The sequence below is a fragment of the Paenibacillus tuaregi genome, assembly GCF_900086655.1.
Classification (GTDB): Bacteria; Bacillota; Bacilli; order Paenibacillales; family Paenibacillaceae; genus Fontibacillus; species Fontibacillus tuaregi.
The window spans coordinates 4,239,928-4,289,804 of sequence record NZ_LT575476.1 but is presented as its reverse complement, the minus strand read 5'-3'; the positions used below and the strand labels follow the sequence as shown (position 1 = coordinate 4,289,804).

At 49.2% G+C, this 49,877-nt stretch carries 43 protein-coding genes, 18 tRNA genes and 1 rRNA gene; 46 read left to right on the top strand and 16 right to left on the bottom strand.

What is annotated here, in order from left to right; translation table 11 throughout:
• Positions 1-176: 176 nt before the first annotated feature.
• The 20 genes from rrf (at position 177) to BN6628_RS19120 (ending at position 6,021) form a co-directional block, all read left to right on the top strand.
• Positions 177-293, top strand: a 5S ribosomal RNA gene (gene rrf / locus BN6628_RS19215).
• A 51-nt stretch (positions 294-344) separates the two neighbouring features.
• Positions 345-421: transfer RNA gene (locus tag BN6628_RS19210), tRNA-Ile, on the top strand.
• A gap of 78 nt (positions 422-499) precedes the next feature.
• Positions 500-575 (top strand) — tRNA-Ala (locus tag BN6628_RS19205).
• Positions 576-578: 3 nt separating this feature from the next.
• A tRNA-Asn gene (locus BN6628_RS19200) sits at positions 579-651 on the top strand.
• A 48-nt stretch (positions 652-699) separates the two neighbouring features.
• Positions 700-791: transfer RNA gene (locus tag BN6628_RS19195), tRNA-Ser, on the top strand.
• A gap of 23 nt (positions 792-814) precedes the next feature.
• Positions 815-889, top strand: a tRNA-Glu gene (locus BN6628_RS19190).
• Between the two features lie 135 nt (positions 890-1,024).
• Positions 1,025-1,100 (top strand) — tRNA-Val (locus BN6628_RS19185).
• Positions 1,101-1,116: 16 nt separating this feature from the next.
• A tRNA-Met gene (locus tag BN6628_RS19180) sits at positions 1,117-1,190 on the top strand.
• A gap of 41 nt (positions 1,191-1,231) precedes the next feature.
• A tRNA-Asp gene (locus BN6628_RS19175) sits at positions 1,232-1,308 on the top strand.
• Between the two features lie 49 nt (positions 1,309-1,357).
• Positions 1,358-1,433, top strand: a tRNA-Thr gene (locus tag BN6628_RS19170).
• A gap of 6 nt (positions 1,434-1,439) precedes the next feature.
• Positions 1,440-1,524, top strand: a tRNA-Tyr gene (locus BN6628_RS19165).
• Positions 1,525-1,555: 31 nt separating this feature from the next.
• Positions 1,556-1,628: transfer RNA gene (locus BN6628_RS19160), tRNA-His, on the top strand.
• Positions 1,629-1,635: 7 nt separating this feature from the next.
• Positions 1,636-1,710, top strand: a tRNA-Gln gene (locus tag BN6628_RS19155).
• Between the two features lie 70 nt (positions 1,711-1,780).
• Positions 1,781-1,856 (top strand) — tRNA-Lys (locus BN6628_RS19150).
• Positions 1,857-1,893: 37 nt separating this feature from the next.
• Positions 1,894-1,977 (top strand) — tRNA-Leu (locus BN6628_RS19145).
• A gap of 5 nt (positions 1,978-1,982) precedes the next feature.
• Positions 1,983-2,057, top strand: a tRNA-Gly gene (locus BN6628_RS19140).
• A 6-nt stretch (positions 2,058-2,063) separates the two neighbouring features.
• Positions 2,064-2,137 (top strand) — tRNA-Pro (locus BN6628_RS19135).
• 32 nt (positions 2,138-2,169) lie between these two features.
• Positions 2,170-2,246 (top strand) — tRNA-Pro (locus tag BN6628_RS19130).
• A gap of 8 nt (positions 2,247-2,254) precedes the next feature.
• Positions 2,255-2,325: transfer RNA gene (locus BN6628_RS19125), tRNA-Gly, on the top strand.
• Between the two features lie 180 nt (positions 2,326-2,505).
• Positions 2,506-6,021 (top strand): PAS domain S-box protein, encoded by a 3,516-nt coding sequence (locus BN6628_RS19120; RefSeq protein WP_068619957.1) that lies wholly within the window; start codon positions 2,506-2,508, stop codon positions 6,019-6,021.
• Between the two features lie 79 nt (positions 6,022-6,100).
• On the opposite strand, the gene BN6628_RS19115 is transcribed toward BN6628_RS19120, so the two are convergent.
• Both BN6628_RS19115 and BN6628_RS19110 read right to left on the bottom strand, forming a co-directional pair.
• Entirely contained in the window at positions 6,101-6,949 is an 849-nt protein-coding gene (locus tag BN6628_RS19115) for a DegV family protein (RefSeq protein WP_068619956.1), read from the bottom strand.
• A 50-nt stretch (positions 6,950-6,999) separates the two neighbouring features.
• The gene (locus BN6628_RS19110) at positions 7,000-7,380 is read right to left on the bottom strand and encodes a hypothetical protein (protein WP_068619955.1); all 381 of its coding nucleotides are present in this window, start codon (positions 7,378-7,380) and stop codon (positions 7,000-7,002) included.
• Positions 7,381-7,578: 198 nt separating this feature from the next.
• Here BN6628_RS19110 and BN6628_RS19105 point away from each other — a divergent pair, with 198 nt between their 5' ends.
• Positions 7,579-7,947, top strand: a complete 369-nt coding sequence (locus BN6628_RS19105; protein ID WP_068619954.1) for a DUF423 domain-containing protein — start codon at positions 7,579-7,581, stop codon at positions 7,945-7,947.
• A gap of 59 nt (positions 7,948-8,006) precedes the next feature.
• Here BN6628_RS19105 and BN6628_RS19100 read toward each other — a convergent pair whose 3' ends face one another.
• From BN6628_RS19100 to mtnK, 3 genes are all read right to left on the bottom strand, one after another.
• Positions 8,007-8,549: a hypothetical protein gene (locus BN6628_RS19100; protein WP_068619953.1), complete on the bottom strand. Its 543-nt coding sequence runs from the start codon at positions 8,547-8,549 to the stop codon at positions 8,007-8,009.
• A 104-nt stretch (positions 8,550-8,653) separates the two neighbouring features.
• Positions 8,654-9,742: an S-methyl-5-thioribose-1-phosphate isomerase gene (mtnA, locus tag BN6628_RS19095; RefSeq protein ID WP_068619952.1), complete on the bottom strand. Its 1,089-nt coding sequence runs from the start codon at positions 9,740-9,742 to the stop codon at positions 8,654-8,656.
• Positions 9,739-10,962 (bottom strand): S-methyl-5-thioribose kinase, encoded by a 1,224-nt coding sequence (mtnK, locus tag BN6628_RS19090; RefSeq protein WP_068619951.1) that lies wholly within the window; start codon positions 10,960-10,962, stop codon positions 9,739-9,741. Before mtnK ends, mtnA begins: the two co-directional genes overlap by 4 nt.
• A gap of 251 nt (positions 10,963-11,213) precedes the next feature.
• Between mtnK and BN6628_RS19085 the strand changes: the two genes are divergently transcribed.
• From BN6628_RS19085 to BN6628_RS19030, 12 genes are all read left to right on the top strand, one after another.
• On the top strand, positions 11,214-11,687 hold the full coding sequence (locus BN6628_RS19085; protein ID WP_068619950.1) for a Dps family protein: 474 nt from the start codon (positions 11,214-11,216) through the stop codon (positions 11,685-11,687).
• 2 nt (positions 11,688-11,689) lie between these two features.
• The gene (locus BN6628_RS19080; protein ID WP_068619949.1) at positions 11,690-12,262 is read left to right on the top strand and encodes a DUF1802 family protein; all 573 of its coding nucleotides are present in this window, start codon (positions 11,690-11,692) and stop codon (positions 12,260-12,262) included.
• Positions 12,263-12,556: 294 nt separating this feature from the next.
• Positions 12,557-13,339 (top strand): Fe-S cluster assembly ATPase SufC, encoded by a 783-nt coding sequence (sufC, locus tag BN6628_RS19075; RefSeq protein ID WP_068619948.1) that lies wholly within the window; start codon positions 12,557-12,559, stop codon positions 13,337-13,339.
• 18 nt (positions 13,340-13,357) lie between these two features.
• The gene (gene sufD, locus BN6628_RS19070; protein ID WP_068619947.1) at positions 13,358-14,656 is read left to right on the top strand and encodes a Fe-S cluster assembly protein SufD; all 1,299 of its coding nucleotides are present in this window, start codon (positions 13,358-13,360) and stop codon (positions 14,654-14,656) included.
• Positions 14,653-15,867 carry a cysteine desulfurase gene (locus tag BN6628_RS19065; protein ID WP_068619946.1) on the top strand — a complete coding sequence of 405 codons (1,215 nt, stop codon included), beginning with the start codon at positions 14,653-14,655 and terminating at the stop codon, positions 15,865-15,867. The genes sufD and BN6628_RS19065 overlap by 4 nt, the downstream gene beginning before the upstream one ends.
• A complete protein-coding gene (gene sufU, locus BN6628_RS19060; RefSeq protein ID WP_068619945.1) occupies positions 15,864-16,289 on the top strand; it encodes a Fe-S cluster assembly sulfur transfer protein SufU in 426 nt (141 codons plus the stop codon). The genes BN6628_RS19065 and sufU overlap by 4 nt, the downstream gene beginning before the upstream one ends.
• A 66-nt stretch (positions 16,290-16,355) precedes the next feature.
• The gene (gene sufB / locus BN6628_RS19055) at positions 16,356-17,753 is read left to right on the top strand and encodes a Fe-S cluster assembly protein SufB (protein WP_068619944.1); all 1,398 of its coding nucleotides are present in this window, start codon (positions 16,356-16,358) and stop codon (positions 17,751-17,753) included.
• Between the two features lie 384 nt (positions 17,754-18,137).
• Positions 18,138-19,970 carry a cache domain-containing sensor histidine kinase gene (locus BN6628_RS19050; RefSeq protein WP_068619943.1) on the top strand — a complete coding sequence of 611 codons (1,833 nt, stop codon included), beginning with the start codon at positions 18,138-18,140 and terminating at the stop codon, positions 19,968-19,970.
• A gap of 163 nt (positions 19,971-20,133) precedes the next feature.
• A complete protein-coding gene (locus BN6628_RS19045) occupies positions 20,134-21,447 on the top strand; it encodes an ABC transporter substrate-binding protein (RefSeq protein ID WP_068619942.1) in 1,314 nt (437 codons plus the stop codon).
• 127 nt (positions 21,448-21,574) lie between these two features.
• Positions 21,575-22,501, top strand: coding sequence for a carbohydrate ABC transporter permease (locus BN6628_RS19040; RefSeq protein ID WP_082926980.1), 927 nt, complete (start codon positions 21,575-21,577; stop codon positions 22,499-22,501).
• Between the two features lie 21 nt (positions 22,502-22,522).
• Positions 22,523-23,353 (top strand): carbohydrate ABC transporter permease, encoded by an 831-nt coding sequence (locus tag BN6628_RS19035; protein ID WP_068619941.1) that lies wholly within the window; start codon positions 22,523-22,525, stop codon positions 23,351-23,353.
• A gap of 137 nt (positions 23,354-23,490) precedes the next feature.
• Positions 23,491-25,095 (top strand): response regulator, encoded by a 1,605-nt coding sequence (locus BN6628_RS19030; protein WP_235847741.1) that lies wholly within the window; start codon positions 23,491-23,493, stop codon positions 25,093-25,095.
• A 120-nt stretch (positions 25,096-25,215) separates the two neighbouring features.
• On the opposite strand, the gene BN6628_RS19025 is transcribed toward BN6628_RS19030, so the two are convergent.
• Both BN6628_RS19025 and moaD read right to left on the bottom strand, forming a co-directional pair.
• Positions 25,216-26,250, bottom strand: a complete 1,035-nt coding sequence (locus BN6628_RS19025; protein WP_068619939.1) for an HD-GYP domain-containing protein — start codon at positions 26,248-26,250, stop codon at positions 25,216-25,218.
• A gap of 99 nt (positions 26,251-26,349) precedes the next feature.
• Entirely contained in the window at positions 26,350-27,081 is a 732-nt protein-coding gene (gene moaD / locus BN6628_RS19020; RefSeq protein WP_068619938.1) for a molybdopterin converting factor subunit 1, read from the bottom strand.
• 102 nt (positions 27,082-27,183) lie between these two features.
• On the opposite strand from moaD, the gene BN6628_RS19015 reads away from it, so the two are divergent.
• From BN6628_RS19015 to BN6628_RS18975, 9 genes are all read left to right on the top strand, one after another.
• A complete protein-coding gene (locus tag BN6628_RS19015) occupies positions 27,184-28,617 on the top strand; it encodes a bifunctional metallophosphatase/5'-nucleotidase (RefSeq protein ID WP_068619937.1) in 1,434 nt (477 codons plus the stop codon).
• 53 nt (positions 28,618-28,670) lie between these two features.
• Positions 28,671-29,498: an undecaprenyl-diphosphate phosphatase gene (locus BN6628_RS19010; protein WP_068619936.1), complete on the top strand. Its 828-nt coding sequence runs from the start codon at positions 28,671-28,673 to the stop codon at positions 29,496-29,498.
• A 98-nt stretch (positions 29,499-29,596) separates the two neighbouring features.
• Positions 29,597-30,700 carry an HD-GYP domain-containing protein gene (locus BN6628_RS19005; protein ID WP_068619935.1) on the top strand — a complete coding sequence of 368 codons (1,104 nt, stop codon included), beginning with the start codon at positions 29,597-29,599 and terminating at the stop codon, positions 30,698-30,700.
• 142 nt (positions 30,701-30,842) lie between these two features.
• Positions 30,843-31,979, top strand: a complete 1,137-nt coding sequence (gene yfkAB, locus BN6628_RS19000) for a radical SAM/CxCxxxxC motif protein YfkAB (protein WP_089153566.1) — start codon at positions 30,843-30,845, stop codon at positions 31,977-31,979.
• Between the two features lie 16 nt (positions 31,980-31,995).
• On the top strand, positions 31,996-33,348 hold the full coding sequence (locus BN6628_RS18995) for a hemolysin family protein (RefSeq protein WP_068619934.1): 1,353 nt from the start codon (positions 31,996-31,998) through the stop codon (positions 33,346-33,348).
• Between the two features lie 311 nt (positions 33,349-33,659).
• Entirely contained in the window at positions 33,660-33,878 is a 219-nt protein-coding gene (locus BN6628_RS18990; protein ID WP_068619933.1) for a spore coat associated protein CotJA, read from the top strand.
• A gap of 4 nt (positions 33,879-33,882) precedes the next feature.
• Positions 33,883-34,158, top strand: coding sequence for a spore coat protein CotJB (locus tag BN6628_RS18985; protein WP_068619932.1), 276 nt, complete (start codon positions 33,883-33,885; stop codon positions 34,156-34,158).
• 108 nt (positions 34,159-34,266) lie between these two features.
• On the top strand, positions 34,267-34,836 hold the full coding sequence (locus tag BN6628_RS18980; protein WP_068619931.1) for a manganese catalase family protein: 570 nt from the start codon (positions 34,267-34,269) through the stop codon (positions 34,834-34,836).
• 561 nt (positions 34,837-35,397) lie between these two features.
• On the top strand, positions 35,398-36,084 hold the full coding sequence (locus BN6628_RS18975) for an HAD family hydrolase (protein WP_068619930.1): 687 nt from the start codon (positions 35,398-35,400) through the stop codon (positions 36,082-36,084).
• An 82-nt stretch (positions 36,085-36,166) separates the two neighbouring features.
• On the opposite strand, the gene BN6628_RS18970 is transcribed toward BN6628_RS18975, so the two are convergent.
• The 6 genes from BN6628_RS18970 to BN6628_RS18945 are packed head-to-tail and all read right to left on the bottom strand — an operon-like array spanning position 36,167 to position 42,812.
• Positions 36,167-37,282: a YheC/YheD family endospore coat-associated protein gene (locus BN6628_RS18970; protein WP_068619929.1), complete on the bottom strand. Its 1,116-nt coding sequence runs from the start codon at positions 37,280-37,282 to the stop codon at positions 36,167-36,169.
• A gap of 15 nt (positions 37,283-37,297) precedes the next feature.
• Complete coding sequence (locus BN6628_RS18965) at positions 37,298-37,795, bottom strand: GNAT family N-acetyltransferase (protein WP_068619928.1); 498 nt, start codon at positions 37,793-37,795, stop codon at positions 37,298-37,300.
• Positions 37,796-37,808: 13 nt separating this feature from the next.
• Positions 37,809-38,927: a YheC/YheD family endospore coat-associated protein gene (locus BN6628_RS18960; RefSeq protein ID WP_068619927.1), complete on the bottom strand. Its 1,119-nt coding sequence runs from the start codon at positions 38,925-38,927 to the stop codon at positions 37,809-37,811.
• A complete protein-coding gene (locus tag BN6628_RS18955) occupies positions 38,924-40,300 on the bottom strand; it encodes a YheC/YheD family endospore coat-associated protein (protein WP_068619926.1) in 1,377 nt (458 codons plus the stop codon). Before BN6628_RS18955 ends, BN6628_RS18960 begins: the two co-directional genes overlap by 4 nt.
• The gene (locus BN6628_RS18950) at positions 40,297-41,430 is read right to left on the bottom strand and encodes a YheC/YheD family endospore coat-associated protein (RefSeq protein WP_068619925.1); all 1,134 of its coding nucleotides are present in this window, start codon (positions 41,428-41,430) and stop codon (positions 40,297-40,299) included. The genes BN6628_RS18955 and BN6628_RS18950 overlap by 4 nt, the downstream gene beginning before the upstream one ends.
• Positions 41,431-41,444: 14 nt before the next feature.
• Positions 41,445-42,812, bottom strand: coding sequence for a YheC/YheD family endospore coat-associated protein (locus BN6628_RS18945; RefSeq protein ID WP_068619924.1), 1,368 nt, complete (start codon positions 42,810-42,812; stop codon positions 41,445-41,447).
• Between the two features lie 250 nt (positions 42,813-43,062).
• On the opposite strand from BN6628_RS18945, the gene BN6628_RS18940 reads away from it, so the two are divergent.
• From BN6628_RS18940 to BN6628_RS18930, 3 genes are all read left to right on the top strand, one after another.
• On the top strand, positions 43,063-43,407 hold the full coding sequence (locus BN6628_RS18940; RefSeq protein WP_068619923.1) for a YlbF/YmcA family competence regulator: 345 nt from the start codon (positions 43,063-43,065) through the stop codon (positions 43,405-43,407).
• Between the two features lie 108 nt (positions 43,408-43,515).
• A complete protein-coding gene (locus tag BN6628_RS18935; RefSeq protein WP_068619922.1) occupies positions 43,516-43,803 on the top strand; it encodes a hypothetical protein in 288 nt (95 codons plus the stop codon).
• Between the two features lie 153 nt (positions 43,804-43,956).
• Positions 43,957-45,294, top strand: coding sequence for a DRTGG domain-containing protein (locus BN6628_RS18930; protein ID WP_068619921.1), 1,338 nt, complete (start codon positions 43,957-43,959; stop codon positions 45,292-45,294).
• A gap of 5 nt (positions 45,295-45,299) precedes the next feature.
• Here the strand turns inward: BN6628_RS18930 and BN6628_RS18925 are convergent, their stop codons facing one another.
• The 3 genes from BN6628_RS18925 to BN6628_RS18915 are packed head-to-tail and all read right to left on the bottom strand — an operon-like array spanning position 45,300 to position 46,474.
• Positions 45,300-45,596, bottom strand: coding sequence for a YtpI family protein (locus BN6628_RS18925; protein WP_068619920.1), 297 nt, complete (start codon positions 45,594-45,596; stop codon positions 45,300-45,302).
• A 56-nt stretch (positions 45,597-45,652) separates the two neighbouring features.
• A complete protein-coding gene (locus BN6628_RS18920; protein ID WP_068619919.1) occupies positions 45,653-46,144 on the bottom strand; it encodes a sporulation membrane protein YtrI in 492 nt (163 codons plus the stop codon).
• Positions 46,145-46,474, bottom strand: a complete 330-nt coding sequence (locus tag BN6628_RS18915; protein ID WP_068619918.1) for a YtrH family sporulation protein — start codon at positions 46,472-46,474, stop codon at positions 46,145-46,147. It lies immediately after the preceding gene.
• 183 nt (positions 46,475-46,657) lie between these two features.
• Here BN6628_RS18915 and BN6628_RS18910 point away from each other — a divergent pair.
• Positions 46,658-49,877 (top strand): DNA polymerase III subunit alpha (locus tag BN6628_RS18910; RefSeq protein WP_068619917.1); only part of this gene is annotated, 3,220 nt, incomplete at its 3' end.

Below are 49,877 nucleotides of genomic sequence, written 5' to 3'. Positions count from 1 at the left end.
GCAAGTTCGTTTCGTATCTAGTTTTCAGGGAGCAAACCTCATTTCTATTCCGAAGCAAGCCTTCGGTTAGAAGGAACTAGCTTTCAGCATTTGGCGATGCTGAAACCTGAATTAGTTTTTCTGAAGTCAGAGATTCACCTGAGATAACTCAGAGAGCAATGACTCGGAAAATCCCGTTTGGTGGCGATGGCGGAGGGGTTCCACGCGTACCCATCCCGAACACGACCGTTAAGCCCTCCAGCGCCGATGGTACTTGGACCGCAGGGTCCTGGGAGAGTAGGACGCCGCCAAGCAAAATTCCTTTTGCAGGAAAAAGTAGCCTTAAAAAATGGCTTACATAATGAGGGCCTTTAGCTCAGCTGGTTAGAGCGCACCCCTGATAAGGGTGAGGTCGGTGGTTCGAGTCCACTAAGGCCCACCATAATTTGTGTACTTCTGGGATTCCTGAAAGTAACTGGGATAGACTTTGAAGCCACACATTACTTTTTGACGTGAATAAGGGGCCATAGCTCAGCTGGGAGAGCGCCTGCCTTGCAAGCAGGAGGTCAGCGGTTCGATCCCGCTTGGCTCCACCATATTCCCTGATAGCTCAGTTGGTAGAGCACTCGACTGTTAATCGAGTTGTCACAGGTTCGAGTCCTGTTCGGGGAGTACCGTTCCGGGAAATATAATGTTTCCCGGAACAACAACCTCTATCATGGAGAAGTGTCCGAGCTGGCCGAAGGAGCACGATTGGAAATCGTGTAGGCGTCACAAGCGTCTCGAGGGTTCGAATCCCTCTTTCTCCGCCATGTGTTTTCAATTATTTTAATATGGCCCGTTGGTCAAGGGGTTAAGACACCTCCCTTTCACGGAGGTAACAGGGGTTCGAATCCCCTACGGGTCACCACTTTCTTTAAATAGCTTCAAGTGGGGATGAGAACCCATTAGGGTTCGTCGGTGCATCTGCTTCGATAGAAGTACATCGCAGTCTCGTTTGAAAAACGAGTATCTCCTACGGGTCACCACTTTCATTGATATTTATGGAGGCTTAGCTCAGCTGGGAGAGCATCTGCCTTACAAGCAGAGGGTCGGGGGTTCGATCCCCTCAGCCTCCACCATAATATATTTTACTGACGCGGGGTGGAGCAGCCCGGTAGCTCGTCGGGCTCATAACCCGAAGGCCGCAGGTTCAAATCCTGCCCCCGCAATTTAATCCTGCTCTTAAGGATACGGGATTACTGAAAAGTGTGGAGCCGTGGTGTAGAGGCCTAACATGCCTGCCTGTCACGCAGGAGACCGCGGGTTCGAATCCCGTCGGCTCCGCCATTTAACATCCTTCTGTATCGGGATGAATTGAATAAAATTTCAGCACCGTGCCGGTGTAGCTCAACTGGTAGAGCAACTGACTTGTAATCAGTAGGTTGGGGGTTCAAGTCCTCTCGCCGGCACCATTTCATGGAGGCTTAGTGAAGTGGCTAAACACGGCAGACTGTAAATCTGCTCTCTACGAGTTCGGTGGTTCGAATCCATCAGCCTCCACCAGTTTTTTTAATTTTATAGTTTGTGATTTATGGCGGTCGTGGCGAAGGGGTTAACGCACCGGATTGTGGCTCCGGCACTCGTGGGTTCAAGTCCCATCGATCGCCCTTTTATTGGGGATTAGCCAAGCGGTAAGGCAACGGACTTTGACTCCGTCACGCATAGGTTCGAATCCTATATCCCCAGCCATTATCACCCCAAAAGTGAAGCAAATGCTTTGATGCAAATTCTGAATACTTTTCGGGGGCCGGTAACATTTGAGCCATTAGCTCAGTTGGTAGAGCACCTGACTTTTAATCAGGGTGTCGAAGGTTCGAGTCCTTCATGGCTCACCATTTACCCTGTATTAAAGGGTAGGTATGCAAGACATGTGCGCGTGTGGCGGAATTGGCAGACGCACTAGACTTAGGATCTAGCGTCTTTGACGTGGGGGTTCAAGTCCCTCCACGCGCACCAGATATGCGGACGTGGCTCAGCGGTAGAGCATCGCCTTGCCAAGGCGAGGGTCGCGGGTTCGATTCCCGTCGTCCGCTCCATTATATCGGGACGTAGCTCAGCTTGGTAGAGCACCTGGTTTGGGACCAGGGGGTCGCATGTTCAAATCGTGTCGTCCCGATTGTGATTTTGCAAGTGTAGTCATTCAAGTAACGGGACGTAGCTCAGCTTGGTAGAGCACCTGGTTTGGGACCAGGGGGTCGCATGTTCAAATCGTGTCGTCCCGACCACTAATTTTGCGGGTGTAGTTCAATGGTAGAACTTTAGCCTTCCAAGCTAATAGCGTGGGTTCGATTCCCATCACCCGCTTTTAATGTTCAGGAAAGAACGTTATGATGATTTATATCGTAACGTTCTTTTTTGCATATTCTATACATTTCCTTGAAATCTCATAACTGGCAACCTGGTTGATTGTTGAGACAAACGGTTAGAATTATTATAATCTGTACTAAAGCTCTCTTTTATAATGTATAGAAAGGAAAATCGGCCTTGACGAATTCGAAGAGCGAGCTGTTACATCGGCTGATTTCAGAAGGGGGCGCTTATAGATCCCTTTATGAGAACCATCCTGATGCCATCTCTGTAATGGATACCACCGGTAAGTACATTCATGCAAATTCGGCAGCTGAGAGAGTTACCGGCTATGAGCTGGAGCAGTTTGTCCGTATCCCGTCAGACCATTTATTCACGGCGGAAGGTGAGCGGCTTAGACAGTATTATTTTAAGCGGGCATTATCAGGTGAATCTTACGGTTTCGAAATCAAGTTTAAATGTGGTGATGGCAGGCTGCTTGACCTGTATGTAACCTATGTTCCGATCCAATTAAGTCATGAAATTATTGGCGTTTATTCGGTATTTAAAGATATTACAGCTACAAAGGAAATAGAGCAGCGCTTACTGGAATCTGAGAAGTTATATCAAGTTATTACGAATGACGCAAAGGATGTTATCGCCTTCACCTCTGAGGAAGGTATCTGTATATCCATCTCTCCTGCAATTCAAGAGCTGGTGGGTTATACCCCTGAGCAATTGGTAGGCACCTCCCTTAAGGAGCTGTTTGCAGACCAGAATTCACGTTATAAATATGAGCTGAATAAAACGAGCGGAATTGTTACCGGAAGGCTGAAACATGCACAAGGTCATGAGATATGGGTGGAGGCTAGTATCCAGAAGGTCCGGAATACAGGGGACAGCACAGATAAGCTGCTTATCATTGCCCGTGACATTACAGCCAGAATGATAGCGGAAGAGCAACTGCGTATCAGCGAACAGAGTCTCGCCCGGGCTCAGAGAATAGCCCATATCGGTTCCTGGCAGTGGGAAGCCGCGCAGGATGAACTGATCTGCTCTCAAGAATTCGTAAGCATATACGGAGTGGACTTTAGTAATGCCGAAAACCCGATGGAAGAGTGGCTTAAGGCAGTTCATCCGGAAGACAGCATGAGGATAAGGAATTTTATCCAAAGTGCAAATTTATTAGGCAGAAGATCTTTTGAATTGGAATTTAGAATTACAGGCGCTGATAATAAGGAGAAAGTTCTGTTCAGTCAAACCGATATTGAGGTGGATGCGTCCGGAGAAGTCAGCCGCTTGTTCGGTATTGTGCAGGATATCACGGAGCGGTACCAGATGGAGCGGAGGCTCCGCGACAGTGAGAAGCAGTACCGGTTAATCTCTGAGAATTCCCTTGATTTCATTTCAAGACATAAATCGGATGAAGGAAATACGTATTCTTACGCATCTCCAGCTTGTATGACTCTGCTCGGCTATACTCCTGAAGAGCTGGTAGGTACCAGTGCGTTTGATTATTTCCATCCAAATGATTATGAACTGGTCAAAGAATACTTATCTGAACAGCTTTCAGCCCGTGATAAGTATACGGTGACCTATCGCATCCGCCGGAAAGATGGGGTATACATCTGGTTTGAGAGTACTGGCAAGTATACCTACGATGAGCAGACTGGGGAACGTCTTGACGTCATAGCTGTGTCCCGCGATGTGACAGAGCGCAAGAATAGTGAGCGCAGGCTGCAGGAGAGCCAACAGCGCTATAAATCGTTGTTTGAGCATAGCCCGTCGGCGGTGTATTCTTTTGATCTGGCCGGGAGATACAAGACCGTTAACGCTAATCTTGAGGCGTTGTCCGGCTACAGCAAGGATGAGCTTGTGGGAAAGAGCTTCAAAAAACTGATTCATGGGCCAGAATTAAACAAAACCTTGTACCATTTTGGCTTGTCTATGAAAGGGCAGCCTCAGACCTACGAGACCACTCTTATTCACAAGAATGGAACACCAGTGGAACTCAGTGTTACCAATGTGCCGATCATCGTAGATGATCAGGTGGTTGGAGTATATGGAATTGCTAGCGATATCACCGAACGCAAACGGTACATTGAGCAAATTGAACAGTTGAGTTATCAGCACGCTTTAATTCTTAATTCTGTATCTGAAGGGATCTATGGCCTGGATGAGGAGGGAAGGACTATCTTTATGAATCCGGCTGCCTCCAAAATGCTGGGATACACGGTAAAAGAGGTCATTGGCACGATCAACCATGAACTTATCCATCATACCCGAAGTGATGGAATCTCCTATCCAATTGAAGAATGCCCTATCCATCAGACGCTTAGGGATGGTACGCCCCGGTATGTGAACGAAGAGGTGTTCTGGAGAAAAGACGGCTCAAGCTTCCTGGTGACTTACCGGGTAACCCCCTTGTATGACCGTGAGCAAATTGTGGGTACGGTTGTTGTGTTTAATGACATTACTAACGAGCGCGAAATTATTAAGGCCAAGGAATCGGCGGAGCGTGCGACCAAGGCTAAATCAGAGTTTCTGGCGATGATGAGTCATGAGATCCGTACCCCGTTGAACGGCATTATCGGGATGAGCGATCTTCTGTTGGAAACGGAGCTCGAAGAGGAACAGAAGGAATATGCCCACATTATCTCGGATAGCGGACGGGCGCTGCTCCGGATTCTTAATGACGTGCTTGATTTCAGCAAAGTTGAGGCAGGGAAAATGGCCTTGGAATACGACTCGTTCAATTTGAGGGCTTCCGTGGCAAGTGTGGTGGATCTCTTTGCTCCTGGCGCTGCGGAGAAGGGACTGGCTATCACCTACAGCATCGACCCATCCATTCCTGAAATGATCATCAGTGATCCTTCCCGGGTAAGGCAGGTCTTAATTAATCTGGTTGGCAACGCCCTTAAATTTACGGAATCGGGGAAAATTACGATCCATGTGTCCCGCATCCCTGCTTCCGAATTTACAGGCTTGCTGCTGGAATTCAGCATTTCAGATACAGGGATAGGTATACCTAGGGATAAGCTTAATCGGCTGTTTCAGTCTTTCTCCCAGCTGCATCCAGGTATTAATCGCAAGTATGGAGGAACTGGGCTGGGACTAGCCATCTGCAAAAAAATCGTTGAGCTCATGGGCGGCTCCATTTCTGTGGAGAGCACGGAAGGAAATGGGTCGACCTTTCGTTTTACGGTGATCAGCTATGATGCGAATCTGATTCAAGAAGATTCAGACTTCTCTGGTACCCTTATTCGCGAGGATCAGGGGGAAGAGGGAAGTGAGTCCTTAAGTATTCAGCCTTTACAGACTGAGCGCCATCTTAAGGTGCTGATTGCGGAAGATCACCCGGTGAACCGTCAGGTGTTTGTTCAGATGCTCGGTAAGCTTGGAATTGCCCCTGATATTGCCCGCAATGGAGTGGAAGCTGTGGAGGCGGTCTCAAGGCAGCGCTATGACCTTATTTTTATGGACATCAACATGTCTGTGATGGATGGGATTAAAGCCGCAAGGATTATTAGACAGCTGGTACCTGAAGGAGAGAAGCCGGTAATTATAGCCGTCAGCGCTTATGATTACAATGAGGACAGGAAGCTTTGTCTGGAAAGCGGGATGGAGGATTTCATGAAGAAGCCCTTAACTCCCGAGAAGATCCAGCGCAAATTGCAGGAATGGAAAAGTGTTCTGGATCTAAGGTACCCATAACTATGCCTTAACCATAACTCTAAAACCAAGAGGAAGCCCTCGCCGGATTAAGCCGGGAGGGCTTCTTCTTGGTCTTAGACTATTCAGCCAGATAGATAATTCCAATTGTCTTCGGCCCGCAGTGGCTGCAGATGACACAGCCGGCATCGCTTAAGAGAACCTCACGTGCACCGGTCTTCTCACGTATAAGCTCGGCCATGTCGATGGCGTCCTGTTCAGCCATAGTATGAACCACAAAGATAGTTTCTTTATCCATCTGCCCAGCTCTGGAAAGTGCGTTGCTGACCATCTGGTCTAAAGCTTTCTCACGGCTGCCGCGCACCTTGTAAGCAGGTGTCATCTTCCCTTGCTGAACTTTAATGACCGGTCGGATCTTCAGCAGGCTGCCCACAAGGTTCTGCATGCCGGAGCATCTTCCCCCTTTGTATAAGTAGTCCAAAGAATCAATAACGAATTCGGTATCAACTTTCGGGCGGATACGCTCCAGGAGGGCCACGATTTCGCTTACGGTATGACCGGCTTGCGCGGCCTTAGCTGCCCGAAGCACCTGAATTCCAATGCCGGTGGACAAGTTTAAAGAATCCACCACGGTAACCTGCCCGTCCGGAAATTCGCTAGAAGCTATAACCGCGTTCTGGTATGTAGAAGAGAGCTCAGAAGACAGACTGATGTATATAATTTGGTCCCCGGCTTCTATCGATGGGGTAAAGGCCGAAATAAAGTCAGCTGGAGAGGGGGCAGCAGTCTTCGGGAGCTTCCCTGTCTCACTGACCTTCTCGTATAACTGTGGAGGAGTCAGATCAACGCCATCCCGAAACGTTTGGTCATTAAAAACGACATACAGGGGTATGATGCCTATGTTATATTCGCTAATTAGATTTGGAGGAAGATCTGAAGTACTGTCCGCAAAAATTTTTATATTTCCCATTGCGATTCACCTTTCCGCGTTTGATGCAATCTTTTGAATCGTATTAAAGTTTAGCTGGTACGAATGAGGAAGAGTACCAGCATAAGAGCCGGAGGCAATGCGCCAATACAGACGCCCAGAATGGCAAACAGTCTCTTCCGGTTGGCTAAGGTCAGGCCGATAATACCGAGTATAACAGATACCAGGGTGAGGGCCATAGCTGCCAATATAGTCACACCAGCCTGTACAACACCGGGATGATTTACGATAGTTTCTGTCGGAACGGATTTTGCAGCGTTAAGCAAATCATGAGCCGTTACAACTATAATAAAGATTGCGGCGACGTAAGCAAACAGGGCAACGATACTTACAATGAAAGAGGCAATCCCAGGTCCCGAGTGCTTCAGCTTCCCTTCAGGCAGGCCTGGTCCTGAGATGTTGTGATTATCCATTTAATGATCTCCTTTACAATTCTCACACTTCTTAACCTCGTTTTAATTTTTCATAAATTCCAAAAAAAATCAAGGAATCTTTGTAATTATATGCTTATTAATACTTTTATACAAAAGGGTTGTGTGGCAGAGAAGGCTGGTAATACGATAAGATAGCAGGTAAGACAGGAATATGGGATAGAGGAGATGAAAATTAGCATGAACCGGAAGTATGTTGGCATAGGAGCGCTCCTGCTCCTGCTGAGTGTGGCGATCGGGGCATTTGGCGCCCATGCCCTAGAGAAAATTCTAGGGGATTATAAAGCTACCTATGAAACGGGTGTTCATTACCATATGATTCATGCTGTTGGTATTATATTGATTGCCCTCGCTGCTGGACAGTGGGGAGAATCACGCAAGCTGCTCTGGGCGGCCAGGCTGATGGTTGCCGGTATTATTCTGTTCTCAGGCAGCCTATATGTGCTGAGCATTACTGGTATCAAAGTACTCGGGGCGATTACTCCGCTTGGTGGAGTGGCCTTTATTATAGGCTGGCTGCTGTTTGCAATGGCGGCATTTAAAAAGTAAAAGGGAAAGGGCGTTCTTCGGATTCAACTGAAGAACGCCCTTTGTTATTGATTTTGCACTTATGCATCCACAAAATCAATAATTTCACTGAGCCTAAAGGTATAAACCTGCTTCTCATCAACATGGTACACATTTATCGTCCGGGTATCCGGTGCATAGTTCAAAATACGGCAGGGCAGCGTAACTCTCTCCCGGTTGCGTTCAATGGACAAGCGCACCAGCTTATTATTGGCTACATAGTTCTGGATCCAAGACTGGATGGCGGCCTCGTTCATGTTGACCATAGAACTGAGCTTGTCAGCCACTTCCAAAGATGGTTTCGGTGCCGGTTTCTTAACCTCTTCCTTTACTGGTTCTTTGGATGCGAGATCTTCGCCTGGATTCGTAGATGCTTTGGATATCATGGCTTGTCTCTTTGCCGATAATGTAGCTTCAATAATTTCGCCAAGCTCCACACCGGACTTGATCCGGTAGTCTACCAGTTTCCCTTGATTAAGCAGCTCAATCAGAGATTGGAGGGCGAGAGCATTGGATTTACTTTTAATTAAAATATCGACATTAAACAAGTAGGCAAGTTCATCGTTATTATTCTTGTTAGTCATAGGCCCCTTCATATCCTGGTTTTTCTATAAATCATACCATTATTTTATGGAGGAGCAAAGCCTTAGAAAATCCTGTTTAGTGCCAATTTCATACATCTGAATTCTTATGAAAAAAGCGCTGCCAAGTTCTTATGATAAGGTGGTCTCACAATCCCCTTCTCGGTGATGATGGCGGTTACATACTCATTCGGTGTCACATCAAAAGCGGGATTGAATACTTTTACGCCTGCCGGGGCTGTACGTTTACCAAAGCCTTCGGTCACTTCGCTCTCCGGGCGTTCTTCAATCGGAATATCCTGGCCGGTAGGTGTATTCAGATCAATGGTGGAGAGGGGCGATGCTACGTAAAAAGGGATTCCATGAGATTTTGCCAGGACGGCAACCCCATAGGTACCGATCTTGTTGGCGACATCGCCATTGGCCGCGACCCGGTCGGTTCCGACGATTACGGCTTGAACCCAGCCTTTGGCCATAACCACAGCAGCCATGTTGTCCGTCAGAAGGGTGACGTCAATTCCGGCCTGCTGGAGTTCAAAAGCAGTCAACCTCGCTCCTTGCAGGACAGGGCGGGTCTCGTCCGCGAACACCTTAAGCGGGATTCCGCGCTCCTTCGCAAGGTAGAATGGGGCCAGAGCGGTGCCGTATTTGGCTGTTGCAAGTCCTCCTGCATTGCAGTGGGTCAGCACGCCCATGCCGCTCTCGAACAGAGGCAGGGCGTTCTCCCCGATCAAGCGGCACACTTCTTCATCTTCCTGGTGAATCAAAATCGCTTCCGCCAGCAGCCCCAGATAACGGTTCTCAAGTTCAGGCTGCTCTTCTGCAAGAAGGGCTGCCCGGTTCTTCATCCGGTCGAGCGCCCAGAACAGATTAACTGCGGTTGGACGTGAAGTGGCCAAATAATCAGCCGCTTTCGTAATATGCTCAAGCCAGCCGGATGCGTCACCCTTGTAACTTTGAGCAGCCAGCGCTACGCCGTAAGCGGCGGAGATTCCGATGGCTGGAGCACCCCTAACTTTCATGGAAGCAATGGCTTCCCACACTTCCTCAGGTGAAGTCAGTTCATGAAACACAATCTGTTCTGGGAGCAGGCGCTGATCCAGAAGAAACAGCCGGTTGTCCTCCCAGCGAAGACTTAATAGGGGACCTTGGCCTTCTGGATTCGGCGATTGGTTTAAATCTGGATGTAAGCTCATAGGGTCACTTGTTCCTCCTTTGCTGCCTGTTTGGCAATTGCGGCGATCTCTTCAATAGAGCTTGCAAAGCGTCCCCGCCGCACAAGTGCTGTGCCAATCTGAAGAGCAGCCTGCTTAGCCTGCCGCTGCAGTGCGGCATCCTCGATCGTATCGATGTCCGCCACATGGGATAAACCAACAATACGCCGGATCATTTTGGCGCCAGCAAAGCCGATGGTATCGCGAAGAATCTTCTGTACGTACATATCCTGGTATCCGGCGGTCCGGGCGGTGACATCAACCACGTCACGGTTCCACAGCTCCCGGAAGTTTGATTCAAAATGGCGCCATACGCTCTCCACCATCTGAAGCAGCCGCCCACGGCGGGCCTGCAGTTCCTCCAAGGAAAGACTCCAGCCTGGCTGTGCCGCATAGTTAAGCAGGAGGTTGGCAATTACCGCTCCAATATCAAAGCCCATCGGGCCATAGTAGGCAAATTCCGGATCAATCACCTTGGTGGAGTCGGGAGTTGCGAAAATGCTTCCTGTGTGGAGATCCCCGTGAAGCAGGGCCTCGGCATGAGTCAGGAACTTCTCGCGCAGAAGGGCGATTTCAAGACGGAGTTCATCATCATGCCACAGAGCTTCGGCATCCTGCCGGATGTCTTCGCTGAAATTGTTGTTAGGTGAATCCCGGTAAGGATCTTCGAAGATCAGATCCTCCGTGATTTTGCACAGATCCGGATTAATAAACTGGGCAACCCGCAGCTTCTTCTCCTGCTGATTCATCCCAAGATCCGATGTATAGAAGAGGGTGGAGGCCATAAATCTTCCGATATGCTTGGCGAACAGAGGATATTCCTGTCCCTCGATCAAGCCTTTGCGCATAATCGTATGGTCGCTGAGATCCTCCATCACCGTGATGGCCAGTTCATCATCGTAGGAGTAAACGGCCGGCACCAAGTCGGGGGCGTAAGCATGCTGAATTTGAAGCGCCTCCCGTTCAATCCTTGCACGGTCCAGGCTAAGCGGCCAGGACTCTCCGACAACCTTGGCATAAGGCAGCGCCTGCTTAATAATGAGCCCTTTACCGTCTGCTTCATCCGTAACATGAAACACGAGATTTAAATTGCCGTCTCCTATCTCCCGGACCGACAATTCCGCATCCTCACGGAAATGGCCAGGGATCGATTGTGCTAAAGCAACTGCCTCATCTAAAGACAGAGGATGATATTGGGACATACAGAACACCTCCGGGGACACTTATAGGTCTTAATATTTTATGGGTAAAAATAACTTGAAGTTAGTATATCGGAAAAGTAACCCTTTTTGTATCTTTTTTTAATGGAATAGAGATTGTTTCGTCCAGAACTGGGCAGGGTAAAAGTAGTCATGGGACGATACTGTTCCAGACAACATGACCTATCATTCACGGGGTAACCCGGTGGAATGATCATAAATCCAATTTCCAATGAAAAGTGAGGGAATTTAACATGGCTAAAACAGATTCAAAATCAAACAGCAAAACAAACACATCTGGATTGGAACAGGTGCTTAACCAACAGATCGCTAATCTTAATGTATTGTATGTAAAGATCCATAATTACCATTGGTATGTTAAAGGAAACAACTTCTTTACGCTGCATGTGAAATTTGAGGAGCTATATAACGAAGTGGCTTTGAAAATGGATGAGATTGCCGAACGTCTTCTCGCTATCAAGGGAAGCCCGGCTGCAACGCTTAAGGAATATCTTGACCTCGCAACGATTCAGGAAGCAACAGGTAAGGAAGATCCTAACACCATGGTGCAGAACCTGATCGAGGATTTCGCCACCCTGTCCGAGTCCTTCTCTGAAGGGATTGAGCTGGCGGACAAGGCTGAAGATGAAGCAACGAGCGACCTGCTGACTGGATTCAAGGGAGAGCTTGAAAAACATATGTGGATGCTGCGCTCTTATTTGGGATAACCATGAATCATAAGGTTCTGGCATTGAAGGAATGGGCTTCGGCCCTCTCCGTATTGGAGAGCGGTCAGCAGATCCTTCTGATGCGCAAGGGCGGAATCAAGGAGGAGACCAGACACTTTGAGGTGAAAAGTCCCTCCTTTTATTTATATCCGTCCTATGAGCATCAGCGCCGCGAGCTTGTCAAACCGGAGTTTAGAAAGTTGGTTGATGAGTCTATTGCGGACGGGAACCAGGAAGATCGGATGGTCACAATCAAGCTCTTCGCAGAAGTTGCCGAGGATATCGAACTAAGCAGCGAAGAGAAGATCAGGCGGCTGCAGGATTTTCACATGTGGATGCCCACCTTCGCCGAGGAGCGTTTGAGATGGAAGTCCCGTGATCCTCTCCATGTGCTGCTTCTGAGAATATATGTATTGGATAAGCCCGTTACGCTTCCTGTTCTCCCGGCTTATATTGGATGCAAATCTTGGATTGAGCTGCCAGCTGAGTTTGAAGTCGGGCCCATGACTCCTGTGCTGGGAACCAAGGAGTTCGGGGATAAGGCAGCGGCTATCAAGCGGATACTGCAGGTCTAAATAAGCTCTCAGGCTTGGCTGAATTTTAGCCAGGCCTGATCTATTTTGCAAAAGCTGCCGAAAGACAGGATATTTAAGGAGAAATAAGCTGAATAGACGAGGTCCAAGGCGTATGGGACAGATTGATAAACGCTAGGAAGTAGGGTAGAATGAAATGAGAATCATTGAGAATCACTTAGAATAATTCTAATTTGATACTCATTATGGTACAATTGCAGGCAGTATGGGAGACGTCCCGTTTCAAATATACGTGGAATCTAATGACACTTACATTGACGGAGGGAGCAGTAAATCATGGCTACACATTTTACGATTGAAGGTTTGAAAGCTACGATTGAAGGCAAGGAAATCTTGAAGGGAATCAACCTGGAGATCAAGGGCGGCGAAATCCACGCTATTATGGGACCGAACGGAACAGGTAAGAGTACTCTGGCTTCGGCTTTAATGGGGCATCCTAAATATGAAGTAACGGATGGTAAAGTCACTTTGGACGGAGAAGATGTGCTCGAGATGGAAGTTGACGAGCGCGCCCGTGCCGGCTTGTTTCTGGCAATGCAGTACCCTAGTGAAATCGCAGGGGTGACGAATTCCGACTTTCTTCGCAGTGCTATCAACGCACGCCGCGGGGAAGGTAACGAAGTATCCCTGATCAAGTTCATCCGCCAAATGGAAGGCAAGATGAAAGAGCTTGAAATGAACCCTGAATTTGCACACCGTTATTTGAATGAAGGCTTCTCCGGCGGTGAGAAGAAGCGGAATGAAATTCTTCAAATGATGCTGCTTGATCCGAAAATTGTTGTGCTTGATGAAATTGACTCCGGTCTTGATATCGACGCACTCCGCATTGTGGCTAACGGGGTTAACACCATGCGTAGTGAAGAGCGTGGTTTCTTGATTATTACCCACTATCAACGCCTGCTTAACTACATTACGCCTGACTTTGTACACGTGATGATGCAGGGCCGTATCGTTAAGTCCGGTGGACCTGAGCTGGCTGAGCGTCTGGAGAAGGACGGATATGACTGGGTTAAAGAAGAGCTTGGAATTGTAGACGAGACTGTAGGTCAAGAGGCGTAAGCGGAAGGAGGAGAATACATGACTACACAAACCATTCTTCCGGTTGACCGCGAAGCCCTGGAGGCATTCTCCAAGTCAAACGGCGAGCCATCTTGGGTAACCGAGAGCCGCGCCAAAGCACTCGAGCTTGCAGCCGGACTTGAACTGCCAAAACTGGAAAAGACAAGACTGGACCGCTGGACGCTGTCCAATTACGGAAAGCTTCGTCAAGGCGCGCAAGCTTCACAGGAACTTCCTGAAAGCTTGTCCAGCCTGGTGGAAATTAATGAGCACAGCAATCTGATTGTTCAACGCAATTCAGGAGTGGTATTCACTCAATTGTCGCAGGAATTGGCTGCACAAGGTGTGATTTTTACCGACCTGGAAACTGCTGTGCGCGAGCATGCTGATCTGGTACAGAAGCATTTGTTCACTGCGGTGCCTGCGGAAGAGAACCAGCTGACAGCTCTTCATGCGGCAATGTGGAACGGCGGCGTGTTCCTGTATGTGCCGAAAAATGTGGAAGTTGAAATTCCGCTTCAGGCTGTATTTTTGATCGATGACGCGGCTGAAGGCTTTACTCCACACGTGCTGATTGTTGCGGACAGCAACAGCCGGGTGACTTACGTGGATAACTACATTTCCGGTGACCTAAGCGGCGAGCTCGTTCATAACGGTGCTGCTGAGGTATTTGTTAAGGCTGGCGCTAAAGTGCAGTTTGCTTCGGTCCATCACCTTGCCGGACAAATTACAGATTTAACTTACCGCCGTGCGGTTGTTGAGAATGATGGCAGCATTGAGTGGATCATCGGTGAAATGAACAGTGGAGATGCCATGAGTGAAACCCTCAGCATCCTTAAAGGAAATGGCTCCACTTCTGATGCGAAGGTTATTGCGGTTGGATCAGGTGACCAGAAGCTGAACTATACCACTAAAGCGGTTCACTTCGGGAAGAGCTCGGATAGCCAAATGATCACCCGTGCCGTGATGCGTGAGCAAGCAACCGCTATTATCAACGGGATTACCAAGATCGAGAAAGGTGCGACCAAAGCTAACGGTGAGCAGACGGAGAAAGTGCTTATGCTTAGCCCGAAAGCCCGTGGGGACGCCAATCCAATCCTGCTGATTGATGAGGACGATGTTACAGCCGGCCATGCTGCCTCTGTCGGCCAAGTCAATCAGGAGCAGATTTATTATCTTATGTCTCGTGGAATTTCCCGGGAGCAGGCGGAGCGTCTGATTATTTATGGCTTCCTTGCACCTGTTGTATCCGAGATTCCACTTGAACAGCTTCAGACTCAGCTTCAAAGCCTGGTCGAAAGGAAGCTGGGACAATGAACAGCCAGTGGATCAAGGAACAGTTCCCCATACTGAACCAAGAGGTCAATGGCCATCCACTTGTATATTTGGACAGTGCGGCGTCTTCCCAGAAGCCGCGTGCTGTTATTGAAGCAATCAAGCATTATTATGAATGGGATAATGCAAATGTTCACCGCGGCGTGCATACCTTGGGAAGCCGGGCGACCGACGCCTATGAGGGCGCCCGGGAGAAGGTTGCCAAGTTCATTGGGGCGAAGCGGTCCGAAGAGATCGTTTTTACCCGGGGAACGACAACCGCGCTTAATTTGGTAGCTTCATCTTATGGACCTACTGTTATAAACGAAGGGGACGAAATTGTGATCACCCAAATGGAGCATCACAGCAACTTTATCCCTTGGCAGCAGCTTGCCTTGAGAACAGGCGCTACGCTGAAGTTTATTCCACTCGAACAGGACGGTACAGTAACCATTGAAGCTGCTGAGAAGACGATTACTCCTAAGACCAAGATCGTAGCGATGGCTTATGTGTCGAATGTTATGGGGGTTATCAACCCGGTTAAGCAAATTGCTGAAGTGGCTCACCGTAACGGTGCGGTTATGGTTGTAGACGGGGCACAGAGCACGCCACATTTAAAAGTGAATGTACAGGATCTGGATTGCGACTTCTACACCATTTCAGGCCATAAAATGTGCGGTCCAACGGGCATTGGGGTATTATATGGTAAGAAGGCTCTTCTCAATGCGATGCCGCCGATTGAGTTCGGCGGTGAGATGATTGATGATGTCGGGCTTTACGAGTCGACCTGGAAAGACGCACCGATGAGATTTGAGGGCGGCACTCCGATCATTGCCGGCGCTGTTGGCCTTGGGGCAGCGATTGATTTCCTTACCGAGGTCGGTATGGAAGAAATTGAACGCCATGAGAAAAAGCTTGCCGGATATGCCATGGACCGCTTGTCCCAGATTGACGGGGTGAGCATCTATGGCCCAGCCAAACGGCAGGTTGGCCTGGTTACCTTCAACCTCGGTGGTGTGCATCCTCATGATGTGGCAACTGTGCTTGATTCTTACGGTGTGGCTATCCGTGCAGGACACCACTGCTGCCAGCCGCTTATGCGTTGGCTTCAGGTGAGCTCTACCGCTAGAGCCAGCTTGTACTTGTACAATACCGAACAGGATATTGACCGCTTGGCCGATGCTTTAGTTCAAGCAAAGGAGTACTTCGCATGACACAACTGGACGATCTTTACCGGCGTGTAATTATGGATCACTATAAAAACCCGCGCAACCGCGGCAAGTTCGAAGAAGATACGGTAGTGGTGGATTTGAACAATCCGACCTGTGGTGACCGGATCTCGCTTCAGCTCAAGCTGGAAGATGGAGTTGTCAAGGATGCCCGGTTTACTGGAGAAGGCTGCTCCATCAGCATGTCCTCCGCATCTATGATGACGGAAGCCGTAAAGGGCAGAAAGCTTGAAGAAGCCTTGGATTTTGCCGACCGTTTCTCTTCCCTCATGAAGGGGGAAGACGTGACTTTTGACGACTATGAGGATTTGGAAGCTTTGTCCGGCGTGAGCAAATTCCCTGCCCGCATCAAGTGTGCAACGTTGGCATGGAATGCGCTGCGCAAGGGCATTGACCATGATGACTGATTACGACATATAGATAGGTACAACGGCTTCACCCAGCATTACTAGAGAACTTAGGAGGTATTAACCATGGCTAAAAAAGCGCCAGATTTGGAAGAGTATAAATATGGCTTCCGTGATGAGCACAAAGCGGTTTTCCAGTCTGGTAAAGGACTGACCCGTGAGATCGTCACTGAAATTTCCCGCATTAAGAATGAGCCGGAGTGGATGCTTGATTTCCGTCTGAAATCACTTGCCCAATTTGAGAAAATGCCTTTGCCGCGTTGGGGCGGGGAATTGGACGATCTGGATTTCAACGATATCCAGTACTATGTTCGTCCTTCGGAGAAGCAGGGGAAGACTTGGGAAGAGGTTCCTTCCGAAATTAAAGAGACTTTCGACAAGCTCGGAATTCCGGAAGCGGAGCAAAAGTTCCTTGCCGGGGTATCTGCCCAGTACGAGTCTGAGGTTGTTTATCACAGCATGCAGAAGAACCTTGAGGATCAAGGGGTTATTTTCACAGATACTGATACAGCTCTGCGTGAGCATCCGGAAATTTTTCGTGAGTACTTCGGTACTGTGATTCCTCCTGCGGACAACAAATTTGCGGCACTGAACAGTGCGGTATGGTCCGGGGGAAGCTTCATCTATGTTCCTAAAGGTGTGAAATGTGAAGTGCCTCTGCAGGCTTACTTCCGTATCAACTCGGAGAACATGGGTCAGTTCGAGCGTACGCTGATCATTGCGGATGAAGACAGCTTCGTCCACTATGTTGAAGGCTGTACAGCTCCAATTTACAGCACAAACTCGCTGCATAGTGCTGTAGTTGAGATCATCTGTAAGAAGAACGCCCGCGTTCGTTACACTACAATCCAGAACTGGGCACCGAACATCTACAACCTGGTAACCAAACGTGCCGTTGCTGAAGAGAATGCAACGATGGAATGGGTGGATGGTAACATCGGTTCCAAGCTGACTATGAAATACCCTGCGGTGGTGTTGAAGGGCCGTGGAGCTAAAGGCAGCGTGCTCTCTATCGCGGTTGCAGGTAAAGGCCAGCATCAGGATGCCGGAGCGAAAATGATTCACCTGGCACCAGATACGACTTCAACGATCGTATCCAAGTCGATCAGTAAGCACGGCGGTAAAGTAACTTACCGTGGCCTTGCATCCTTCGGACGTCAAGCTGAAGGTGCCAAAGCGAACGTGAAATGTGATACGCTGATTCTGGATAACGAATCCACTTCAGATACTATTCCATACAACGAGATTATGAACGACAACATTGTGCTTGAGCATGAGGCGACCGTCTCCAAGGTCTCTGAAGAGCAGCTGTTCTATCTGATGAGCCGCGGATTAAGCGAAGCGGAAGCTACACAGATGATTGTTATGGGCTTCATCGAGCCGTTTACGAAGGAGCTTCCGATGGAGTATGCGGTAGAGATGAACCGTCTTATCAAGTTTGAGATGGAAGGCAGTATTGGTTAAGGCTTATATTACAGGGATTGAGGGTGCGGATTTAGCGGTTTGACTTATTATACGAACTGTTCATAATAATGAAGCCGTATTATCCTAACATTCGTTAGTAACAACATGTAGATACGTGTCCGTTGTGACTTCACGCTTGCGTGCCTAAGTCGCTCGGACACGTATTTTTTTTATAGCCACTGGACCGTATCTGAATCGGAGAGGATGAGAAGAGGCCAGATGTTGAAGAAATTATACATGGAGAGAAACCTGTGTACGGAATTACCATGCTTGAGGAAATGAACGCTGGAAGTCCATAACAAATGGCAAGATTCTATTGCGTGATACAATTTTTTTGACTATAGTCCAAGATAAGAAGATGGAGCGAGACAGGGAGTGCGGGAATTGAAATCAGCTAGAGTTCTGTATGCGAATCTAAGTTTGAGAGTACGACTAACGGCATCATACATTGCACTTATTGTCGTCTCCATCACTGTAATGGGCGTTGGTTATTATGTGAAGAGTTCGGAAGTTGTATTGAAGAATGCAAGCGGAACGTATTTAGGGTTAGTGAGAAGCAGCAATCAGTCTCTGGATGCGAAGTTTGCAGGAGTAGAGCAGAGCGCAATTAATATGCATTTGGATGAAGATTTATACGAATTTTTTAATACAACCAATTTGCAAAAGAAATATTTCAATTACGATAATGACAGAAGAATAACTCGTGTTCTACAGAAGTATTTTCCTACCTCCGAGGACGTATACTCGGTCAATTTGGCAACGAAGGACTACACCTTTGGAGGAAACCCAAATTTCTGGATCCCGAAAAAAGATTTCTCTGCATCCGATGTCTACCAGATTGGTATGAATGCAAGAGATCGCACATTGTGGATCCCTACCTATAATTTACTAGAGAAATTTTATGCCACTTCTGAGGTGTCTAGCACTAAAGACAAGTACGTATTTACGGCTACCAGACTGGTTAACTTATCGCTTGTCTCGAATAATTTGCTCAGACCCATGAATAAAGATGCTGAAAGGCCGATTCTGCTCGTTAACTTCCAAGAATCTATGATAAGCCGGGCTTTTAAAATGAGCCTTGTTGTTAAGGATGCTTATTATTATGTTTTGACAAAAGACAACGAGGTTGTATCAACTTCAAATCACTTAGGTTCCAAGCCCGTAAGCCGTGAGTGGATCAACAGTGCTATCTCGAAGAAAAGCGGTACTGAGGTTATAGAGGTTGACGGGAAGAAGATGGTCGTCTGCTTTGATGTGATCCCTACGACGGGCTGGTTGTCCACGATGTTCATCCCCTACAACAATCTATTGAAGACGATGCCCAATATGATCAGCTTTACTCTCTATTCCACTGTATTGGTCCTTGTTTTATCTGTTTTTGTTGCCTCTATTATTTCAAGCAAAATTACATTGCCTCTTAAGAAGTTGATGTGGGGAATTAAGCAGATTGGGGTAGGGAATTTTAATACGAGGATAGAAACTTACGGCACTAGCGAAGTCAATCTAATCATCCATAAATTCAATCAGATGAATGATAAGATCCAAATATTGATCGAGGAAAATTATGAGACTCACTTAAAGGAGATGGAGGCAGAACTAAAGGCGCTTAATTTTCAATTCAATCCGCATTTTCTTTATAATACACTCAATATTATCAATTATTTGGCTATCGAGAATAAGCAGATGGTAATCAGCAACATGCTCGTAGAGCTATCAGAAATGCTGGAATATACAGCTAAAAAATCAGGCGAAGTGTCTTTTGGAGAAGATGTGAAATATTTACAAAATTACGTTTATATTATGCGGCAGCGGTTTGAAGATAAATTTAATGTCGAATATCATATTGATCCCGAGTTATACCGTTATTCTGTGCCCAAATTTTTCTTGCAGCCATTCATGGAGAATGCGCTGATTCATGCGTTTGAAGATAGGGAGACGGACTGCTGGATCAGGGTAAGCGGGCGGATCGAAGATCACACGAGGGTATTTACCATTGAAGATAACGGAATAGGCATGGACCCGGACATGCTCAGACGCGTGCTAGCGACAATAGACGACCCGGTCAGTATGAGTAAATCCATTGGTATTGCCAATGTGAACAAGCGGGTAAAGCTCATCTATGGTTCCCAGTACGGTGTTGAAATTGAATCCCAAAGACATAAAGGCACAATGATAACAATTACGTTACCGCTGCCATCTACCCGGGTGTTAGGGTAAAGTGGACATGCCACCGTTATGACGGTGGTTTTTTTGATGAAAATCAAAATGTATGGATTTTCAGTATTAGAGTCCACCTTCTTACGTTTTTTAGAGTAGGATCAGCAAGAGTATCACGCTATGATGAAAGCGCAAACAATATATGTTCAATGGAGGGTATACAATGAAAAAAAGAAAAAGAGGGCTACTAGCTGTTACTGGTGTACTCACTTTATCCCTACTTGCCGGATGTTCCTCTGGTGGACAAGCAAATGATGGATCTGCGGGAGACAAGGGCCAGGCTGTCCAAAAGGAAGTGGAGATTTCCTACTGGAGACCGCAAGCAAGCGGACCAGAAGATGACTTCTACGTGAGAAGAGTTGATGAGTTCAATAAGGCCTACCAAGGGAAAATTAAGTTGAAGATGGAGCCGATTACACGAGGAAACTCATTTGCATATGAAGACAAAATAAATGCTGCTGTAGCCTCTCATACGCTACCCGACGTGGTATCCATGGACGGTCCGAATGTTGCGAATTATGCAGCATCCAATATTATCATCCCGCTCGATGAATATTACACCAAGGATGATCTGAATGACTTCGTTCCTTCTATCATTCAGCAAGGGACCTATAAAGGCAAATTTTATGCGGCCGGTCTGGCCGAGTCTTCTGTTGTCTTATTCTATAACAAGAAGATTATGAAGCAGTACGGCATTGAACCTCCAACGAATATTAAGGATGCCTGGACTTGGGATCAATGGTATGACGTGATGAAGAAGACGGCACATAACGATGTGTTCGGTACAAACATGATCAATGATAAAGGTGAGTGGATGACATACGCCTTCGAGCAGATGTGGATTTCAGCGGGAACGGACATCGTAAATAAAGAAGGCACAAAGGCTCAGGGATGGGTTAACAGTGACAAGGGACTTGAAGCTGCGAGCTTCCTGCAGAAGCTGGCAAAAGAAAAATTGTTTAATATTGATCCGAAACCGACCGAGTTCGAAGAAGGTAAAGCTGCGACAAAGCTGGGCGGCCCTTGGAACATTCCAGGCTTCAAGAATTATCCGGACCTAGAATGGGGCATAACTTACTTTCCTAGGAAAGCTGACGGTATCGTAACCTCTCCATCGGGCAGTTGGGCTATTGGAGTATCAACGGACAGCAAGCATCCGAAGGAAGCAGCGGAAGTGGTGAAGTGGATGACGAACAAGGACAGTTCCGCTCAGTTAGCCAAAGCGATCAGCATGCCTGCAAGCAGAAAGTCGGCCTATGACAGCCTGCCGGAGTATAACGAGCTTCCTTTGCGTGTGATTAAAGAACAAGTGACGACAGTGTCCCATGCAAGACCTGTAACTCCAGCCTACCCAGTGCTGACGCAAAAGTTCGCCGAAGCATTGACGGATATCATGATGGGGGCTGATGTGAAGGAATCCTTGGATAATGTAGCTTCAGCTTACGATGATGAATATCAACGGAATTTTAGCAACTAAAGCTATTCAAATGAAAATGGGAAGCGACATCAGAACATAACTGATATGAGCACCTGATGTCGCTCCCACGATCATTTAGAAGATGGACTTTCGATTAGGATTCTTATATAGGGGGGATTATTGATCCATGCCTAATGTTAGTACACAAGTCCACACAGGCACAAAGTCAAATGTGACATCAATCGGGCTTCAGAAGCGAAGAGAGTCTATTACGGGATATTCATTCATTCTTCCAGCCGTGCTCCTGCTGATGTTGTTCTTGCTGCTGCCATTTTTGTTGGCGGTGGTGTTCGGATTCACCAAATTTAATTTGCTGCGGCCTGATCAGATTAAATTTACTGGCCTGGACAATTATGTGCTCCTGTTTAAGGATAAGCTCTTTTATAAATCTTTGTATAACACGCTGTATTTCACAGTCGTTGTTGTTCCTGTCCAATCGGCGGTGGCACTAATGTTGGCACTCCTAGTCAATAATCAGCTTAAGCTGAGAAATGTATTTAGGATTGCTTACTTTAGCCCTGTCATTACATCTATGACTGTCATCGCTATTTTGTGGATTTCTCTGTACAACCCTAATGAAGGACTAATCAATTCAGCTTTAAATATGCTTGGCATACCGAAGCAGCCCTTTTTGCGTAGCGCGGATCAAGCGATGAACTCCATCATCTTCATGTCCGTATGGCAAGCCGCAGGCTATCAAATGATGATTTTTCTAGCAGGTCTTCAGAGTATACCGAAAGATTTATATGAAGCCTCAGCCATGGACGGTGCAAATAAGTTCCAACAGCTCAAATTTATTACGATTCCAAGTTTGTACAATGTTATCGTATTCGTACTGACAATTACCACGATTCAAGCGGTGAAGCTGTTCACACAACCTTATGTGATGACAAATGGCGGGCCGGAGAATTCTACAAGAACACTGGCCCTGCTTATATACCAGCAAGGGTTCCAATTCAGGAACGCAGGTTATGCATCCGCCGTATCTGTTATTTTCTTTATGATTGTAGTTTTAATTTCCTTTTTCATGAAGAGGTTTTTTAGAGATAGATAATATTTGGAAGGGGTTAAGCTTATGGCTGATCGCAGGATTAAAATTTTCATCTATGGGTCCAATATTATCATGTCGGTGCTCTTTATTATCCCACTGCTATGGATGGTCGTATCCTCACTTAAACCCGAATCTCAAATTTTCGCGGATCTAGGCTCCATTAAGTCTTTACTCCCTACGAATATAACATTTGATAACTATATTAAGGCTTTTGACCGGATCCCCATGTTGAAATATTTATTTAACAGCTTGTTCTACGTTGCGGTTATCGGCATAAGCGGCTTAGGGGTTAACTCTATCTGTGGATATGCGCTGGCCAAGCTCAATTTTAAAGGAAAAGGTGTAGTTCTTACGGCTATTATTGCACTGATGATTGTGCCATTTGAGAGTATCGTGATGCCGCTCTATCTGGTTGTTAATAGCTTGAGCTGGGTGAACACTTGGCTGGCACTCATTGTTCCATTTATTGCGAACTGCTTCAGCATATTCATGTTCCGTCAGTTTTTTATGGATATTCCGAACGAGCTTCTGGAATCGGCTGCGATTGACGGTTCATCTCCCATGAAGACGTTTCTCAAAATAGTCGTTCCCCTCTCGGGACCGGTGTTTACGACTGTATTCATTCTGGACTTTATCTCCCATTGGGGGGATTTCATGTGGCCTATACTGGTAACTACAGGAGAATCCTTGAGAAATGTTCAGCTCGGCATCCAAACGTTCTTTACACTCCCACCTATATTCTATGGGCAAATTATGGCGACCCTTACTTTTACCACCTTGCCGATCGTTGTGATTTTTCTGCTGTTGCAAAAGTACTATGTGCAGGGCATCACCAGCACCGGGATCAAAGGGTAATCTTACACGGTTATTGTTCCGGGCATTCATATAGGCGAATCTGTGGTAGGCTTATAGTTAACCAGATCTCGCTTATCATACTCTGCTGAAACATTTGGACACAATGTAAGGGGGCTTGCATGCAAAACATATTGGTAGTGGATGATGAGGCTATACAGCGAAGAGTACTCGCGAAAATAATCAGGGAAGCTAGGCCAAACTGTAAGGTGCTGGAAGTCAAAAATGGTCAAGAAGCATTAGGGGTCATCCAAAGTGATGACATCGATATTGTGTTCACTGATATTAAGATGCCTACACTAAGCGGCCTAGAAATGATAGAAAAGATGAATGCGTCTTCTCATGACATCAAAGTGATTATACTTAGTGGCTACCGTTATTTTGAATATGCCCAAAAGGCGCTCCGATTAGGCGTATTTGATTATCTGCTAAAGCCTGTGAAAGAGGAAAGTATATTTCAAATCCTAGATAAGGTGGAAACTAATTTTCGAAAAGAAAAGATGACTTTGCTTGAAAATGAACAAATTAAGCAGCAGTTAAACCGGACACTTTCCGTCTATTATGAACGTCTTCTCTCCGACTGGATGTCGGGAGAAATAGCCGAGTTTAAATACGCAGAAATTCGTCAGCAATTCGCTCTAGAGAGCAGGGGGCTCGTGATCGCAGCCAAGCTGCGAGACGATACTCCTCTGATGGAATCTCTGAACAATGTGGATCGAATGAAGGGCGTTATGCTAAGTGATATGCAGGAACTGAGCAATTCTATCGGCCCCTCTGTCTCCTTCTTCTCAGGTGAGGATAAGAGTCTGTTGATCACGGTACTGACCATGGTTCGGCCTTATATCGAGGAAAGCGAGAAGCTGGCGAGACTTCTTAGAAAGTTCTCAGAACAGATATTTGAGAAATTTGCAGTTTCTTTAACGATCGGAATTGGAGAGGAACGATGCAACCTGGTTCATGAAGCGAGGTATTCTTGTAAAGAAGCGCTGACAGCGGCTTCTTTTCGCTATTTTTTGCATACCCAGGATGTGATCAACTATTCAGACATAAGTGCCCTTATTCGTACCCTTCATTATGATTATTTGAAAGAAGAAGAGCTGTTTAAGGAATCCATCCGTACAATAAAGAGTGAGCAGATTGTTAAACTTACCGATGAGTGGTTTGCACGTATAGTAGAAAACGGATTGCCTTATCCCGATCAATGGAAGAAAGCTGTAACACGAATGATATCTGGCGTAGCTGGTGTTATCAAAGACTTTGTGTCTGATCAGAACTATAAAGATATCCTGCATGAGGCCGAGATGTGGCTGTCTGCCAGCAGTGATTATGCGGAATGTAAAAGCCGCTTTCTGGAGATGCTGCTCAAGTTTATGGATATTATCCACAAGAGCCGTTCCAGAAAGCACGAATCTGTTATTGAAACGTGTGTCCATTATCTGCAGATGCATTATATGGAGGATTTATCACTTGAGCGGGTAGCGAATCATTTGTTTTTTAGCCCCAATTATTTGAGTCTGTTATTTAAAAATCACTTGGGGATGACATTCAGTAAATATTTGACTGACTTGCGGATAAAGAAAGGGATCGAACTGTTGCAGAACAGCAGTATGAAGGTCTATGAAGTTGCTACTAAAATCGGCTTTAAGGATGACAAGTATTTCTATAGAGTGTTCAAGAGTCGGTTTGGTGTGACGCCGGACGAATACCGAAGGAATAATCACATGCACAAAAAAAAATGGAGTTGAGATGCAAGTGTAGAAAGGCCTTTAACCAACAACCCCAGTGCCGGTTCGGTGCTGGGGTTGTTGGTTAAAGGCAAAAGGAAGAATGAGCAGTTTCATTTTGAAGTTGTTAGTATAAATTCCCTACTCCACAAACACTTCCTGGATGTCGATGTTCGGTTCCCGGGACAGGTCAGCGAAGCGGGTATCCGTTTTCACAAGTGGACGGAAGAAATCGGATGGATTGGTCATAACGATAGAGCCCAGCTCCCCGGACGTCAGACGTACGCGCTTGCCGATAAAGTTCGGCAGCATGTGGCGGATGAAGGCTTGAGTAGGTTCGGGGCTGAACTTGCCGAAGCTGAGTCTATACAGTTCGTGGAGAACGGTTATAAGCTCCTGCTTGTTCTGATAGACCCGGTTAGAGGTCATGGCGCTGTATACATCAGCAATGGCGGTAATCTTGGCAAACGGATGAATCTCTGAGCTGGTTAGGCCCTGCGGATAACCGCTTCCATCTTCGCGTTCATGATGCTGGAGGGCAACCAGAGCGGAGATCTCATCCGTTGTGGAATTACGAATAATTTCATAACCGTAAGTGGTATGGCGCTTGATTTCCTCGAACTCTTCTTCCGTCAGCTTGCCTGGTTTGTTAAGAATTTCGGGAGGAACCATGCTTTTGCCGATGTCATGCAGAAAGCCTGCTTTGCCGGCTTTGTAAGCCTCATCATGAGGATATCCCATCCACAGGGCGATATAATATGACAGCATGCCTACCTGCATGGAGTGGTTGTAAGTATAGTTATCCTTGTTGTCCAGCAGAAGGAGAAGGGATATAACATCCTTTTGTGATGTGAGCTGCTCCATCAGAGGCATAAGTAAGTCGTCGACGTCATTCTGGTCGAATTTCCCGGTAGCCAGAGATTCAAGAAAGATGCTTTCGAAAGCATCGATGGCATCATTGAATTGAAGCTCCATCTTTTGAATCGAGGTTACAGGGGAAGCTTCTGTTTCGGAGCTCAAATCGACATCTACGTAATCGATACTATGCTGAACAAGTTTCACGATGGATTCATTGTTGAGCACAGTCCCTTTCTTTAGAACAAAAACCCCATTATTATTAAAGATATCATTTTCTAACCGATCACCTGGAGCCAGCTCCATCACGTGTCGTCTCATAAATTTCCCCCTCATTCGACCCTGTTTGCTATTAATATATCAGGAAATATTTGGGCTGACAATGATTTTGATAGGCTGAAAGACACGCCGTTTCAGGGTCTACAGAGGGGCTCTGGGATTCCATGGTCCTTGTTGATGACCTTTCCATTCAGACCCATCTTCCCATATTTCCTTCTTCCAAATCGGGACGATCTGCTTCAGCCTTTCGATCGCGTATCGGCTGGCTTCGTAACAGGCATCCCGGTGTGGAGAGGAGACGGCAATAATAACACTGGTCTCGGCTATGTCCACCCGTCCGATCCGATGGCTGATGGCGGTAAGGGTGCCAGGCCATTTGAACTGAATTTCCCGGCCTATATTCTGAAGCCCGGATAAGGCCATGGGCACGTAGGCTTCATATTCAAGGTGAACAGTACGCTGTTCCCCAGTCATTTCCCGTGTGGTTCCCACAAAAGACAGCGTAGCCCCGTGATTGGCATGAATGACCTTGGCGGTTACCTCTTCCACGGAGAGGGGAAGTGAACTTATAACATACAGACCGTCCTCAGATTGGCGGACCTCATGATCCGGACCCGTAACGGATTCACCGCCGGAGACGGGAGGTATCAAGGCGACTTCATCCGATGCTGTAATGGAATGGTCTAAGCCTGCATATTCTTGATTTACCGCTACAAAAGATACAGCAATCAAGGAATCGGCTGCGGGATAAGCTTCAGACAGCTGCTGCTTCAGCTCCCCCGCGGTCACGGAGTCACCGGGAAGCTCAACCTGAATTATGGATGAGCCCATACGGTCGGCAAGCCCCGCGAATAATTTTATTGTTAACTGCATAATTTCTCACCTCAGTATGCTTTCTGGACTCTTTTAATATATCATAGGTAGGGAGCACTAAGGTATCTGGGGAAATATCCAAACGACTAAGGAGGAGTGTTCATGCCGCCGGAATTGGATCAGAACAGGCTTACTATACTTCATACGAACGATTTGCACAGCCATTTTGGCGTTATGGCCCGGATTTCCTCCATGATAGAAGAGGAGCGCACACGGGAAGGCGAGTTTCTGTTGTTTGATATCGGGGATCATATGGACCGGATGGCTGTGGAAACGGAAGGGTCCATGGGACAAGCTAATGTGGATGTGCTTAATTTGACGGGCTATGATGCCGTAACCATTGGGAACAATGAAGGCCTTACTTTTACCCCTGATTTGCTTGAAGAAGCCTATTCTGGGCTGCTATGCCCGGTTGTTTGCTGCAATGTGCGCGAACGGAGCTCCGGGGAAGCACCAGTATGGATGAAGAAGCATCTAATCCTACATAAAGGGAACTTCCGGATCGGTGTGATTGGAGCCACTGCCCCTTACACCGAATTTTATGGACTGCTGGGCTGGGATGTCCTGGATGCGGCCCCGGAAATAGCCGACCAGGTTAATCTGTTAAAGGACAAGACAGATTTTATTGTGCTGTTATCACATTTAGGGATTCATACCGATAAAGAAATAGCCCAGACCACGGAAGGAATCGGCCTCATCCTTGGAGGTCATACCCATCATTTATTAGAAGAACCGCTGCGGATTGGCGATGCTTACCTGTCGGCCGCAGAGAAATTCGGCCATTATCTGGGGCTTGTCCAGCTCGTCAGGGATCCGGTGAGCGGCAGGGTGTCTGTGGAGAGCGGGCGGTGTCTCCCGGTTGAGAACGGCCCGGAGAATGCTGAGGTGGGAGAGGCTATAACCATCCACCGCAGGCATGCTCAGGATCGTCTAAAACAGACTGTGGCTATTACGGCAAGTGAATTAAAGGTGGATTATAATCATGAATCCCCTTTTGGCAATCTGCTTGCCCAAGCGGTAAGACGTTTTACGGGTGCCGAGTTGTCGATTGTCAACTCCGGCCAGCTCCTGGATGGGCTGCCTGAGGGCGAGATCAGCGCCGGCATGCTCCATGCCCGCTGCCCCTCACCGATTAACCCCTGCCGGATCCGCCTGAGAGGGGAACATATTCTGTACAGCCTGGAGCAGTCTCTTCTGCCGGAAATGACGGAGAAAGTTATTTATGGTTACGGTTTCAGAGGGAAAGTTCTTGGAAATCTGTGTGTAGACGGGCTCGAGGTGTTGTATAATCCGCTAGCTAAGCCTTATCATAGAATCGTCCAGGCTAATCTCGCAGGCGTTCCGCTTGAGCCCGACCAGATATACTCGGTAGGCACACTTGATATGTTCACGTTTGGCATCGGATATCAGCGGCTGATGCAGGGGACGGACAAGGTGTACATGCTGCCCGAGTTTATCCGTGATCTGCTGCGGATGGAGCTACAGGAGCCGGGGGCCGTAGAGAGCAGCTTTTTGACAAGATGGTTAACAATCTAGGGTGGAAAGTAAAAAAATACCTCACATCACCCGATATAATCTAGGAGGAATGTATGAGTTTAATCGTGGCAATTATTTTGGGTATTGTTGAGGGGCTTACCGAATTCATTCCGGTCTCCTCAACAGGCCATATGATCCTTACGTCCAAGCTGATGGGCTACAACGATCAGTCTCCGGAAATGAAGACATTCGAAATTATTATCCAGCTCGGCGCAATTCTCGCCATTGCGATTGTATATCGTGAGCGTATCTTAAGGCTGTTCGGGTTGAAGAAGGAAAAGCTGATATTCAGCTCGCAAATTCCGGCCCGGAGACTGAACCTGGTTCATGTGATTCTCGGCTGTCTGCCAGGTCTTGCGGTAGGATTCTTATTCCGTCATCAAATTAAGGATTTGTTCAGTACCAGCACAGTGCTGTGGGCGTTGGTAGTTGGTGGTATCTTTATGATCTTTGCGGAATGGTTCGGGAACAACAAGGCCCGTGTCTCAGCCAAAGAATTGGATGATCTTTCTTACGGGCAGGCGCTTCTGATTGGAGTCTATCAGTGCATCTCGATTTTGTGGCCTGGATTCTCACGCTCCGGTTCGACGATTGCCGGGGGGATGCTGAGTGGAGCCAGCTACAGAGCTGCTGCAGATTTCTCATTCCTTATCGCAATTCCAATGATGTGTGCGGCTTCCGGTTATGAACTGCTGGATTCCTACAAATATATTACGGGAAGCACTCTTGGGTATTTCGTTCTTGGATTCATCGTATCTTTCGTTGTGGCCTATGTCGTCGTAGTGGCTTTCCTTAAGCTGCTTCAAAAAATCAAACTTAGACATTTTGCATACTACCGTTTTGTGCTTGCAGCTGTGTTCTGGATCTTTATTATGCGCTAAGTACTGCGAATGTAGAGGCTATTCTCTTCTAATCCGGGGAGTCAGCACGCATATACCGGCAGTTCGTGAAATTGTTTTAGGATACGGAGTGAACCCACTTGCGGCTAATATCTATTAACTCGCTCCAGCCGGGAATGAAGCTGGCCAAAAAAATATATAATGATGAAGGCCTTATTCTGCTCTCGGAAAATGCCGAACTGACTAAAGGGTTGATTCGCAGACTGAAGGAACTTGGTCTTAACCAGGTCTATATTGCTGATCGTCTCACAGATGACATTGTAATCCCGGAAATGATATCCGAAGAAACACGCCGAAGAGCCATGCAGGAGATCCGGACAAACTTTCGTAAAGTTACCGAGCCGGCTCTGAGAGGAAGAGTATATCCCTACCTTGGTAAGACTTTTCTTAAGGTGGTGGAATCCATTCTATCGGACCTCAGCTCCCGGGAAGATGTCATGATTATGATGATGAATATTAACAGTACGGACCATTATTTATACCGTCACTCTCTGAATGTGTGTGTCTATACGCTGCTGCTCGGTAAGGTTCATGGCTATAGTAACGATGCCCTTTCCGTGCTTGGACTCGGGGCACTTCTGCATGATATCGGGAAGACCAAAATCCCGCCATCGGTGCTGCTTAAGCCTGATAGGCTTACGGATCATGAATTTGACTTGATTAAGCAGCATACGGAAATCGGCTTCCAAATGCTCAAGGACGAGCCAGGTGTCCCGCTGGTTGCAGCGCACTGTGCCCTTCAGCATCATGAAAGGCTCAATGGCAGTGGATATCCACGGGGCATTCAAGGAAGCGAAATCCATGAATATGCACGGTGGCTTGCCATTGCCGATTCTTATGACGCCATGACCACACACCGGATATACCGGTCAGCTCTGCTGCCTCATCAGGCGACAGAAATTCTGTATGCTGGCTGTGACACTTTGTATGAGAAGTCGAAGCTCGAGATCTTCAGGGACTCTGTGGCGATCTATCCAATTGGAATAACCGTAGGGCTAAGTACAGGAGAACGCGGAGTTGTAGTCCGAATCAATCCTGACATCCCTCAGCGTCCTGTTATCCGGGTGTTTATGGGACCAGAGGGAGAGGAGCTTAAAGCCCCGTATGAAGTGAACTTGGCGGTTAAACTGTCCGTGGTCATTACATATGTTGAAGGCACCGAGCCTGAAATAGCTCATGTATAGCCGTATACTAGACCTGTTCCGCCCGTCCCTTAGTGGACGGGTTTTGTGCTGTGTCCGCTGTGCGCATTTTGACAGATCGTGATAAGATGGAGATTAAGAAAAATGAGAATTAGGTTAATAAAAGAAATAAGGTGTGTAAATCATGAGTATAACTAATTTTTCACAAAGCAATTTAAATGCGATTCATCCGAATAATGATCCATGGGATCCGATAGTATCGCTCCGTAAATACGGCCGCCATGTGCTGACGAGTGTGGAAATGACCGTAACCAATCTGTGTAATATGCGCTGTGAGCATTGTGCGGTTGGTGACAGTCTGGTGATGAGAGAGCCTGAGCAGATCCCACTCGCGCTGATGCTGAAGAGGCTGGATGAAGTTGAGCACCTTCAGACAATCAGTATTACCGGAGGGGAGCCGACCTTTAGAAAACAGACTGTTGAGGAGAAGATTATTCCGCTGCTGCGGTATGCGAAAGAGCGGGGAGTCCGGTCTCAAATCAACTCTAACCTGACTCTGGACTACGAGCGTTACGAGAAGCTGCTTCCTTACTTGGACGTGATGCATATCTCGTTCAACTACACAAGCAGTGATGACTTCTACGAAGTCGGGTTTGCCCGCAGCGGACATCCTGTGAAACGGGAAGTGGCCGACCGGATGTATCATACCATGATTGAGAATTCGATCAGGCTTAGTGAAGCTGGGATGTTTATCTCTGCCGAGACTATGATTAACTACCGTACCCACAAGAAGCTGCCTGAGATTCATCGCCTGATTCTTGATATGGGCTGCAAGCGTCATGAGGTGCACCCGATGTATGCGGCTGATTTTGCGGAAGGACTGCCTGTTCTGTCTCTGCAGGATATGCGAAACGGAATTGAATCCCTGCTTGATGTGCGTGATCCTAACACGTGGATGCTCTTCGGGACACTGCCTTTCTTCGCATGCAGCGGGGATGAGCAGGAGTTGCAGCTGATCCGGCGCTTAAGAAATGAGCCGAATGTGACGGTCCGGAATGATCCCGATGGAAGAAATCGTGTCAATGTGAACATGTTCACGGGAGATGTGTACGTTACGGATTTCGCAGCCATTCCTTCGTTCGGTAATGTGGAAGGTGAAAGTCTGGATCAAATCTTTAACAAATGGCTTCATACCCATCCGCTCAACCAGACAGTCAATTGTCATTGTGATGCTGCGGGATGCTGTGGACCGAACCTGCTTGTGAAAGATATGTATTACCAAGACACAGATTTCAAATCGCGCACAGCGATTACATTATAGAAACGAGGCGTTGGTCGTGCCGCATGAATTTGAACTTGGAAAACTGGTTCTGAATCTTCTTGTTGTATTTATTCTGGTGTTCTTAAATGGAGTTTTTGTTGCTGCTGAATTCTCTCTGGTCAAAATGCGCCAGTCCAGGCTAACCCAACTGGTGAGCGAGGGGAACCGGCGTGCCGGATTTGCCTTGAAGGTGAATCAGCGGCTGGATGCCTATCTTTCGGCAACTCAATTAGGGATTACCTTGGCATCACTGGGGCTTGGATGGGTCGGTGAGCCGGCGATATCGGAGCTGCTTATTGAACCTATCATGTACAAATTGGGCATTACAGACAAGACCTTGATTTCCACCGTGTCGGTTGCGCTTGGGTTCTGTATTATTACTTTTTTACATATCGTTCTTGGGGAGCTGGCTCCCAAATCCCTGGCCATACAGAAGACGGAATCGGCTACCTTGTGGCTGTCGGCCCCGCTGATGTACTTCTATAAGGTGTTTATGCCAGTGATCTGGCTGCTAAATACAGCCGCTAACGGCATGCTGAGAATGGCGGGAATTGAGCCGGCCAGCGAGGCCGAGGCTGCGCATTCGGAGGAAGAAATAAGGATCTTGATGAATCAAAGCGCCAAGAGTGGTGTGATTGATAAGGATGAGATCAAGCTGATGGACAATATCTTTGATTTCTCCGACCTGCTGGCCCGGGAGATTATGCTTCCGCGTACAGATATGGACTGTTTATATACGAATCTCTCCTGGGAAGAGAATATGAAGATTGTCAGTGAGACCAAGCATTCCCGGTATCCGGTAGCCGTGGAAGACAAGGATCAGATCATCGGTTTCGTTCATATTACCGATCTGCTTCTTCCAGACCATAGTCATGGAAACAATCTGGAGCAGTTGATTCGCCCGATCCTAAATGTGCCGGAATCTATGGAGATCAGCCAGGTGCTGAGACTCATGCAGAAGAAGCACTCACAGCTCACGCTGGTGGTTGATGAGTACGGCGGAACAGCTGGGCTTTTGACGGCTGAAGAGATTCTGGAGGAGATTGTCGGCGATCTTCATGACGAATTTGAAGACGAGCGCCCTGAGATTGAATTGCTTGCGGACGGGAGCTATTCGGTGGACGGCAGAATTCTGCTTGAAGATGTAAATGATCTTACCGGCATTGAGATTGAGGATGATGAGGTGGATTCCATCGGCGGCTGGCTCTTTAAGGAGCTGGAGGGGGCTCCAGTTAAAGGGAAGAAGGTCCAGGTAGGAAGGGTATGTTTTGAGGTAGCCGAAGCCACCCGGCTAAGAATTACAAGAATTCATATCCGCCAGATCGTCAAGCCGGAAGACAGCGGGGCAGAGCCCGGATTACAGCAATAGAATGGTGAGGATGACCCTGTTCTAAGAGCGTATTACTATGCTTGGGACAGGGTCTTTTTTTGAATCAAAATGAGTTTTGGAATTCAGGCTGTACTCCTGAGCGGCATCCGCCAGGGGATATATGATTTATAAGCTTGTCAGATCAGCTTCTTTTGGACGGGATATTCCGTGCCGGAAGGAGCTTTTTTAGCTGAAAAGGAATTTTGAGGTTCGAATTCTGGGCGGATGACATATGTTAAATAAGAAGGGAAGTTTTTGAATGAGCATGTATGTCTGATTACGGACTTTCTCAAAAAAAGGAGGAAAGCTACGTGTCCCATCCGCAGGAAATTGCCTGGTACCCTTTTATAGGCCCGTGTGATCCTTGTCCGCCGATTACCTGCAAAACATACTCCACGCCGCCGCACCTATTCATGCCGTTCCAGCCGCTGAATCTGCCCCAGTTCAGTCCGAGGGATGCTCTGATGCATGGCACCTTATGGCCGGCTCTGTACAGCCCGTATGAATCCAAGTGGGGAAAAGGACGGTGAGAGTATGAGCACTCCTGAAAACACAGTGTGTGATCCGCAATATTATGAGCTTCTTGAGAAGCTCCAGGCGTTGGACTTTGTTCTTGTTGAGCTGAATCTCTTCCTGGATACGCACCCGGATGATCTGCAGTCTATTCAGCAGTTCAATATTTTAACCAGAGAAAGAACCCAGCTCGCCGAACATTTCCAAAGACTGTACGGCCCGCTTCAGAACTTTGGCCGTGCTTATTCCAAATTTCCATGGCAGTGGTCGGAGAGCCCGTGGCCGTGGCAGGTGTAGCACCTGCCTTTCTTTCTGATGCAGAAATTAAGCGGTGCGGCGCAACCGCGCGCAATCACTCATTGCCTTAGGTGATGGGAGTTCAAGCTGAAGGAGGTAATGTGCACCATGTGGGTATACGAGAAGAAATTGCAGTATCCCGTACGGGTCAGCAAGTGTGATCCGCGAATGGCGAAATATCTGCTTGAGCAATACGGTGGAGCGGATGGCGAGCTTTCCGCGGCACTGCGTTATTTGAACCAGCGCTACACGATACCTGATAAGGTCATCGGGCTGCTAAACGATATCGGCACGGAGGAATTTGCACACCTCGAAATGATTGCCACTATGATCTATAAGCTGACCAAGGATGCGACGGTGGAGCAGATGGATGCGCAGGGACTGGGCGAATATTATGTCGCTCATGATCACGCTTTATTTTATCAGAATGCCGCAGGTGTTCCTTGGACAGCTGCCTATATTCAGGCTAAAGGTGATCCGATCGCGGATTTGTACGAGGACATCGCTGCTGAAGAAAAGGCCCGGGCTACATATCAATGGCTGATCGATATGACAGACGACGTCGATTTACAGGATGGATTGAAGTTCCTGAGAGAGCGCGAGATTATCCATTCCCTCCGTTTCCGGGAAGCGGTCGAGATTCTGAAGGATGAACGGGATAAGAAGACGTTTTTCTAACAGTTGAAGTAGGCAAAGGGGCGTATGGTTTGTATTTAGCAAGCCGCCGCCAAAATCAATCATATGGACAGAAACCGCTCCAGGGATGGGTCTCCATTCTATACAGGGCGGTTTCGTATTAATAGGTCAAAGTAATTGCCACGCTTCTAAGCCTTTGGTTTAGCTCGCGTAAGCTATACCGATGGACCAGGAAGAGACGTATCAAACGCAAAACCCACCGCTAAAGGTTGACCGCCTGCGGTGGGTTTTGTGTACAAGTACAGATGAGCCGTGAGGCACTATGTTGTCCAGGGAGAGGGTAGCGCCTCTCCTTATTTCTATTTTTATGTTACCACATCCAAATTATACAGGCGACGTGATTGCTTACCATGATCTATAAGCTGACCAAGGATGCGACAGTCGACCAGATGGGCTTTTGTCTAACATGGGACAACTCATTTCAATTATGCTTTGCACTAAATACCATTTATACCCTATCATAGAGTCAGCTTATATTACTTGCATAAAGGTGGTGGGTGCGGGGGATAACACCTGTGCCTTCCTTGCAGAGAGGGTGAAATCATGAGCCGAACCGTACGGCTGAGCCGGCCGGAAGCGATTATTTTTGACATGGACGGTACCTTGTTCAAGACAGAGTCTTTGGTGGTGCCTGCGTACCATGAGCTGTTCGACCGGCTCCGGGAAGAGGGGCTGTATGAGGGGGAGACCCCACCTGTTGAATTGATGCTCAGTGGTCTGGGTATGGTTATGGATCAGATTTGGGCGAAAGTGCTGCCGGATCATGAGGAGGCTGTCCGCAGAAAAGCAGATGTCTGGTTTCTGGAAAATGAGCTTCGCGGCCTCCAGAGGATAAACACCGAGCTCTATCCCGGGGTAGCTGAGACTTTGGCCAAGCTGAAGCAGGAGGGGGTCCGGCTGTTCGTATCCAGCAATGGGCTTGAGCAGTATGTAAAAGGCGTGGCCGAAGCTCACCAGATCTCTTCATTATTTGAGCATATCTACAGTGCGGGAGAGTACAGGACCGCATCAAAGGTGCATTTGGTGGACCTGCTTCTTCGCAATCACGGGATTTCGAAGGCTTGGATGGTCGGGGACAGGTCCTCGGATGTGGCGGCAGGCAAGGAGAATGGTCTGACCGTTATCGGCTGCGCTTATGCAGGATTCTGCGGAGCCGGGGAGCTGGAGGGCTCAGACCGGATTATCAGCTCATTTCCTGAGCTGCTGGAGCTTTACTTGGGTTCGGTTTAGCAATCGGGAATCGTGCCGGGTGAGATCAAGATCGGATGACAGTCTGACTCATGTGAAAAAGAAAGAAACAAACAGACCTTCGCTATTCAGCGTCGGTCTGTTTGTTGTTCTTTTTACGATAAAGCCACAGCGCATATTCAAGCGGTCTTACGATAGCTTTGCGGTAGGCTTCTGTATCCCCTATAAGCGAGAACACTTCGCGTGCTGGCTTGGGATTAACCTCAAGCACATAGATTCGGCCGCTCTTGTCAATCGCGATATCCAGCGCAAGCTCACAGAGCGCCCCATAGGTTTCTTCCAGGTAAGCCGCAATATCCAGACTGAGCTTCTCAGTCTCACTGCGGATTTCATTGCGCTTCTCCTCAGAGGCAAACCATGATTTCAGCAGCGTGTTCATCGGCACGGCCTTCCCGCCGCCATGGATGTTCGAGGTCACACTTCGCGGGACTCCCACCCGACCGGCCCCGCCGGTCACCTCCCATTCCCCGGAACCGTTCTTCTGTACGAGCATTCGGTAATCATGAACCCGCCCGTTTGGCAGCTTGATCTGTATGCCTTCCTGTACAATGTACCGGCTCTGGGATTTCCAGTTCATGAGAAAAGGGCCAAGTCTGGACAAGTGCAGCTTTTGCGGGGATATAATCCTGCGCTGATGGTTGCGGCCTTGGACCAAGTAATGCTTGGAGCTCATCTGCTCGATACGGAGGATCCCCCGCCCCCCGGTACCGTTAATTGGCTTGATATAAACACAAGGACTTCGTTTGAGAAGGTGGAAGGCGTCACCGGCATGGTGGAAGAGCGCCGTTTCGGGCAGGTAGCTCCGGAATCTTGCCTTCTTCGACAAGACCTGATGAATGACCCACTTGTCCCGGAGAGGCCGGTTTAAAAATTGCAGGTGGCCATAGCGGGCACGGAACTGCCTAAGCTGTTCAAAACGGTGGCTTTTCTGAATGCGGCAGCGGTCGAAGATCAGATTCGGGAATTTGCGCCATTTCCTGGACCATTTCCGGGTCTTGGGATCATATACTTGCGCATGAATCATGCCCTTGCTGTCATTCACATCTGCAGGCGTGAAGACGAAAACGTCCAGCCCGATACGTTCGGCTTCTGTAATCATCCGACCATAGATGCTGCGTTCTTCCAGGTTTTTCTTTTCATCTAAATATAAAGTCAAAATACCTAGAACAGGTTGTGACAAGTGAACTCACCTTCTTCAGATCAGGTTTGCGGAAGTAGCCGTGGCTTCGGGAGCTGATCTGCTCTTCTCGAGAACAAGTGTCGGCTTGCCCGTAGGGCCTTGAATCATCTGTCCGGCCTTCAGTCCGGCGTTGAAACACATCTTAAGACTAGGCACGTTATCCAAGGCCACTCTGCACCGGATTCTGCCCATCTCGGCAAGCTGGGCCTTCAGCAGCCTGGCTCCGATTTGTCTCCCGCGGTATAACGGATGAACCACCACTATACTGGTGTCATCCCCGTATGCAGTGACCAAGGATAGTCCTGCCAGCCTTGGGCCGTCTTCTGTACAGACGGTAGCTATGAACACTGCACACCCCGGCAGCCTCATGGCTGCCGGGGTAAGCTTCTGCAATTTGCGGTAGGCTTCTTGGGTAATACGCCCGGCCCCGTATTTGCGGGTGAAGGCCAGCAGGCTGCTGTGGAGTCTGCTCCATGCCAGGGCCGAATCAGGAATAACTTTAGAAATGTCCATAGTGGTCATCCTCTTAGGCGTTTTTGGATTGTTTAAAGAGATACTGGCTGTATTGAAAAATACGCTCCAGCGACTTGCGCCGGATATGCGGCTCATCAAATTTCATCGGCTTGGCGTTAGCCTCAAAGAACCAGACGCTCCCGTTCATGTCCACGCCGAGATCCAGCGACATCTCGCCCAGATTGTGCCCGGAAGCGCGTTCGATCTGCCGGGCAATCAGCAGGGCATTGGATTTAACCCGGTTCATTAACCCGGGTATGGCTTCCCTGCCGAAGACCAGGGACAGCAGTTCTTCAGGGTCTTCGACGGTTCCACCCTGAGGCACATGGGTGGTAATTCTGCGGCGGCCCGCCTGCCTTGCGCCGATACCTGTAACGAGCCATTGTCCTTTCCCGGTCTTCTGAACCAGCACACGCAGGTCGAACTGGCGCTGGGCATGGGAGACCAGCTCGATCCCCTCCTGCACAATGTATTGGGTCTTTCCCATCTCCATGCTGATCCGTCTCCAGATCGTTTGGAGTGAGGCGGACTTCACCACAGTAATTTTGCGGGGGGACTGAATCGTCAGCTGCAGTGGACTCCGCTCATGGTCCACCAGCCTTAGCTTCATAATTCCTTTGCCGGCCTTGCCGCTCTCCGGTTTAAGGTACAAGCTCGGATAACTCTGAATCATCGAGGCTAGAGCCTTGTATCCGGTCAACCGTTTAGTGGCAGGCACGAAGGATTTGGTGGAAGGTGATTTTTTCAGCCAGGCAAACAGCTCCCATTTGTTGAAATAGAACGGGTTGTAAATATGAATATGAGGATGGGCAAGACATTCTTCAATCTTTCGACGGACCGAAGCTTTCTCTTCCTCCTTGCGGAGGGGGATCCGGTTATAGATCACATCAGGTATAGGGAACCACTGTTCTACCCAATGCTTGGTCTCCGGTACGAACGTATATCCGAGAATCTGGTTCCCGGACAGCTTCAGGTCTTTGGCGGTAACGACAAAGACGGGAATATCGAGTTCCTTGCCCGTCTTGACGATATCGCGGAAATTCTTGCGGTTGCCCCGGAATTGCTTGCGTCCGTCATGAATCGTTAATATGCCGATAACCGGTTTACGTTCATCAAATGACCGGACGCTCATAGAACCTCCCTCCTGCGGAACTTGCTGAGGTATAGGCAGTGTTCCAGGATATGCTCCACGGAGGCCTTGCCCTCCGCGCGCAGGGAAGGATGGCGGAAGATAGAGCGCCCGGGCTTCGCGTTGGCTTCGAACATCCATACCTTCTCGTCTTTATCAATGCCAAAGTCAAATCCGATCTCCCCAATTAAATGCTGATCCCGCCGCTCGATCGCTTCGGCTATCGTAATGGCTGTTCGCTTGGCATTGTTCAGCACCTCTTCGCCTCTTGCCCCGAACACGCGGCTGAGTGCCTGCTGGGGGGTAAGAAGTGAGCCTCCGTTCTTCAGGTGGGTAGTCACACTGCCCTTGCCGGCCTTCTTGGCGCCAATTCCGACAACAACCCACTGGTTCTTCCCGTTCTTATGCATGTGGAAGCGGAAATCAAGCGGGCAGCTGTCGATCTCAATCAGCCGGATTCCCTGCTGGACCACATAGCTGCGCAGCGTCCGGCCGTGTCTGGTCTGCAGTGTCCGCATCAGACTGGCGAACGACCCGAACCGCTGAAGCACATTTCCTTTGGTGCTCCGGTAACGGGCATAATATCCGCGTTTGGGAACATAAGATAACCTGTAGATGCCTTTACCAAGGCTGCCTGCCGAAGGTTTGTAATAGACGAAGGAGTGGCGGTCGAGCATATCCTTAATCTGCTCCGGCGAAGGGTTCATGTGAGACTCGGGAATAAATTCGGCCGCCGCAGGATCGTTCTCCAGCAGCTTGTAGATATCAGATTTATTGAAGAAGCTCCAATTGAAAAAAGGAATCCGCTTGCGGATAAACCGCTCCCTAAGCTGATTGATGGAGCTGGATGTTTCTGCACGCCGGCTCGGCAGGCGGTTATACACCACATCAGGCAGAGGAACCCGTCTGCGGATGAAGCGGTCCGTATCGGTTAGGAAATATCCGTTGACCGTCTCATTCTGCCAGTCAATGTCACGGGGAGTAAAAGCAAAGATATAAGACTGATTGCTGCCCTCCCGAAGCAGCTGCTTGATAAAACCGGTACGGGACCCAAAAGGCTGAACAAGCGATCCAGTGTTGCCGTCCGACAAAATCCCGATCAGCGGGCCGAGCTGGATTTCTTCCTCGTCGAGGTTTCGGAGGAAGACTCCGCCGGTCATAGGTACTTTTATGCCTTTACGTATGCCGGATGCCAGATAGAGGTGATTGCCCTGCTTGCTGATCGGTTTGACCAAAGCAGGAATACGCTCTCCGCCAAGCCTGAGCTTTACGGACTTTTTTCCGGCGAGCTTAAGGCTTTTCATCAGTGCCCCTGAGACGTATACGATCTTTTGGGGCTGCTGGGTGAAATGAACATTACAAAAGGTCATGCTCATGAATTTATCCTCCTAAGTTGCCTGAGCCATAAATAGCGGGCGTATGCAATCGGATTTTCCACCGATTTCCGTGCGCTCTTCTGGTCTCCGATTTGAAAAAAAACCGAACGTCCCGGTTTGGAATTTACCTCGATAATCCACACCTTCCCCTGGCGGTCCACGCCAAAGTCGATGCCGAGCTCCGCAAGCCGGCCGAAGCTGCCCTCAAGCTGGTCGGGAATCTGGCCGGAAAGGCGCCGTATTGTGGAGATGGCTTCTTGAGCCATGGTCTCGCCGAACTCTTGGGTCAAATAGCCGAACGGTTCCAGTGCGGTCCCACCACCATGAAGGTTGGAGGTCAGTGCGTTCTTCTCTCCCTGCCGGACGGCCATGCCGGTAAAGCTCCACCTTCCGGATTCATTCTTCTGTACCAGCACACGGACATCGAAGGGCCTGTCATCAGAGCTGGTCAGTTCCAAGTAGGGCTGCATAATATAGGCTCTGCCCCCGGTGAAGCGATCTACCCAGGCTGCCCCCTCGGCCCGGTCCTCAAAATGCTTATGAATAAGCTTGTTATTCGGGTCCCGGCCAATAAGGGTTAGCCCCCGGCCATCCTCAGCCTGGCGGATATGCAGAGTCATTTTACCGTGGGTGCCGCTGTGAGGCTTGAGGAATGCATGGCCGCCATGGCGCGACAGCCAGTGGATCAGGCTGGCAGTGCCCTTATACCGGACCGTCTCGGGGAGATGCGGGGTGAGGGCAGGTGCCCGCTTTAAGGCCTGATACACATTCCATTTGCCGGATAGCCCTCTGGCCAGATACAGGAATTTGCTCCTGCCCTCCGCAAGGGCAGCCAGCTTCTCCTGCGTGCTCCCCCGGTGGCGGCTGCTCCGGTAGGAGACCCGGTCATAGATGATATCCGGTACCCGAAAGGTGCCCTGGACCCATCCATCCGGAGTGAAACGGTAGCCTTCTATGGTGTGATCCGGGCTTCCAATTCCATCGGAGGTGAATACATACACAGTCATGTCATGACGCGTTCCCGCAAGGGTCAATCTACGGCAGAATAGGCTTTCCCCGATTGGAGGCGATGCGCTCGTGTTTTCAGTCACCATCACTCCCATCAAGGCCCTGGGTGCAGAACTGCTCATGTTCCATTCCTCCTTTATTGACGGGCAAGATAGGCGGCATAGTCAAGCATCCGGGTAACGGATGGACGTATCTTGCCGCCCATCAGCGGGGTATTATCGTTCTTGGATGGCTTGGAGTTAACCTCCAGCAGCCATATTTTACCATTGGTATCCATGGCCAGATCGATCCCCAGCTCCCCGAAGTGGGCCGGAATCTGCTCGTCGATGCCTTGGGCGATATCGAGTGCGGCCTTCTTCAGCCTGATTCCTGCCTTAGCCTTGACGTCAGAGGGCAGGGCCGTTTTGGCAACAGCGTCCTTCACGGTGCTAAGGGTTCCACCTCTTGCCAGGTTGGAGACGAAATGCTGGGTGCCTGCGATGCGTGCGACAATAGAGGTGACGTCCCACTTGCCGAGCCGGTTCTTCTGAACCAAGGCGCGGAAATCCACAGGTCTTCCCGACACCTCAATCAAGGATAGCCCCTGCTGGATTTGATAGCGGGTGGTTTTCATTTTGCCGGATAGGGAGGCGAACAGCTTTGTCAGTGAGTCAAAATTCATTTTTCGGGTGCCCCCCACTTGGGTGGCCACGGTCTGGTAAGTCCCTTCCGGATTCCGGGTGATACGGATGATTCCTTTGCCCAGACTGCCTCTGACTGGCTTGAGGAAGACGACCGCATGACGGGCGCACATGGCCTTGAGCATTGCATAATTGCGGAACTGGTGAGATTCGGGCAGATAGCGGAGCAGAGAGGCGTCCAGCTTTAAGGCGTCGAACACTTCCGTTTTGTCTAGAAACTTCTCATTGAAAAAATGGCTGCCGTAGCGGGATTTTACTTCTTTCATGAAATGCTGTACGCTAGGTTTGTTCTCCAGCTTGCGGGAGGTCAGCCGGTTGTAGAATACATCGGCGGCGGGAAGCTCCACCTGATGCCAGCCGTCACTGTACACCCATCCCTTGACCTGCCCAGGATTCGTACCGATGTGATCCGGCGTGAAGAAATAGACATAGGCTCCCTGCTTAAGACAGGCGCCTACCAGCTCCCGGCAGAACATGGTGATTGGACCAAAGGGTCTTTCAGCGGATGAAGGATCGTGCCGGCTGACAAGCACACCGATCACAGGCCCGAGGCGAAGCAGGGAAGAGCCGGGTTTATAGGACAGATGGAGAGTGGATTTGGAGTAAAGGCCCATCTTGTGCGCCAATCCCTGACTGACCCGAATCCCGCTATACTTGGCGAGAGATACCACCCGTACGTTCTGCTTGAACGATCCGAAGGAAAGCTGAATAGGGAAGTTCGTCGGAATTTTCCACCTTCTGACCATCATTTCCCCGAGGATTATGGTATCTTCGTCCAGCACACCTGGATTCATGATCTTTACCGATATTTTTTTGGAGGACATGAAGTGGATCTCCTTCCAACCGCAGGCTATGGAATGACCGGATGAAGCTGTGGTTCATTCCATCAGGGTAGATACAATTTTGCCGGATGAATGCCGCTTGCGGCCGTCATCCAGCCCTTGAAGCAGGATATCTGCGGAATGCATGTAATTCACTATATGAGGACATATATACCTTGGTGATTGACCCGCTTCCTGCTGGACAGATTATTTTGCAGCACAAATCATGACAATGAATCAGGAGGAACAACAGATGAACATTTACGATAAGGCCCACGATTTGGCAAAAGCCATGAAGGACAGCCCGGAGGTACAGGAAATCATGGCTGCCGTAAAGCTAATTGATGCCGATCCGCAGAGCAAAGGGATGCTGGATAATTTCCGCACCCGTCAGAATGAGCTTCAGCAGCGGATGATGTCCGGGGACATGCCTTCACCGGAAGAGATGGAGCAGATGGAGAAGCAGTTCGAGGTGCTCAGCCTTAACCTGAACATCCGCCGGTTGTTTGAAGCGGAACAGCGCCTTAGCGTGATTATTCAGGATGTGAACAAAATCATCGCCGACAGTCTTCAGCATTTGTACGGCCATTCTGAATAAGAGGCATGCTAATCGGCTGATTCATATTTTTTTTGTGCTTGTCTCATAATTGGAACATCTCCTTCATAGAGTAGAAATATAGATTAAGAGAGTGAAGGAGATGTTTGAATGATGGCGAAGCCAAGCAAGTGGAAGCACATTATTTATTTGGTGATTGCGCTGGGGATGCTCGTGTATGCCCTGCCCATGATCTCATTCTCGCCCGGAGCGGGCTGGGTGTCCGCATTTGGCATGGTATGGGCAGCTTTTGCCTTTCTGGTCATAGGAGCCCATCTGCATTTCATTCTCGGTGTGGACGCCGAGAAGCAGCGGGCGCTTGAACAGGTCCGCAGGGCGAAGCTGAATGAATGGCAGCGGAAATGGGCGGCGCGGAATGAAGAGCGCCCAAGCTCATAAGCTTTGGCTGCGGAATAACGGAGGGACGGTGCCTTGAAGGTACCGTCTTTTTTATGCTGTGGCAGGCAGATAGACTTAAGCCGTGTGTATTTTGCCGTTCAGAGATGTATAATAGATACAGAATAGTACAGATTTGATCGGAGGGTATAACAGTTGGAAGGCCATGAGGAATCCATAAGCAAGCATGAGCAGCTTCTTCAGCATATTGAAAGTCTTCAGATTGGTACAAAAATCTCGGTGCGCAAGCTGGCGAAGCACCTGGGAGTAAGTGAAGGCACCGCCTACCGGGCAGTGAAGGAAGCGGAGAACCTGGGCATTGTCATTACCAAAGAACGCATAGGTACAGTCCGGGTGGAGAAGAAGCCGCGAAATATTTCCGAACAGCTTACCTTTGGGGAGGTTGTGGACATCGTGGAAGGCCATGTGCTTGGCGGTGCTGAAGAAGGCCTTCAGAAGACGCTGCACAAATATGTTATCGGAGCAATGAAAATTGATGCGATGGCCCGTTATATTGACGCGGGAAGTCTTCTTATCGTCGGCAACCGGGAAGACGCTCACTTCCTGGCGCTGGAGCAGGGGGCGGGAGTTCTGATTACCGGTGGATTCGGGACAAGCCGTGAGGTGAAACAGCTCGCCGACAAGCTGAGCTTGCCGATTATCTCTTCCAGGCATGATACGTTCACCGTAGCATCCATGATCAACCGCGCGATCTTCGACCGCCTGATCAAGAAGAAAATTATGCTGGTGGAGGATATTGTCCCTTCCCGGGTTAAGGTGAACACCTTGAAGGTCAGCAGCAATGTGTCAGACTTCGAGAAGCTGGCTGAAGAGACGGGTTATCAGCGTTTTCCAGTTGTGGATGAGTGGAACAGGGTCATCGGGATTATCAGCCGTAAGGATGTGGAGGATATTCCAGGAGATTCTAGCATTGAGAAGCTGCTCACCCGTCACCCGATTACGGCAGGCATGCAGACTTCCCTGGCTTCAGCCGCACAGATTATGATGTGGGAAGGAATAGATTTCCTGCCGATTGTGGATCGCAACCGCAAGCTGATCTCCTCGGTCACGCGCAAGGAGGTTCTGCAGGCGATGCGGGACGCCCGCAATCAGCCTCAACTGGGAGAAACCTTTGAGCATCTGATGTGGAACGGGTTCGCGGAGGAGCGGGGAGAAGACGGCAGGCTGTTCTTCCACGGGATGATCACACCGCAAATGTCAACCAACCTGGGGACGATTTCAGAAGGAGTGTTGACCGCCCTGATGAGCCAGGCCGGTCTTAGCGCCGCCAAGGATGTGAGCGGCAATGATCATATTGTGGATAATATGACCACATATTTCGTGCGCCCGGTCCAAATTGAGAATCCGGTGGTCATCTCTCCGGTCGTACTGGAGATAAGCCGCCGCGCATGCAAACTGGAAATCGCCATGACCCATCAAGACAGTCTGGTTGCTAAAGCGGTGATGACGCTCCAGTCTATAGATCATGCGTAAGCTTCTTAAGGCTGTCTGCGTGAATAGAAACCGATATTGCGCAGACCGGCAAAGATATTAAAGGCTCCAAGCACCATAAACAAGGCCCCGATGATTACCCGGATCGTTGATCCGCTGAACATGAACATCTGGATAATGGCAAGCACGATCAGCATCACGCCCATGCTTACATTCATCTTGGCCGCGTACAGGCCGCGTGCGGCAGGATCGGTAGACCGGCGGGAGCGCAGGCTGAAATAGACCGAGCCCACACATGCGATAATGAGTATAGCGTACAGAACATATTCAATCGTTTGAATCATGTACAAGAGCAGCTCCTTTGTAAATGAACAGTCTGAACTGATTGTACCATGAAAGATCAGCTCCGGACATACGGTTTCACCTCAATCCAAATCTGCAGGACGCCTTCACTGACGAGCATGGTCTTGATCTGTACGGAGAATTCCTTCTCACGAACGATATAGATTTTGCGGTTAAGAAAGGTTCGGGCCATCTTGGCATCGGTATCGATTTCAAACATGCTCCGTCCCCGCAGAACCTGCAGCTCCTCCTGCAGCTTCTGCACGATTTCCTTGGAAGCCACGGCGTCCAGGGTGTGCTCGCTCTCTTCCACGCGGATTTTGATGGACTTGATAATGGTCTGGCGCTTGCTGAACTTTTTCATGGTCTTCATCTCGTCGAGCGCCTGGTTCAGTTCGATCTGCAGATCCTTGTTCTCAATCCACAGCTGATTGTAGCTTAGGTGGAAGATCCCGTTGTATATGACTGCGCCTATAACCATTCCCAATATAAATATCCCTGTGAATTGGGCAAAGATGCGGACACGGTTCCTTGGATTTCCGGTCTCCATTCAGTTCTTCCCCCCGCCGCAGACCCACTTGACCAGCTCTGAGCCAAGGTGGGCCCCGATGAAAGCAAACAACAGAAACAAGATTTGTTTGATCACCGGCGACAGGTTGCCGTCAAAAAAGTTGCTCTCAATCACCCTCATCGGATCAATGGTTCCCCCAATGGCCGCCGCAAGCGCCCATATTTTGATCCGGTCTGAGACATCCAGCATCGTCTGAGTTGGCGGCTGAAGGGAGACAACGGCACCGATCCCGCCCAGCAGAGATCCTCCCAGCACGATGCCAAACGCAATGAAGAAATCAAGCAGAGCCTTGCTGATAAATGTGCTCATGCTTACCCTCCTTTTCTATTGTGGTCCACTCCAAATCCAATCGCTGCCTTGTTTTCGCTTGTCCCGGTTCTCCTATACCATTGTATGGGCGCTTTTGAATGGTCTATGATAAAATATTTGTTAAGCATCACATTATTTTTTTGAAGATTACCGCCCTCAAGTGACGGAGGAAGGAAGCTGCTTATGGACAACTTTGTTCACCTGCATGTGCACAGCGAATATAGTCTGCTGGACGGGGCAGCCAGGCTGGAAGATCTGGTCAAGACGGCAGCGGGCTTCGGGATGAAAGCACTTGCGCTTACGGATCATGGGGTGATGTACGGGGCAATCCCTTTTTATAAATTATGTCTGGCCCATGGGATCAAGCCGATCCTGGGCTGTGAGGCTTATTTCACGGCAGGTTCACGCAAGGAGAGAGGCAGCCGCAAGGATCAGCCGATCTATCATTTGATTCTACTTGCGAAGAATATGACCGGCTACAAGAACTTGATGAAGCTGATTTCTATGGGACATCTGGAGGGTTTTCATTATAAGCCTAGGATTGACTGGGAAATCTTAGAGAAATACAGCGAAGGCATTATCGCGCTAAGTGCCTGTCTTGGCGGTGAGATTCCACAGCACTTGCTGAACGGCAGAAATGAGGAAGCCAAGCGGGCCGCCATACGCTTTAAGTCAGTGTTTGGAGAAGACTTCTACCTTGAGCTTCAGGATCATGGGCTGCCTGAGCAGAAGAAGGTCAATCCGCTGCTGGTTCAGCTGGCCGAGGAAACAGGGATCAGTCTGGTGGCCACAAACGATGTGCATTATCTGGAGCAGCAGGACGCCGAGGTTCAGGATGTGCTGATCTGTATCGGTACGGGGAAAACGGTGGACGACGAAGAACGGCTGAAGATCCCGACCAGCCAGCTCTATTTGAAAAATCAGCAGGAAATGCACAGCCTGTTCCCCCACATTCCAGAGGCTATCCGCAATACTTGCGTGATTGCGGATAAGTGTGAGCTTGAGCTCGAATTCGGCCGGCATATTCTGCCTGCCTACCGTCCCATCCCGGAAGGCAAGACAGCGTCCGGGTATCTGGCTGAGCTCTGCCGGGAGGGGCTGGAGGCGCGCTACAAGGCGACCCCGCGGTGGACTGATGCGGAGCGCAGATCGGAACTGGAGCAGCGTCTTGAGTACGAGCTCGGCGTCATTGAGCGAATGGGCTTCTCTGATTATTTCCTGATTGTGTGGGATTTCATTGCCTACGCGCACCGGAAGGGGATCGCAACCGGACCGGGCCGGGGTTCGTCCGCCGGAAGTCTGGTTGCTTACGTCCTGCGGATTACGGATGTTGATCCGATGAAATACAATCTGCTCTTTGAACGCTTTCTTAATCCCGAGCGGGTTACGATGCCTGATATTGATATCGACTTCAGTGACGAGCGCCGGGATGAGGTCATCGCTTATGTCGTTGACAAATATGGGGCCGGGCATGTGGCCCAGATTATCACCTTTGGCACCATGGCTGCCCGTGCAGCCGTCAGGGACGTTGGACGGGTTCTTAATGTTCCGTTCGGGGAGGTGGACAAGGTGGCCAAGCTGATTCCCGGGATAAGTATCCGCCGGGCGCTGGAGTCAAGCCCCGATCTGAAAGCCTTGTATGAATCCCAGCAGCGTACGCGAAATTTGCTGGATATGGCGAAGAAGGTCGAAGGCATGCCGCGTCATGCCTCAACCCATGCGGCAGGTGTCGTCATTTCACGCGATCCTTTGACAGACGCCGTCCCGCTTCAGGAAGGGAGCGAGACAACGGCACTGACCCAATATTCCATGGAGAGCCTCGAATCTATCGGTCTGCTCAAGATGGATTTCCTGGGCCTTAGAACCTTGTCCATTATTGAGCGGTGTCTGCGGTGGATTCAGGAGGAGACGGGGGAGAAGCTGGATTTCCACCGGATTTCAGACGAGGACCCTGCAACCTATGAACTGCTTGGGCGCGGGGAGACAACCGGTGTATTCCAGCTTGAATCTGCCGGTATGCGGCGTGTGCTGCGGGACCTGAAACCGTCGGAATTCGAAGATATTATTTCTGTGCTCGCCCTCTACCGGCCGGGTCCGATGGAGTTCATTCCGAAATATATTGCGGGCAAGCACGGGGACGAGAAGGTCAGCTATCCACATCCTGATCTTGAGCCTTATCTGTCCGATACCTACGGCATCATCGTTTACCAAGAGCAGATTATGAAGATTGCTTCATCCATGGCCGGCTTCTCACTGGGGGAGTCGGATCTGCTTCGGCGGGCGGTGTCCAAGAAGAAGCGCGAGGTGCTGGATGAGCAGCGGGAGCATTTTGTAAAGGGCAGCCTCGCTCAGGGATACTCCGCTGAGGATGCGAACGCCGTTTATGATATGATCGTCCGGTTCGCAGACTACGGCTTCCCCCGTGCCCATGCAGCGGCTTATGGGGTGCTTGCCTTCCAGACGGCTTATCTGAAGGCGCATTATCCAGTGCATTTCATGGCTTCCATGCTTACGGCCGTGATGGGCAGCCACCGCAAGGTGGCGGAATATATTGTCGAATGCCGCAGAATGGACATCAAGGTGCTGCCGCCTGATGTGAATCACAGCGGGGTGCTGTTTACCCCGCAGGCCTCAGACGAAGCGGGTTCACCCGGTGTAATCCGGTTTGGCCTGGCAGCGATCAAGAATGTGGGCACCCAGGCGATGGAGAGCATCCTTCGTGTCCGCAAGGAGCAGCCGTTCGACAGCCTGCTTGATTTCTGCCGCAGGGTGGATCTGCGGGTGTGCAACAAGCGCGTCATTGAGTCTTTAATCCAGGGAGGGGCCTTCGATTCCCTGCCAGGTCACCGGGCCCAGCTGCTCGCAATGCTGGATGAGACGGTGGAAGCGGCCTTAAAGTGGCGGAAAGAGCGGGACGACCTGCAAATTCAGCTGTTTGACTTCGTGGAGACGCCGAACTGGAATATCGAGTACCCGGATATTCCAAAGTTCACTGCGGTTCAGCAGCTGGATTTTGAACGCGAGCTTCTCGGGCTTTACCTGTCCGGACATCCCCTGGATGATTACGATCATCTTCTGGATGCGGACGGGATCGACCGGCTCATGGATCTGGCCGAAGCGCCGGATGAGAGCGGCACGGTTGTGGCCGGAATGGTGGTGTCCCTGAAGACGATCACAACCAAGCAGGGCAAGGCGATGGCCTTCATGGAACTGGAGGACCAGATCGAGCGCTGCGAGGTGGTCTTGTTCCCTGAGGTGTGGAACAAGAGCCGCGCGCTGATCGAGAAGGGCGCGCTGCTCGCGCTGCGCGCCACGGTGCAGCAGCAGGATGAGGGCTTCAAGCTGCTCGCAGGCGAGGTCGCCCCGCTAAGCGAGCAGGCCCTCCTGCAGCTGCGGCGCAGCC

What these genes read in the sequence shown, in the direction of transcription:
- BN6628_RS19115 (WP_068619956.1), bottom strand. Translation starts at nt 6,949, where the DNA reads ATGGGAAATATAAAAATTTTTGCGGACAGTACTTCAGATCTTCCTCCA.
- BN6628_RS19110 (WP_068619955.1), bottom strand. Translation starts at nt 7,380, where the DNA reads ATGGATAATCACAACATCTCAGGACCAGGCCTGCCTGAAGGGAAGCTG.
- BN6628_RS19105 (WP_068619954.1), top strand. Translation starts at nt 7,579, where the DNA reads ATGAACCGGAAGTATGTTGGCATAGGAGCGCTCCTGCTCCTGCTGAGT.
- BN6628_RS19100 (WP_068619953.1), bottom strand. Translation starts at nt 8,549, where the DNA reads ATGACTAACAAGAATAATAACGATGAACTTGCCTACTTGTTTAATGTC.
- mtnA (WP_068619952.1), bottom strand. Translation starts at nt 9,742, where the DNA reads ATGAGCTTACATCCAGATTTAAACCAATCGCCGAATCCAGAAGGCCAA.
- mtnK (WP_068619951.1), bottom strand. Translation starts at nt 10,962, where the DNA reads ATGTCCCAATATCATCCTCTGTCTTTAGATGAGGCAGTTGCTTTAGCA.
- BN6628_RS19085 (WP_068619950.1), top strand. Translation starts at nt 11,214, where the DNA reads ATGGCTAAAACAGATTCAAAATCAAACAGCAAAACAAACACATCTGGA.
- BN6628_RS19080 (WP_068619949.1), top strand. Translation starts at nt 11,690, where the DNA reads ATGAATCATAAGGTTCTGGCATTGAAGGAATGGGCTTCGGCCCTCTCC.
- sufC (WP_068619948.1), top strand. Translation starts at nt 12,557, where the DNA reads ATGGCTACACATTTTACGATTGAAGGTTTGAAAGCTACGATTGAAGGC.
- sufD (WP_068619947.1), top strand. Translation starts at nt 13,358, where the DNA reads ATGACTACACAAACCATTCTTCCGGTTGACCGCGAAGCCCTGGAGGCA.
- BN6628_RS19065 (WP_068619946.1), top strand. Translation starts at nt 14,653, where the DNA reads ATGAACAGCCAGTGGATCAAGGAACAGTTCCCCATACTGAACCAAGAG.
- sufU (WP_068619945.1), top strand. Translation starts at nt 15,864, where the DNA reads ATGACACAACTGGACGATCTTTACCGGCGTGTAATTATGGATCACTAT.
- sufB (WP_068619944.1), top strand. Translation starts at nt 16,356, where the DNA reads ATGGCTAAAAAAGCGCCAGATTTGGAAGAGTATAAATATGGCTTCCGT.
- BN6628_RS19045 (WP_068619942.1), top strand. Translation starts at nt 20,134, where the DNA reads ATGAAAAAAAGAAAAAGAGGGCTACTAGCTGTTACTGGTGTACTCACT.
- BN6628_RS19040 (WP_082926980.1), top strand. Translation starts at nt 21,575, where the DNA reads ATGCCTAATGTTAGTACACAAGTCCACACAGGCACAAAGTCAAATGTG.
- BN6628_RS19035 (WP_068619941.1), top strand. Translation starts at nt 22,523, where the DNA reads ATGGCTGATCGCAGGATTAAAATTTTCATCTATGGGTCCAATATTATC.
- BN6628_RS19025 (WP_068619939.1), bottom strand. Translation starts at nt 26,250, where the DNA reads ATGAGACGACACGTGATGGAGCTGGCTCCAGGTGATCGGTTAGAAAAT.
- moaD (WP_068619938.1), bottom strand. Translation starts at nt 27,081, where the DNA reads ATGCAGTTAACAATAAAATTATTCGCGGGGCTTGCCGACCGTATGGGC.
- BN6628_RS19015 (WP_068619937.1), top strand. Translation starts at nt 27,184, where the DNA reads ATGCCGCCGGAATTGGATCAGAACAGGCTTACTATACTTCATACGAAC.
- BN6628_RS19010 (WP_068619936.1), top strand. Translation starts at nt 28,671, where the DNA reads ATGAGTTTAATCGTGGCAATTATTTTGGGTATTGTTGAGGGGCTTACC.
- yfkAB (WP_089153566.1), top strand. Translation starts at nt 30,843, where the DNA reads ATGAGTATAACTAATTTTTCACAAAGCAATTTAAATGCGATTCATCCG.
- BN6628_RS18985 (WP_068619932.1), top strand. Translation starts at nt 33,883, where the DNA reads ATGAGCACTCCTGAAAACACAGTGTGTGATCCGCAATATTATGAGCTT.
- BN6628_RS18980 (WP_068619931.1), top strand. Translation starts at nt 34,267, where the DNA reads ATGTGGGTATACGAGAAGAAATTGCAGTATCCCGTACGGGTCAGCAAG.
- BN6628_RS18975 (WP_068619930.1), top strand. Translation starts at nt 35,398, where the DNA reads ATGAGCCGAACCGTACGGCTGAGCCGGCCGGAAGCGATTATTTTTGAC.
- BN6628_RS18965 (WP_068619928.1), bottom strand. Translation starts at nt 37,795, where the DNA reads ATGGACATTTCTAAAGTTATTCCTGATTCGGCCCTGGCATGGAGCAGA.
- BN6628_RS18960 (WP_068619927.1), bottom strand. Translation starts at nt 38,927, where the DNA reads ATGAGCGTCCGGTCATTTGATGAACGTAAACCGGTTATCGGCATATTA.
- BN6628_RS18955 (WP_068619926.1), bottom strand. Translation starts at nt 40,300, where the DNA reads ATGAGCATGACCTTTTGTAATGTTCATTTCACCCAGCAGCCCCAAAAG.
- BN6628_RS18950 (WP_068619925.1), bottom strand. Translation starts at nt 41,430, where the DNA reads ATGAGCAGTTCTGCACCCAGGGCCTTGATGGGAGTGATGGTGACTGAA.
- BN6628_RS18945 (WP_068619924.1), bottom strand. Translation starts at nt 42,812, where the DNA reads ATGTCCTCCAAAAAAATATCGGTAAAGATCATGAATCCAGGTGTGCTG.
- BN6628_RS18940 (WP_068619923.1), top strand. Translation starts at nt 43,063, where the DNA reads ATGAACATTTACGATAAGGCCCACGATTTGGCAAAAGCCATGAAGGAC.
- BN6628_RS18935 (WP_068619922.1), top strand. Translation starts at nt 43,516, where the DNA reads ATGATGGCGAAGCCAAGCAAGTGGAAGCACATTATTTATTTGGTGATT.
- BN6628_RS18925 (WP_068619920.1), bottom strand. Translation starts at nt 45,596, where the DNA reads ATGATTCAAACGATTGAATATGTTCTGTACGCTATACTCATTATCGCA.
- BN6628_RS18920 (WP_068619919.1), bottom strand. Translation starts at nt 46,144, where the DNA reads ATGGAGACCGGAAATCCAAGGAACCGTGTCCGCATCTTTGCCCAATTC.
- BN6628_RS18915 (WP_068619918.1), bottom strand. Translation starts at nt 46,474, where the DNA reads ATGAGCACATTTATCAGCAAGGCTCTGCTTGATTTCTTCATTGCGTTT.